This is a genomic window from Actinoplanes hulinensis, from assembly GCF_019429605.1.
Taxonomy (GTDB): Bacteria; Actinomycetota; Actinomycetes; order Mycobacteriales; family Micromonosporaceae; genus Actinoplanes; species Actinoplanes campanulatus.
In genome coordinates, this window is record NZ_JAHXZI010000004.1 from 1 (window position 1) to 57,671 (window position 57,671).

Below are 57,671 nucleotides of genomic sequence, written 5' to 3' on the forward strand. Positions count from 1 at the left end.
AACACAACCTGGGCCTCACCTGCGACCCGGTCGGCGGCCTCGTGCAGATCCCGTGCATCGAGCGCAACGGCATGGCCGCGGTCAAGGCGGTCACCGCCGCGAAGATGGCGCTGCGCGGCGACGGCCGGCACCACGTCTCCCTCGACAAGGTCATCAAGACCATGAAGGAGACCGGCGCCGACATGAAGGACAAGTACAAGGAGACGGCCCGGGGCGGACTGGCCGTCAACGTCACCGAGTGCTGACTTCTTGACAATGAAGTTACGGGCATCAACACTTCGAAACATTCCCCCGTAGCGTTAGCGCTAACATTTCGGAGATCTGATGCCCAGAGTCCTCACCCGCATCAGCACGTTCCTTGCCACCCTCGTCCTCCTCCTCGCCGGCCTGGCCGCTCCCGCCAGCGCCCTCGACCCGTTCACCGGCTACCTGATGGCCCACTTCATCGGGGAGTCCAGCCAGGGCGAGCAGATCTACCTGGCGCACAGTAGGGACGGTCGCAACTGGACCGACCTCAACGGCGGCGGCCCGGTGCTGCTCTCCACGGTCGGCACCAAGGGCGTCCGCGACCCCGCGATCGTCCGCTCCCCCAACGGCGACAAGTACTGGATCATCGCCACCGACCTGCGCATCGCCAGCGGCACCTCGTGGGGTGACGCGTCCAGCAAAGGCAGCAAGAACCTGGTCGTCTGGGAGTCCACCGACCTGGTCAACTGGTCGGTGCCCCGGCTGATCAACGTGGCCGGCGGCATCTCCGGCGCCGGTGACGCGTGGGCGCCGGAGGCCATCTGGAACCCGGCCACCAACGACTACGTCATCTACTGGGCCACCAACTCCCTGCTCAACGGCGTGACCAAGCACCGGATCTGGTACGTGCGGACCAGCGACTTCCGGACCGTCACGGCCCCGCAGCTCTACATCGACCGGGGCACCGGCCAGGGCATCATCGACACCCAGATCATCGAGGTGGCGAACAGCCTGGGCGGCTACCGCTACTACCGGGCCTCGGCCGACGGGCAGATCACCGTCGAGGGCAGCAACACGATCCTGGGCGCCTGGACGAGGATCGGCGACCTCCAGCACCTCGGCATCTCCAACGGCGCCACCGGCGGCAACGTGGTCGAGGGCCCGATGTGGGCGCAGACCAACGGCGCCAGCGAGTGGCACCTGTGGGTCGACCAGTACGCGACCGGCCGCGGGTACATGCCGGTGCGCTCCACCAACCTGGGCAGCACCGCCAACTTCGCCACCCGTACCGACTACAGCCTGGGCACCACCAAGAAGCGGCACGGCTCGATCCTGAACCTGACCGCCGCCGAGGAGTCCCGGGTGCTGGCCAAGTGGGGCAGCGGCACGACGACCCGGAAGCGGATCCAGTCGTACAACAACCAGACCCGGTACGTGCGGCACTCCAACTTCGACGTACGGATCGACGCCAACGTGAGCCCGCTCCTGGACTCGCAGTTCCGGATCGTGCCGGGCCTGGCGAACAGCTCCGGTTACGTCTCCTTCGAGTCGGTCAACTACCCCGGCTACTACCTGCGGCACTACGGCTACGACGGGCAGCTCGCCGCGAACGACGGCACCACGACGTTCGCCGCGGACGCGACGTTCAAGCAGGTGGCCGGGCTGGCGGACAGCACCTGGTCGTCGTTCCAGTCGTACAACTACCCGACCCGCTACCTGCGGCACTACAACTATCTGCTGAGGGTCGACCCGATCAGCACCACCACCGAGAAGGCCGACGCCACGTTCCGCGTCACCAGCTGATTGCCGAAAGGGGGCCGCCCGGCCCCCTTTCTCTCTGGCACTTACCTTGCGGCGCAAGGTACCTTGTCTGCATGAGCGATGACGCGGCGCTGACCACAGCCCTGCGCCGGGGCACCATTGAGTACTGCGTGCTCGCCCTCCTCGACAAGCGTGAGCTCTACGGCGTCGAGTTGGTGCAGCACCTCAGTGGAGCCCTCGGCATGTCCACCAGCGAGGGGACGATGTATCCCCTGTTGTCCCGCCTGCGGCGCAACGGGAGGATCGCGACCACCTGGCGCGAGGCGCCCGCCGGGCCGCCCCGGCGCTACTACACCCTCACATCGGACGGCGAGGCGGCTCTCACCCACTTCCGCACCGAGTGGGTCGCCTTCCGCAGCGGCGTCGACCGCATCCTGGGAACGGAGAGCAAGTGATGACCCAGACCGACCAGTTGGTCGCCGATTACCTGGCCCGGGTCGGGCGGGCCGCGGCCGGCCTGCCCGCCGGGCGGCGCGAGGAGCTGCTCGCCGACCTGCGCGAGCACATCGACATCGCGCGGGCCGAGTCCGGGGCGGAGACCGAGGCCGAGATCCGTACGATCCTGGACCGCCTCGGCGACCCGGAGAGCATCGTGGCGGCCGCCGACACCCAGACCGACCTGCCCCGGGTGCCCGCCGCCCCGCTGCCGCCGCCGTACCAGGCTGCTCCCCGCCGCCGGTTCCCGTGGCTGGTCCTGACCATCGTGGCGGCGGTGATCGGCACCGTGATCCTGTTCTGCGGTTTCGTCATGTTCGCGGTCCGGTCCGACAGCGGGGTGGAGCAGACGCCGGTGTACCCGGCACCCACCTCGGTCGAGGTCTCGACCGGACCCTGATGATCGATTCGTGGGTATCCTCCGGGTTCCCACGGATATGCGAGACCTGCTGATGCTTGGAAGGATTGGGCGCATCTCGTCGCCTGGCCGAGGGAGGCCCGCCATGAGGTTCGCCCGTCCCGCCGTCGTCACCGCGCTCGCCGGTGTGCTGCTGCTCGCCGCGTGCGGCTCCGAGCCCGAGCCGGTGGCGGCGCCACCGTCGACCGCCCCGCACACCGGGCACAGCAGCGGTTCGGCGCCGCCGCCCACCCCGTTGCGGGAGGGCGAGCGGTTCGTCGAGGTGGGCCTGACCCAGCCGTACACTCCGGCCGCACCGAACGGTGGCACCGACGAGTACCGGTGCTTCCTCGTCGACCCGGGGCTGACCGAGCCGGCGTACCTGACCGGCAGCCGGTTCCTGCCGCGGAACGCGGCGATCGTGCACCACGCGATCTTCTACCGGCTCAGCCCGGAGCAGGCGAAGGCGGCCGCGTCGGTGGACGCCGAGGCGCCCGGCGAGGGCTGGACCTGCTTCGGCGACAGCGGGGTGCAGGGCGAGACCGCCTGGGTGGCGCACTGGGCGCCGGGCGCCGGCGAGACCCTGATGCCGGACGGCTTCGGCTTCGAGATGCCGCCCGGCAGCAAGCTGGTCATGCAGATCCACTACAACCTGCTGGGCGCCGGCGACGGCGGGCCGGGATCCGACACATCAGGCATGCAGATGCGCCTGTCGGCCACCGGCGCGAAGCTGAAGCCGCTGGCCACCGGCCTGGTCATGGCGCCGATCGAGCTGCCCTGCGAGCCCGGCGGCACCGGCCCGCTGTGCGACCGGGAGACCGCGATCGCCGACGTCGCCAAGCGGTTCGGGCCGGAGTCCGCCGAGACGGTGCACCAGCTCAACCAGTGGTGCAACCAGGGCGGCGCGCCGAAACCCGGCACCACCCAGAGCTGTGACCAGCCGATCGAGCAGGGCGGCACGGTGTACATGGCGGCCGGGCACATGCATCTGCTGGGCCGGTCGATCAAGGTCGAGCTGAACCCGGGAACGGCCAGAGCCCGGACGGTCCTCGACGTGCCGCGGTACAACTTCGACAACCAGGCGCTCGTACCGCTGAGGAAGCCCTTGAGGATCGCCAAGGGTGACGTGGTCCGGGTGACCTGCACCCACGACGCCATGCTGCGTCAGCAGCTCCCGCAGTTGCGTTCGCTGCCCTCCCGGTACGTGGTGTGGGGCGAGGGCACCAGCGACGAGATGTGCCTGGGAATCCTGGTCGTCGCGCCGGAATAGTGGGTACGGGTACTCCCATGACGGAGTACGGCATCCACGCCTCACACGAGCAGATCCCGCCCGGCGCGCTTCTGGAGGCGGTCGTCGCCGCCGAACGCGCCGGGTTCGCCGCCGCGATGTGTTCCGACCACTTCTCGCCGTGGAGCGCCCGCCAGGGCCAGTCCGGTTTCGCCTGGTCCTGGCTGGGCGCCGCGCTCCAGGCCACGAACCTGTCCTTCGGGGTGGTGACCGCGCCCGGCCAGCGCTACCACCCGGCGATCGTCGCGCAGGCGATCGGCACCCTGGGCAGCATGTACCCCGGCCGGTTCTGGGCGGCGCTGGGCAGCGGCGAGTTCAGCAACGAGCACATCACCGGCGGCAAGTGGCCACGCAAGGAGGTCCGCAACGCCCGGCTGCGCGAGTCCGCCGACGTCATCCGCGACCTGCTCGGCGGCGCGGAGGTGTCCCGGGACGGGCTGGTCACCGTCGACCGGGCGCGACTGTGGACCCGCCCGGAGACGCCGCCACCCCTGATCGGCGCGGCGGTCAGCGTGGCGACCGCCCGCTGGTGTGCCGAGTGGGCCGACGGGCTGGTCACGGTCAACGCCCCGGAGCCGCGCCTGCGCGAGATGATCGCGGCGTACCGGGCGGCCGGCGGGCGCGGCCCGCTCTGTCTCCAGGTGCACCTGAGCTGGGCGCCGACCGAGGCGGAGGCCGAGGCGATCGCCCTCGACCAGTGGCGGAGCAACTGTTTCGACCCGCCGGTCTGCTGGGATCTGGCCACCGCCGAGGAGTTCGACGTGGTCTCCGAGCACGTGACGGTCGACCAGGTGGCGCGGGTCGTGAACATCTCCGCCGACCTGGACCGGCACACCGAACTGCTGCGCGGGTACGCCGATCTCGGGTTCGACCGGATCTACCTGCACCACGTGGGCCAGGACCTGATGCCGTTCATCGAGACGTTCGGCGCCAAGGTCCTGCCCGGCCTGCGTTAGGTTCCAGGGCGGCCGCGGCGAGGATGCCGGCCGCCCAAGATCATCGAACTGTTCACCGATGATGACTCTATGTCGGTGTTTGACTACCGCATCGACAAGCATTAAACAGTTCGGTAGATCCCGTCGGATCTACGAGAGGACCCGTTCCGTGGATCCGTTCGCGAGGGTGTCGCTGGGCGGCACCGATGTCACCGTCACCCGGCTCGGAATGGGGCTGGCGCCGATCGGTGGCCTGTATTCGGCGGTCGGCGACCGAACCGCGGTGGCCGCCGTCGACGAGGCCTGGCAGCGTGGGGTGCGCTTCTTCGACACCGCCCCGCTGTACGGCGCGGGCCTCTCCGAACGGCGGGCCGGCACCGCCCTGCGGGAGCGCCCGCGCGACTGCTACACGCTCGCCACCAAGGTCGGCCGCCGTCTGGCGCCCGGCCGCCCGGATCCGGCCGACATCTGGGCCGAGGCCGACGAGACCGTGCTGACCTGGGACTTCTCCGCCGACGGGGTGTATTCGTCGTTGCACGAGAGCCGGGAACGCCTGGGCGTGGACCGGATCGACATCCTGCATCTGCACGATCCGGACGACCATTTCGAGGCGGCCGCCGGCGAGGCGCTGCCCGCCCTGGTGCGGCTGCGGCGGGAGGGTGTGATCGGGGCCGTGTCCGCCGGGATGAACCGGTCGGCGATGCTCACCGCGTTCGCCCGGACCGGCCAGTTCGACTGTTTCCTGCTGGCCGGGCGCTATTCGCTGCTGGACCAGTCCGGGTTGGCCGACCTGCTGCCGGAGTGCGGACGGCGCGGCGTCTCGGTGATCGTCGGCGGTGTCTACAACTCGGGTGTGCTGGCCGATCCGGTGCCGGGCGCCACCTACGACTACCGGCCCGCCGCGCCCAACGTGGTCGCCCGCGCGCAGGCCATGGAGCGACTCTGCGAGCGGTACGACGTACCCCTGCGCGCCGCGGCCCTGCAGTTTCCGCTCGGCCACCCGGCGGTCGCGTCGGTGCTGGTCGGCATGCGCTCGCCGGAGGAGGCCGCGGACGCCGCGGCGATGGCGTCGGTGAAGATCCCCGGCGGTCTCTGGCGTGACCTGGTCGCCGCGTGGTTGCTCGACCCCGAGGTGCCGGTGCCGTGAACCGACGATGGGAGCTGTGTTGAGATACCTGCGGGTGGGCCCACCCGGCGCGGAACGCCCGATCCTGTCTTCTGGAGGAGCGCTCTACGACCTGTCCTCGGTGACCGCCGACATCGACGCGCCGTTCCTGGCGTCCGGCGGCTATCAGGGCGATCCGGCCGCGCTGCCCCCGGCCTACGTGGACGGTGGACGGGTCGGCCCACCGATCGCCCGGCCGGGAGTGATCCTCTGTGTCGGGCAGAACTACGCGGCCCACGCCGCCGAGTCGGGCGCCGCGCCGCCGGATGAGCCGATCATCTTCTACAAGGCGCCGAACACCGTGGCCGGGCCGGAGGACGACATCCTGCTGCCGCCGGGGTCCACGCGTACCGACTGGGAGGTCGAGCTGGGCGTGGTGATCGGCCGGACCGCCCGCTATCTGGCCTCCCCGTCCGAGGCGATGGCCTGCGTGGCCGGGTACGTGGTGGTCAACGACGTGTCCGAGCGCGAGTACCAGTTGGAGCGCTCCGGCGGGCAGTGGTCCAAGGGCAAGTCGTGCGAGACGTTCAATCCGCTCGGGCCGTGGCTCGTCACGCCGGACGAGCTGACCTTCCCGCTGCGGCTGCGGTCGTGGGTGAACGGCGAACCCCGGCAGGACTCCAGCACCGCCGACATGATCTTCGACGTCGGGTTCCTGATCTGGCACCTGTCCCAGTTCACCGTCCTCGAACCGGGGGACCTGATCAACACCGGGACGCCACAGGGGGTGGCCCTGTCCGGGCGGTTCCCGTACCTGAGACCGGGTGACGTGGTGGAGACCGAGATCGACGGGCTGGGCCGGCAGCGCAGCGGGGTGAAGGGGTGAACGGCCTGGTCGCCGTCGTCACCGGCGGCGGCTCCGGGATCGGGGCGGCCTGCGTGCGGCGGTTCGCCGAGGCCGGCGCGAAGGTCGGCGCCGTCGACCTGACCCCCGGGCCGGGCATCGTGACGGCCGACGTCCGCGACGGAGCCTCCCTGGAGGCGGCGATGGCCGAGATCGCCGCCGTCCACGGGGGCATCGACATCCTGGTCAACAGTGCCGGGATCAGCTCGGTCGGGCCGGTCGAGGGCAACGGCGACGACGAGTGGGCGCGGGTGCTGGACGTCAACGTGACCGGGGTGGCGCGGGCCAGCCGGGCCGCGCTGCCGTACCTGCGGCGCAGCCGGCACCCGGTGATCGTCAACCTGTCGTCGATCGCCGCCACCGCGGGGCTGGTGCAGCGGGCGCTCTACTCGGCGTCCAAGGGCGCGGTGCACGCGCTCACCCTGGCGATGGCCGCCGACCTGGTGGGCGAGGGGATCCGGGTGTGCTGCGTGGCGCCGGGCACGGTGGACACGCCGTGGGTGGGGCGGCTGCTCGCGCGTACCGATGATCCGGAGGGTGAGAAGGCGCGGCTGGCCGCCCGGCAGCCGACCGGGCGGCTGGTCACCGCGGACGAGGTGGCCGACGCGATCCTCTACCTGGCGGGCCCGGCGGCCGGCGCGACCACCGGGATGTCCCTGGCGGTCGACGGCGGCATGTCCGGCCTGCGACTGCCCCGCTAGGTGTGGGGAAGGGGTTCGACCCCCTTCCCCACTACTCATGCGGTGGCGACCGCCTCGACCCTGACCACGGCGCCCGGCGCGGCCGGCGGGATCAGGTTGCCCTCGATCCGCTCGCCGTCGACCAGCAGGTGGGTGACCCGGCCGGTCCCCCGCACGCTGATCTCGTAGGTGGCGCCACGGAACGATCGAACCGCTTCGAAGCCGGGCCATCCACCGGGCAGCACCGGGTCGATCCGCAGGCCGCCGAAGTCCGGCCGGATGCCCAGGATCCACTGGGTGATGGCCACGAAGTTCCACGCCGCGGTGCCGGTCAGCCAGGAGTTCTTGGCCTCGCCATGGGTCGGCGCGTCCTTACCGGCAATCATCTGTGCGTAGATGTACGGCTCACAGCGGTGCACCTCGCTGATCGCCTCCCGGGCCGACGGGTTGAGCCGCCGGTAGTAGTCGTACGCCCGGTCCCCGTTGCCGACCATCGTCTCGGCGATCATGATCCACGGGTTGGTGTGGCAGAAGATGCCGGCGTTCTCCTTGTAACCCGGCGGGTACGAGGAGATCTCCCCCAGCTCGATCCGGTACCCCGAGTAGGCCGGCTGCTGGAGCACGATGCCGTGCGGGGTGGCCAGCCGCTCGGCCACACTGTCCAGTGCCCGCGCCGCCAGCCCGTCCTCCAGGCCGACCCCGCCGAGCACGCACATGCCCTGCGGCTCGATGAAGATCTGCCCCTCGTCGTTCTCGCCGGAGCCGATCACGTTGCCGTAGAAGTCGTACGCCCGCCGGAACCAGGCCCCGTCCCACCCGTGCTCGGTGACCGTGCCGGCCATCTTCTCGGCCGCCGCCCGGTAGACGACCTCCTCGCCGTCCTGCCCGCGCAGCGCCGCGATCCCGGCCAGCTCCTTGGCCGCCAGCACGAACAGCCCGGCGATGAACACCGACTCGGCGACCCCGCCGGACGCGTTCTCGGTCGTCTGGAACGGCTCGCCCGGGGTGTCCGAGAAGCAGTTCAGGTTGAGGCAGTCGTTCCAGTCGGCGCGGCCGATCAGCGGCAGCCCGTGCGGGCCGAGCCGGTCCAGGGTGTAGCGCAGCGACCGCCGCAGGTGCTCGTAGAGCGGGGCCTCGCTGCCGGGCTCGTTGTCGAACGGCACCGGCTCGTCGAGGAACGCCAGGTCGCCGGTCTCCTTCAGGTACGCCGCCACGCCCAGGATCAACCACAGCGGGTCGTCGTTGAAGCCGTCGCCGATGTCGTTGTTCCCGCGCTTGGTCAGCGGTTGGTACTGGTGGTAGGCGCCGCCGTCCGCCTTCTGGGTGGCGGCGATGTCCAGGATCCGCTGCCGGGCCCGGTCCGGCAGGATGTGCACGAACCCGAGCAGGTCCTGGTTGGAGTCCCGGAAGCCCATGCCCCGGCCGATTCCCGACTCGTAGCCCGACGCCGAGCGGCTCATGTTGAAGGTGACCAGGCACTGGTAGGCGTTCCAGATGTTGACCATGCGGTCGGTGTCGCCGTCCGGGGTGGTCACGCTCAGTCCACCGAGGAGCCCGTCCCAGTAGGCGCGCAGGTCCGCGTACCCCTTCTCGACGGTCTCGGAGCGCAACCAGCGCTCGATGACCGGCCGGACGCGGGTCTTGTTGACGGTCTGCGAGCCCGGCGGGTCGAACTTGTCGTCCTTCGGGTTCTCGGCGTAGCCGAGCACGAAGATCACCTCGCGGGTCTCTCCCGGCTCGAGCGCCAGCCGCACGTGGTGGCTGCCCACCGGCTGCCAGCCGTGCGCGATCGAGTCCTTCGCCTCGCCGGTCTCGACGACGGCCGGGCGGTCCCAGCCGCGGTACGCGCCGAGGAACGACTCACGCTGCGTGTCGAACCCGGCGAGCGGCTCCGAGCAGGCGAAATAGGCGAAGTGGTCGCGGCGTTCGCGGTACTCCGTCTTGTGGTAGATCACCTCGTCGACCACCTCGACCTGGCCGATCGAGTAGTTGCGCTGGAAGTTGGTGCTGTCGTCCTGGGCGTCCCAGAGACAGAACTCGATCGCCGAGAAGAGCGACACCTCGGCGCTCTCGGTCCGCTCGTTGGTGACCCGCACCCGCCAGACCTCGAGGGTCTCCCCCAGCGGCGCGAAGTACAGCGTCTCGGCACGGATCCCGTTCCGCGCCGAGCCGATCTTCGTGTAGGACAGCCCGTGCCGGCACTCGTAGCCGTCCAGCTCACGCTCCGGCGTCGGCTGCCAGGAGGGCGACCAGTAGTCGCCGGTCGCGTCGTCGCGCACGTACACGTACCGTCCGCCCACGTCGAGGGGCGCGTTGTTGTAGCGGTAGCGGGTCAGCCGCCGCAGTTTGGCGTCACGGTAGAAGGAGTAGCCACCCGCCGTGTTGGACACGATGCCGAAATACGCGTCCGTGCCGAGGTAATTGATCCACGGTAACGGCGTATCCGGCCTGTCGATGACGTACTCACGCTGCTCATCGTCGAAATACCCGTAGCGCAACAGGTCCTCCACCGTCGCCGTCGGTCCCGCCCGGCCCTCCGCCGGTCGGCATGGAAGCGCTTTGGGAGCGCTCCCATGAATGACCATTTTACCGCTCGGACACGCTCCTGGGACCAGCCCGAAAAGACTCTTGCGGTTCCGGTTTCCCACGCCCCGATGACCCGCGCAAACGCGACCTCGGCGGCCCGCTCCCGCTTGCCTTTCCGGTACGGACGTGAGCACCCCGACCGCGGCCACACCTCCCGTGGCTGTCCGCCACGTGGTCGCGTCGCACGGCCGCGGGGCCCGCTACGGCGTGAGCGGAACCCACCCTCGGTCCGTGATCAGTGGCGGTCGAGGATCGCCGCTTCGAGCCGCAGCCCGACCCCGATGATCACGAACAGTCCCGCGAACACCCACGGCCCGATCGACGGCCCGATACCGACCCACGCCTCCAGCAGAGCGATCAGCAGGCCCACGAACATCGTGGTGTTACCCACCATCCGAGCGACGTGGGCTCTCGCTCCCCGCGCGTCCATGCCCGGACCCTATGCGCGCGGCCTCCACCCCACCCGCCGATCCGCCGAATCCCCCGATACACAGAAAGCACTCACGGCCAGCCGGAAGGGCGACTGGCCGTGAGAGGGACGGGATCGGTTACGGGGTCCAGGGGTTGGCCACGGTCCAGGAACTGTCGGCGGACAGGGTCATCGGGCGGTCGAAGCCGGTTCCGGCGCCGGAGGCGATGGAGACCTGGGCGTCGAAGTGGCGCAGGAAGCTGCCCGGGAAGTTGATCGACTCGAAGGTGACGCCGGCGCCACCCAGGCCGGGCCGGGCGCAGAAGGTGGCGTCACCGGCAAAGAGCGCCGACCCGTCGTTGGCGGCCAGGCGGATCCGGCTGGAGGCGTGGCGCAGGTACCGGCCGGGGAAGTTGACCGACTCGAAGGTGTAGCAGGACGGGTCGGCCAGCCCGCGGCGCAGCGTGAACGTGGCGTCCGCCTTGAGCAGCGCGGAGCTGCCGGCGGTCACCGGTTCGGTCCAGCCGAGGCTGTCGGCGTGCCGCAGGTGACGATCGGTGAAGCCCCACGTGGTGACCTGGAGCGACCGCCGCACGTCGTAGGGCAGGAGCACCGAACTGCGCCACAGGGCCGGGTTCGAGACGTTCCAGGTGGCGTCGGCCGCGAACAGCGCCGACCCGTCGTCGGCGGCCAGGTGGACGAGGTCCGACTGGTGCCGCAGGTACGACCCGGGGTGGTTGAACGACTCGAACGACGTGCCGCCGGCGGCCAGTCCGGGCCGGCCGCACCAGGTGGCGTCGGCGGCGAAGCTTCCACCGGTGCTCGCGTCGATCCGCACCCGCCCGGACGCGTGCCGCAGGTAGCGGCCCGGGAAGTTGACCGACTCGAACGAGTGGCAGCGCGGATCGGCGAGCCCCGCGACGGTCCGGAACGACGCGTCCTGCCGGGCGGAGTCCCCACTGATCACGTCGGTACGCGCGAACGAGTCCGAGTGCCGCAGATACCGGTCGGTGTGCCCGGCCGTGGTGACCTGGAACGACCGCACGTGCCCGAGGGTGAGCGGGACCGCCGCGTTCTGGTTGCGGGACGCCCGGATCAGGTCGGTCAGCGCCGCCCGCACCTGTGCGGTGTCCACCTTCTGGATCTGCCGGTCGTAGGTGAGCAGCCCGTTGTACTCCCCCTCCACGTCGGTGATCTCGGTGTAGACGAACCCGGACAGCCCCTTGCCGGTCATCAGCCGCTGCGAGTCCCGGATCATGCCGGTGAACCGGTCGTTGAGCTGCGCCGCGCTGCCCATCTGCTCGTACGCGAAGAATTGTCCGTTGGGGCTGTACTCGTGCCCCGGCGTGCGCAGCCCGAGCCCGCCGAACTCGCCGAGGATCGACACCCGGGTGGCGCTGGGCCGGGGCGCGTCCGGTCCGGTGTAGATGTGCCAGTCGATGATGTCGCCGGTGCCGGGGTCGCCCTTGGAGGCGCAGCAGTTGTAGCCGCTGTGCGGGTTCATGAGGCGAGTCGGGTCGTAGGCCTCCAGGTCACGGGTGACCCGCTGGGTGTCGGTGAGGTTCCACTCGCCCCACCCCTCGTTGAACGGCACGTAGGTGACCACGGCCGGCGAGAACCGGTGCTCGTCGATGATCTCCCGGGCCTCGGTCTCGAACTGGGCGATCTGCGCGGCCGTCCGGTTGGCGTCGAACGGCGGGGTCGACGGGATGTCCTGCCAGACGAGCAGGCCGAGGCGGTCGGCGTGGTAGTACCAGCGGGCCGGTTCCACCTTGATGTGCTTGCGGACCATGTTGAAGCCCAGGTCCTTGTGCTTCTGGAGGTCGAACTGGAGGGCCGCGTCGGTGGGGGCGGTGTAGAGACCGTCCGGCCAGTAGCCCTGGTCGAGGGTGCCGGCCTGGAAGACGAACTCGCCGTTGAGGGTGGGCCGCAGCACGCCGTCGACCAGCCTGGTGCCGATCTCCCGCATACCGAAGTAGCTGGTGACCTGATCGACCGTGGCGCCCGTGCCGTTGCGGAGGGACACCCGCAGGTTGTAGAGGTACGGGTCGTCGGGCGACCAGCGGCGGGCGTTCGGCACCGGCACGGTGAATTCGGTGAAGCCGCCGGTCGCGGTGCCGACCACGGTGGATCCGGTCATCGATTCGGCGAGCACGCTGTGCCCCTGCACGTTTCCGCGCGCGAACACCCGTACCCGAACGGTGTTGTTGTTGATGTTGGGATAGATGTCGACCGAGTAGATCGACGAGACCGGGGTCGGCTCGAGCCAGACGGTCTGCCAGATGCCGGAGACGGGCGTGTAGAAGATGCCGCTCGGGTTGTTGGTCTGCTTGCCGATCGGCTGTTTCTCGCCACGCCCGTCGGTGGGGTCGTAGACACGCACGACGAGCTCGTTGGCGCCGCCGTTGAGCTGCGGCGTGACGTCCACCTCGAACCGGTCGTAGCCGCCCTTGTGGGTGGCCACCTGAGTGCCGTTGACCCAGACGGTGGCCTCGTAGTCGACCGCGCCGAAGTGCAGTTGGACGCGGCGGCCGGCCCACCCGGCCGGCACGGTGAAGGTGCGCCGGTAGAACATCACGTCACGGTTGTCGTTGCGCATGATCCCGGAGAGGGCGGACTCCACCGGGTACGGCACCAGGATCCGCTCCGGCAGGGTCTGCCCGATCGGCGGCGCGGCGTTGCGGTTGACGTTGCCGGCGCTGTCGGTCGCCGGGTTGAGGAACTGCCACTCCCCGTTCAGCGACTGCCAGTCGGGGCGGGTCATCTGAGGTCGCGGGTACTCCGGCAGCGGGTTGGTGGTGGACACCTGGCTGGTCCACGGCGTGCTGAGCGGCGGCGTCTTGGGGACGACGGCCGCGGCGGGCGCGGCGGTGGCCACGAGCACGCTCGCGCCCAGGGTCAGGGCGGCGAGGGCACGGGCGACGAGCGGCCGTACGACGGATCGGCGCATCGGACTTCCTCGGGAACGGGCACACCGAAGGCCCGGCGCACGACCGTCGGGTCGCGGGCCGGTCCGCGGCGCAGGAGACGGACGGGGACGGGCCGAACGAATATGAACCGGGAGAACACCGGAACCCCGCAAAGACGAACAGGGTCGAACACATTCATCCACCGCCGTGGATTATCTGTCAAGAGTCCGAACCGTTTCCGGAACCGCCACGGTCGTAATTTCGCGAAGACTGCCCAATGTCGGCCATCCGTCGGCGGCATGGCCCCTGAGCAGCGCAAGATCCAAGAATGACCGACCTCGCCGCCCTCGAAGCCGCCCGCCACCGCATCCGCGACGAGCATCTGCGGCTCACCGCCGAACGGCCACCCTCCACCGCCCGCGGCCTGCACCACACCGCCCTGATCAGCGGCGACGTGGAGCGAACCGTTCGCTTCTACCAGGATCTGCTCGGTTTCCCGCTGACCGAGCTGATCGAGAACCGGGACTACCCCGGCTCGTCACACTTCTTCTTCGACATCGGCAACGGCAACCTGCTGGCCTTCTTCGACCTCCCCGGCCTCGACCTGGGCCCCTACGCCGAGGTGCTGGGCGGCCTGCACCACATGGCCATCTCGGTGGCCCGGGACCGCTGGACCGAGCTGATCCAGCGGCTCACCGACGCGGGTGTCGAGCACACCGTGCACAGCGGCGTCTCGGTCTACTTCCGCGACCCGGACGGCGCCCGCATCGAGCTGATCGCCGACCCGCTGGGCCAGATGTACGGCACAAAGATCCTCTGACCCCGCACCGGTCACGGGGACTGCGCGCGGGCGACGCGGCGCAGCGAGATGCCGGTCAGGGTGAAGAGGATGCCGATACCGGCCGCGAGCGCCGCCACCCCGAACGCCACCACCGAGGTGAAGAGCGACGCCTGGAGGAAGGAGGCGGTCATCACCGACTCGCGGCGCGGATCGTCGCGGGGCAGTTCGGCGTAGGTCTTGCCGTCCGCCATCTCGGAGGCGTGCTCGGCGATGACGTCGGCCTCGGCGTACGCCTCCCATGGCTGGTCGACGTGCTCGCCGGCGAAGTTGTCGGCGTCCTCGGACACCGTGATGTGCTGGTCCGACAGGGTGGAGCTGACCACCGCGTACGTGGCCACGCCGGCGATGAGGAGAACACCGCCGCCGATGGCCAACAGAAGACCGATGAGGGAAACCACGCCTCCGGGGCGCTCTGAGCGTGCCATGGGCCCACCCTGCCGAAGACGTTGAAATCGGTCGTCACCCCGGAGGGATGAGACGGATCGATCAGGCGGGCGGCGGACCGCTCGGCGGAGCGCCACCGGCGGGACATGCCGCTCGGTGGGGTTTGGCCCCCATGCAAACACCGGAGTCTTTGAATGCCCTGTGGCCCGCTGTCAGCCCGGCATGAACATTGCCGTCGTGTTAACGGGGTCCCGGATGGATCTTCTGCGATAGGGTCGGCGCGATCGCCCCACATCGATGCGGAACGGAGGACCTCCGGTGACCGAGCTGCCGGCCCGCGAGAACCGGGCGTTCCTCCAGCGTGCGGTGCGTTTCCTGGCCGAAGAGGCGCGGGTCGACCAGTTCCTCGACATCGGCGCCGGCCTGCCCACCGCCGGCAACACCCACGAGATCGCACAGCGCCGGGTGCCGCACGCCCGGGTCGTCTACGTCGACAACGACCCGAAGGTCGGCGTGCACGCCCGCAAGCTGCTGACCGGCACCGCGACCTACATCGAGGAGGACCTGCGCAACCCGGGCGCCATCCTCGACCACCCGCTGCTCAAGGAGACCCTCGACCTGAACCGGCCGGTCGGGCTGATCCTCATCGCCGTACTGCACCTCCTGCCCGACCACGCGCGGGCCAGAGAGATCGTCCGCGAACTGCTCGCCGCGCTCCCGTCCGGCAGCTACCTGGCCGCCACCAACGTCACCCTCGACCACGGCGTTCCCGGCGAGCCGGCCACTGTGCCGGGCGGCGGCAGGCCGCGCAGCCGGGCCGAGTTCGCCGAGTTCTTCACCGGGCTGGGCCTGATCGGCCCGGGCATCGTGCCGGTCTCCGAATGGCTCCCCGAGGTCCCGGCGCACCAGCGGCCCGCACCCGAACAGGTCGCCGTCTACGGGGCGGTCGGCCGCAAACCCTGATCGTCCAGGCCACGGCGGTAACGCACCTCGGCCAGCGGAAAACCGTACGAGTCGTCGACCTTCTCGGCACCGTCCGGACGCCACCCGGCCGCCTCGTAGAACCGTCGCGCCCGCACATTGGAACCCAGCACCCACAGCGTCGCCTCACCGAACCCGGCACCCGCGAGGTGTCGCAGCGCGGCGGCCATCAGCGCACGGCCCGCACCGCGCCCCCAGTGCTCCGGCAACAGATAGATCGCGGTGATCTCGCCGGCGCCCACCTCGCCGTCCCGGCTCTCCCGGAGCGCGGCGAACCCCACCGGCACACCGCCGTCGTCCCACACCAGCACCGCGGCCGGCGGGCTGATCCCGGCCAGCCGGCTCCGCCACACGGGCTCCCGCTCGGCCGGGTCCAGGGAGTCCAGGTAGTCGCCGGGGACCTGGCCCGCGTACGTGGCCTGCCAGGTCCGCACGTGCACGACCGCCAGAGCGGCGGCGTCGTCGGGGGTCGCCTGCCGGATCGTCATGGTCAGTTGTGATATCGCTGGGCCTCGCTCACCCGTTGACGCCACGCGGCACGGATCGCGTCCAATTCGGACCGGTGCCGTTTCTCCCAGCCGTCCAGGTGCTCGCCGACGATCCGGACGGCGATGTCGTAGGCCGGGCGCCGGCAGTCGGCATCGGCGGCGTGAATGGCGGCGATCTCGGCGACCGCCTGATCCCAGCCAGGGTTCGGGGGCGGGTCCAGGCGGGGCGCGAAGAGGAGATCGGTGCGCTCGCCGGGCACGTCGTACCCGTACCTCTGCTTCATGCATTTCGGATAGTGCCGCATGCCGTCGCGCACGCCCGGATCCCGGCTGACGATCGTCACCAGCTCGGCGAAACCGCTGAGCTGGTCGACGGCCGGATGCGGCGGCTCGGGATCCTGGTAATCGCGGTTGCCGAACCGCTCCCGGCAACCGTCCAGGCCGGGGGCCGGTGGGGTGGCGTAGTCGTAGAGGCCGGACTCCCATACCCGGGCGGCGGCCTCTTCGTTCAGCGCCTGGATCCGGCCACGGTCGGTCAGTGAGTCGAAGACCGTGCCGTAGCCGGTGCCGAAACCCAGATCGGCGTCGGTGAAATCACGGTAGAAATCCACATAAGGGTGGCTCTGGTAGGGCTTTCCGAGGTCCCGCATGCAGGCCTCGATACCGCCCTCCACCCGGTGATAGTTGACCAGCAGGTGCGCCCGGCGCTCCACCACGTTCCCGGAGATCTCCAGCGTCAACCGGTCGAGCCGGGCCGCTACGCCCGCGGAGTCGACGGCCTCGGCACCCGCCGCGGGCGACACCGTCCCGGCCAGGACCATGGCCCAGATCAACGCCGCGACGATCCGACGTCCCATATCGGTCCAACGAGGGGATTCGGGAACGGTTACGGCAAAAATCGATGTGACCGTACGGATCTGCCGAGTGACGGTGGCCCGGGCGCCGCCCATCTCGCCCGGGCCACCGTCACGGCTCTCGCGAGGGTCAGCGGCCCCGGGTCGTGGTGGCCTCCTCGCCGGCGGCACCCTGCTCAGCGGCACCCTCATCGGCGGCGCCGTCACCAGCGGCGCCCTCGTCGGCGGCACCCTCCTCAGCGGCAGCGCCCTCATCGGCAGCGCCCTCATCGGCAGCGCCGGCGCCCGCGGCGGCTACCGCCTTGGCGTCGGCGAGCGCCAGGCAGGACTGGAGCAGGGCCTGCTGAGCGGAGGTCACGGCGACCGCGGCGGCGTCCTGGCCACCGGCCTGCTCACCGGCGGCACCCTCCTCAGCAGCGCCCTCCTCAGCAGCACCCTCCTGAGCGGCGCCCTCCTCGGCTGCGCCCTTCCCCGCCTTTCCGGCCTTTCCGCCCTTCCCGGCCTTCGCGGCCTTTCCAGCGGCCTTGAGCACCTTGAGGTACTTCTTGGCGAGGGCACGGTTCTCGGCCTTGGCGGCGGCCGGGTCCTCGGCGGCCTCCGCCGCCTCCTCAGCACCGGCCTCACCGGCGGCCGCGGCCACATCGGCGGCGAACGTGTCGCACGCCGCCTCGAGCGCGACGGCCGAATCGGCGGCCGCCTCCCCGGGGGCCTGCGCCTCCACCGGGGCCAGCGGCTCGCCGTCACAGATCACGCTGCCCGCGTTGACCTGAAGCTCCGTACATTGCGAGACGTCGAACTGCTGACCGTCGACACTCACCAGATCGGCGGCCTTCGTCTCGGTGCCGGCCGACGCCAGCTGCATCCCGGTCACCCCGCTGACCACCAACACTCCCGCGACCACCACCGCGCCGATCGTCTTCCGCCGACTGCCCGGGTTCCGTCGGTACGAGCGCGCCCTCATAATCACTCCTCGTCGTTGGACATCGATGTCATCGGTTGGGGGGCCATACGGGATCCGGCGGCCGGACGGTTCAACGCAAACTTCGCGGACCCCTCCCGCAGGACCGCCAAAGCCCCGATGTCATCGCTGCTCAGCGACCATGTGTGCCACGCCTGGAAAATATTGTCGACGAGGCACGAACCGGCCTCCAATCAACGCTCACGCTGCGTTCACAACAGAGCCCCACGAAGACCGGTTACGCAGAGTGATCCATGTTGGGCAATCATTTTCGCGAGCTATGGTGGTCGCGATGGAGATCTCCGGACTGGGCCCGGTCGAGCACGATGAGCAGCTGGGCTGGTTTCGCAGTGCCCCGGTGCCGGTGCTCGATGACGCACCGTGCCGGATCGCGGTCGAGGGCTACGACGGCGGCCCCGATTTCCACGCCGCGATCCGCGGGTCGGCCCGTCCACCGGCACCCTCCGCAACCTGGGCACCTTCGACGAGCTGACCGAGGACGTGATCTACCGCCGCCGCCCTCCAGAGCACGAGAAGGGTGAGCACCCCCGGGCCGCGCGGCACGAGGGTACCCACTATTGATCGAGTCGGATGGAAAGTTCTGATTCAGCGCCCGTTCTTAGGGGTTTCGACCTGGCTCGGTGCGGTCCACGATGTAGGAACCGGCCGGCTCCACGTCCTCGATCTTCTGCACGGCCGCCCTCGCGATCTTCTTGAGATCCCGCTCGCGCGGCTCCTCCAAACCGACCAGACCCACGGTCACCGACAGATCGTCCTGCGCGACGACGACCAACTTGCCGTACAGGTTCATCTCGAAGTCGGCGTCGGTGACCCGGAGAACCATGGAGAGGCCGACCGACTCGTCACCGAGGCGCGGCTTCCACCTCAGCGGTGACATGGTGAGCTCGACGCCCTCCTGCTCGATCGTCGGACACTCCTCGAGCACATCCATCGTGTCGCTGACCATGTCGACGGCGACCTCCTGACCGGTGTCGGCCAGCAGCTCCAGGGCGAACAGGCCCTTTCTCTCGTTGACGAAGACAGCGGCGGCGCTCTCGCCCTGCTCCCCCTTCACCGGCTCATACGCCTTCACCGGCTCGCGCATATCCGCCGGCTCATACGCCTTCACCGGCTCCCGCATATCCGCCGGCTCATGCGCCTTCATCGGGTCGCGCATGTCCGCCGGGTCGCGCACCTTCATCGGGTCGCGCATGTTCGCCGGATCGGCGTACGGCCGCTGGTCCGGCATGTCCGCCATCGACGCGACGCCCGGCGCGGAGCAGACATCCTGGTCCACGTCGTATCCGGCGATCACCTCACGGAAGATCTCGTCGGCGTCCGGCAGTTCCTGGCCCGTGTACCCCCTCGGCAGGTCCTTCTCGGTGAGCAGCAATTCCTCAAGATCCGAGCCTGTCGGGACGGTCGGCACCGCCGCGGCCGGGGCGGCCTGGACGGTAGCGACCGACAGGCCGAGACCCACGGAAAGCGCAACAATGCTTGAGAACTTCTTCAATACCCCCATTCCATGAATTTTCCTCTACCCCTCACGTCGGCGGGCAGCTTTCGCCGACCGCAGGCCACCGGCGACTCCGAGAACACCGAACGGCCCAGGCCGAATACCAGACGATCCCGAGGACCGCAGGCGGCTTTCGCCAACCGCAGACCGCCACCACGGCGGCCGTCCAGCGCCTGGCAACGGCCGGCCACCGGCGCCGCAACACCGGTCCGGCCAACCCACGCCGCAACACCGATCCGACCAACCCACGCCGGGCCGTCGTGACGGTCACGCCGGCCACCGCCGAGGCGGTCGGGCGCATCTACGGGCCGATCGCCGAGGCCGGGCACCGGCTGCTCACCGGCTATTCGGACGCCGACCTGGAACTGCTCACCGGCTTCCTGGAGGCCGACCGCCCCGGCACGCTGAGAAATGCGGTTCTACTGCCGTTCGCCGGTTAACTCACAGTGACCAACACCCGAGGATCAGCCGGTGTGGACCATCCGCGCCGCTGGAGCGCCTGTTTCTCGGTTACGGGTGGCCGCGATGTCGAGTCGCGCATTCGGATGGCTGCGGCGCCATCCCGACTCGCCGGCGATCTTGGGCGATGGTAGCTGTCGGGCCGATCTTGATTCCCGGTTGCCATCCGGCGGCAGATCATCGCCCATGATCTATTTCCGCTGGAAGACCTTGGGTGATCGGACACACCCGGACGGCCACGATCGCGCAAGATCGCGCCGCTCGGCAACGAGCGCCCAAGATTCACATCGACGCTCGCGGACGACTCGACCAGCTGACGGTGACCGGCCGAATCTCGCGGCGAAGGCGGGGAAACACGCGAACAGGCGACGTGACATCAACGCCAGGCGACAACCGAGAAGGAGACTCCGGAGCGCCTCGGATCCTCCACACGGGCGGGCCGGCGAACGCTCTCGGTGACGCATGGCCAAGGTCGCGAAGAAGATCCCGCGGGCACCTCACCGAACCGCACGGCACCCGCGACAGCAGAGAGCCAGGAGAACGGCCGGGGCGATCTACTGTGACCGGTGGGTGACCGTCCCGTCGACGACGGTGAGGTGTACCGGGGACTCGGCGAACTCGTCCGGGTCCGCGGTGAGCGGGTCCAGTCCGAAGACCGTGAGGTCGGCCCGTTGCCCGGGAACCAGCCGCCCGGACCGGCCGGCCGCCGCGGCCGCCTCGGTGGTGTAGCCCTCCAGGGCCATCTCGGCGGTGAGGGCCTGTTCCGGCAGGATCGGCTCGACGTCGGCGCGACCGGCCGGGCGCCGCAGCCGGGCCGCCGCGATGATGGCCCGCGGGTCGAACGGGGCGATCGGCCAGTCCGAGCCGAGCGTCAGGCGGGCGCCCTGATCGCGCAGGTCACGGGCCCGGAAGGCACGGTCGGCACGGCGTTTGCCGAGCCGGGTGGACCAGTTGTCACTGTGGTCGGCGCGCGTGTAGTGGGTGCAGTGGGTGGGCTGCATGCCGGCGGTCACGTCGAGTTCGGCGAACCGTCCGATCAGTTCGGACGGCATGGTCTCCAGGTGTTCGATCCGGTGCGGCGCCCGGGTTCGCGGCAGGCCGGCGTAGGTGTCCAGCACGTACCGGATCCCGGCGTCGCCGATGGCGTGGGTGACGATCGGGACGCCGTGGCCGGCGAGCCGATGGGCGGCCGCGGCGTACTCGGCGGGGTCGGGCCAGAGGCAGGCGGTGGACTCGCCGTGGGTGTCCGGTTCATCGAGCCAGGCGGTGCCGCCGTCGATGGTGCCGTCGATCATGAACTTGGCGCCCTCGACCCGCCAGCGCCGGCCGCTCAGTCCCTGCCGGGCGATCACGTCGTCCAATCCGCCGGCGCCGGCGCCGGGCATCACAAACGGCGCGCACCGCCACCGTACCGGCAGGTCACCCTCGTCCTCCAGGGCCCGGAAGAGCTCCAGGGAGTCCTCTTCGAAGTCCATGGCGTCGGCCGCGGTCAGCCCGGTGGCGGCCATCCGGTCGAGCAGGTCGCGCAGCCGCTCCCGGCGGGCGGCCGGGGCGTCCGCCGGGAGGAGCCGGCGGACCAGGCTGAACGCGTCGAGTTCGAGCAGGTGGCCGGTGGGCCGGCCGTCGGCGCCGCAGACCACGCCGGCGCCGGACGGGAACTCCCGCGGCCCGGTGATCCCGGCCAGTTCCAGCGCGCGCGGGCTGACCAGCGCCGAGTGCCCGTCGAAGAGGAGCAGGAACACGGGCACGTCCGGACCAGCGGCCTCGACCAGCGGGGCGTGCGTGATCGGCGCGTCCTCGAAAGCGTTCGGGTCGAGGCCCCAACCCTCGATCCATCCGCCGGGCGCCACGGCGGCGGCTTTCAGCGCCGCTTTCAAACCATCGAGGGTACGGACGCCGGACAGGTCCACGCCCCGGGTGAGGCCGATGCCCGTGACCGGGTGGAAGTGCCCGTCCACCAGGCCGGGAGTGATGGTGGCCGGGCCCAGGTCGACGATCTCGGTTCCGGGGCCGCGCCAGTCGCGCACGTCGGCACGGTCGCCGAGTGCGACGATCACGCCGTCGGCCACGGCGATCGCGGTCGGCGCCGCGGATCCGGTCATGGTGTGGATCCGGTCGGCCATCAGGATCAGGTCGGCGGCGCTCACGCTGGGCCTCCTCGGTGGTGCGACGGTTCTCGTCTTCTACTACCGGCGCGATGGGGGCAGGGTTCAGCCGGCGCACGGCTTCGGTGCCGCTCACCCCGTACGCCAAAGTGTTTTTGATCTTGAAAAAGGCGCCCGCCGCCAGGAAGAATGGGGCGCGGGCCGGTTGTCACCGAACGTATCCGAGAGCGACGGTCCAGGTAAGCGCCTACCGGGTGACCACCCGATCGCGCCGCCTCCCATCCCGGATTTGCATCGATGCGCGAAGCTGTCCTTCCCACTCCAGATGAACCGGGATGCGCCTTGACCACCACCTATCCGTGCCCGCGCTGCGGCGCCCCCGCCTCCCTCGACGGTGGATGCCCCGCCTGCGGTGCCGGTCCCGATCCGGACGCCGCCGAGGTCATCCGGATAGACGGCGAGCTCGACGGCCTCCAGCGCGAGCTGCACGCGGCCCGCACCCTGGTGGCCGACATCGACCGGCGGATCCAGGACGCCCGCGGCCGCCGCGCCCGACTCGCCGCGCGGGTGGTCGCCCGGCGGGCTCCGGTGGTGACGACGCCGCCGCCCTCGTTCACGCCGCCGCCGCCCGCCGAGCCGCGGCTGAGCACACTCACCGTGCAGAACGTGCTCTTCACCCTCGGCGGTCTGCTTCTGGTCGTCGCGGCGGCCGTCTTCACGGCGGTCGCCTGGGCGCAGGTCGGCGTCACCGGGCGGGCCCTGCTGCTCGCCGGGGCCACCGTGGCGGTCCTGGCGGTGCCCCCGTTCGCGGTCCGGCGCGGCCTGACGTCCGCCGCCGAGACGCTCGCGGCCGTCGGCCTGCTCATGATCCTTCTCGACGGCTACGCGGCCTGGGCGGTCGACTTCCTCCGGGTGCGTGATCTTCAACCCACCGCGTACGCCGCCGCGGTCCTCACCGTGACCGCCCTCGTGTCGCTCGGCTACTCGTGGCCGACCCGCCTGCACGGCCCCCGGATCGCCGCGCTGCTGCTCGCCCAGCCGGTCCTCCCGCTGCTCGCCGCCGCGGCGGAGGCCGACCTCGCCGGATGGTCGCTGGCGTTCACCGGCACCCTGGTGCTCGACATCGCCGTGCTGCGGATCCGGCCGTCCCGGTTCGCCACCGACATCGTCGGCGCGCCGGCGTACGTCTGTGGCGCCCTCGCCGCCGTGGCCGCCGGGGTCGTCGCCCTCGTCCACCTGGTCGTCCAGGACGCCCCGGTCGACGTCGCCGTGGCCGGGATCGTGCTGGTGCTGCCCACGCTGGCGCTGCTCGGCTGGGCCGTCCTGGCCCGCATCCCGCTGGCTCAGGCGATCACCGCCGGGCTGGCGCTGGTCGCCGCCGGGGTCGCCGCCACCGGCTGGGCGTGGTCCCTGCCCGGCATCGGCTGGCCGGTCACCGAACTGGCCGTCGTCACACTGCTCCTCGCGGCCGTCGCGGCGCTGCTCAAGCCCCGGCTCCCGGTCGTCGCCGGCCGTGGCCCGTGGGTGGGCGCGCTCGTCGCCGGCGGTCCGGCGGCCGCGACGGTCCTGCTCGGCGCCGCGAGCGGGGCGGTACGCAGCATGGCCGCGGCCACGCCGGTGTTCGCCGCGCCGTGGGACCGCGCGGTCACCGGGCCGGGCCGGGACATGCTGGTGGCGCTGGTGGTGACCGCGGTGGCGTACGCCCTGCTCGTCCCCCGCCGCACCCACCCCGGCCTGGCCCTCACCACAGTGTTCGGAGCCGCCCTGCTGGCGCCGCCGGTGTTCGGCCTGACCTGGTGGGCGGCCGCCGTCGCCGGGATGGCCGTGGCCGCCGTGGCGCTGGTTCTCGCGGCCCGTTCGCGAACCCTCCCGGACGCCGTCCACCGCATCGCCGTGTGCGTCTTCGCGGCCCTGCACGCGATCCTCACCGGCCTCGGCCAGGCCGGGGCCGAAGCCGCGGTGTGCGGCGTGATCGCCCTTCTCGGCCTGGGCACGGCGGTGGCCCTGCGCAACACCCCGCGCTCCGCCGACGTGGGGGCCGGTTCCGTCACGGTGGGCCTGCTCGCCGTCCCGCCGGCCGTGTGGCTGGCCCTGTACGCGGGCGACGTACCGGTCACCGCCCGGGTGCGGGTGTCGCTCGCCGTCGCGCTGCTGCTCTGCCTGACCGCTCACGCGGTGGCCCGGCGGCTGCCCGGCTACGGCCTGAACGCCCTCGGGGTCGCCCTGCTCGCCGCCGCCACGGCCCCGTTCTGGTCGCTGCCCGGCACCGACCCGTCCGCCCTGTACGCGGCCGCCGGTCTTCTGCTCGTCGTCGCCCTCCTGCCGCTGCCCGCGGCCCGTTCCGGTGCGGGCGCCGTCGCCGCGCTGCTTCCGGCCGGGGCGCTGCTCGTCCTGATCGCCCCGGACCTCGCGGTGGTCGTCCTGGAGCCGTGGACCGCCCTCGACGACGGCGTCTGGTCCGGCGTCCTACCGCGGCAGTCACCGGTCGCCTGGTCCTCGGTCGCGGCCCTCGCGGGGGCAACGCTCGCGGCCGCGCTCACCGGCTTCCTCATGACCCGGCTCCGGCCCCCGGCCCGCCTGGCGTCGGCGGCCGCCGGCTCGCCGGTCGTGGTGGCCGTCTGGGCGGCGGCGCCGCTGGTGGCGCTGCTGGTGCCGCTGATCTTCGCGGCGGCCGGAGCCGCCTGGCCGACCGTGCCGATCGTCGCGCTGGTCACCGGTCTGGCCGGGATGCCGGCGGTGGCGTTCGCCCCGGTCCGGCACATGGCGAGCGACCTGCTCACCATCCTGTTCGGAGTGCTCGTGGCCGCCGGGCTGGCCGGCTCCACGGCGGGCCACGGGGCCACGATCACGGCGTTCACACTGGTGGCCGCCGCGTCGACGGTGGCCGGACTGACCGGTCGGCGGCCGGTCGAACGGATCACCGGCTGGGCCGCGGGGACGATCTCGCTGACCGTCGTCGCGTACACCATCGCGGTCGCCGCCGATCTCGAACCCGCCGGACCACCGCTGTTCGTACTGGCCGCCGCGGCACTGACCGTGGCGCTCGAGGCGGTCCTGGCGTCCCGCCGCCCGGCCGAGGCGATCGCCCCGTTCGTCGTCGGCCACGCCTCGGCGGTGGTCGCTCTCACGCTCACGGAGAGCCTGGGCTGGGCCGCTCTGATCTGCAAGCTGTGGGCGCTGGCCCTGACCGTCCGCGCCATGCGGCCGGGCGAGACCCGGCGGACCAGGTTCCGGTACGCCCTGGCGGCCGGTTCGGTGGCCCTGCTCGGGTGGTGGCTGCTGCTGTCCTCGCGGGATGTCGAGACGGTCGAGATCTACACCCTCCCGGCGGCGGTCCTGGCCCTGATCGCGGGATGGTTCGCCCGCCGCTACCGGTCCGGCCTCTCGTCCTGGACCGCCTACGGCTCGGCTCTGGGCGCCGCCATCCTGCCGTCCCTCTACGTCGTCGCCGCCAGCGACGCCGACGATCCGCAGTACCCGCGCCGCCTGCTGCTCGGCGCCGGCGCCCTGCTGATCCTGCTGGCCGGCGCCCGCGCCCGCCTCCAGGCCCCGGTGCTGATCGGCGGCGGAACCCTGCTGCTGGTCGCCCTGCACGAGCTGATCCAGGTCTGGGATCTGGTGCCACGGTGGGCGCCGCTGGCCGTCGGCGGCCTGCTCCTGGTGGGCATCGCCACCACGATGGAGCAGCGCCGCCGCGACCTGGCCCGCCTCCGCGACGCCATCACCCGCATGACGTGACCCCGGCTGGCCCCAGCGCTGTTTGAACGCCACTGAAACAGCGCTGAGGGCCAGCCGGTGGGTCAGTAGACGTCGCGGACGTAGCGCTTGTCGGTGGCGAGCTGCTTCACGTAGGCGGTGGCGGCCTCCTCGGTGAGGCGGCCGTGGTGGACGGCGATGTCGTGGAGCGCGCGGTCGACGTCGCGGGCCATCCGGCTGGCGTCGCCGCAGACGTAGAAGTGGGCGCCCGCCTGGAGCCACGCCCAGAGCTGGGCGCCCTTCTCGCGCATCCGGTCCTGGACGTACACCTTGGTCCGCTGGTCGCGGGAGAACGCCGTGTCGAGGCGGCTCAGGATGCCGTCGGCGCGGAGTTCCTCCAGTTCGGCGGCGTAGTAGAAGTCGGTGCCGCTGCGCTGTTCGCCGAAGAACAGCCAGTTGCCGCCGGGTGCGCCGGTGATCTGCCGCTCCTCGAGGAAGCCGAGGAACGGGGCGACACCGGTGCCCGGCCCGACCATGATCATCGGGGTGTTCGGGTCGGTGGGCGGACGGAAGTGCGGCGCCCGCTGCGCGAAGACCGGGACCTCGGCGCCGGCGGCGGCGTCGGCCAGGTGGGTGGAACAGACACCCTTGCGGGACCGGCCACGATGGTTGTCGAAGCGGACCACCGAGACGGTGAGGCTGACCCGGCCGGGATCGGTGAGCGGGGTCGAGCTGATCGAGTAGTGCCGGGGTTGCAGCCTCTTGAGGACTCCGGCCCACTCCTGGGCGTTCGCCTCGACCCGGTGCTCGGCGAGCACGTCGACGGCCTGGCGGCCCCAGGTCCACTTCGCCAGTTCGCCCTTGTTGTCGGGGCGCAGCAGGGTCTTGAGGTGGCCGGCGCCGCTGCGTTCGGCGACGAAGCGGATCAGGTCGTTGGTGACCCGGGTGATGTCGAGGTGCCGGCCGAGGGCCTCACCGAGCGGCCGCGCACCGATCCGGTCCAGCTCGACCGGGGCGTCGGCGGGGAGGCCGGTGACGTCGAGCCATTCCTCGACGAGTTCGGGGCAGTTGACCGGCCACACGCCGAGCGCGTCCCCGGCCTGGTAGTCGAGCAGTCCCCCGGTGTCGAAGGTGAACCGTCGCACCTCCTTGGCCGACCCGGGCAGGCTGAGCAGCCGGTTTCCGACGAGCGCGGCGGTGAGCGGAGCGGCCTTGGTCGCCACAGGGCCGGGCGCGGGAATCGGGCCGGGTGCGGGAACGGGGCCGGACGGGGGAAGGACGACGGGTGTGGCGGCCGCGGCCCTCACGGCGATCGTGGCCTGAGCGGTCCGCACGGCCGGCGCCGGCCCCACCGCGGCGGGAGGGGACGTGGTCAGTGCGGTCAGGACCGAGTCGAGCCAGCCGTCGGCGGTCTCCTCGAAGTCGGGTTCGCAGTCGGCACGCGGCGCCAGCCGCACCGCGCCCAGTTCGGCCAGCCGCTCGTCGAGTCGCCGCCCGTGACCGCAGAAGTCGTCGTAGTTGGAGTCCCCGAAGGCGAGGACCGCGTACCGTTGGCCGTCCAGCCGGGGCGCGCCGTCGCCGGTGAGCGAGTCCCAGAACGTGGTCCCGTTGTCGGGCGCGTCGCCGTCGCCGAAGGTGCTGGTCACGACGAGCAGGTCGGCTCCGGGGTCGAGCAGGTCGGCGGCGGGCCCGTCCATGCCGAGGACGGTCACCTCCCGGCCGGATCCGGCGAGGCGGTCGGCGACGGTCCGGGCGAAGTCCTCGGCGTTGCCGGTCTGCGAGGCCCACAGCACCTGGAGGCGGTCCGCCGCCGGCTCCGCGGCGGGAGACCTTTCCCAACCCGGCGATGGTACGGGTGAGAGCACTCCGGCGAGCAGTCCGTTGACCCACATGGCGGTGGCGTGGTCGAACGGCGCACCGGCGGGCAGCACCGCCGGCCCGGGCCTGCTGGAGGCCCCGGCGAGGAATCCGGCGAGGTAGCGCCGCTGGTCCTCGGTCAGCTCCGGCGGCACCGTGTCGATGCCGAGCGTCTGCCCGAGCGCCCCGGGCAGGACCCCGCCGAGGCCGGCCGAGCCCACAGCGGTGGCACCGACGAGAGCCGGCGGCGGCAGCTCGCCGGGTGACGCGGGTGGGGCCGGTGGGGTGGGGCCGGAGGCGACCCGGGTGAGGGACACCGCGCACACCTTCAGCTCCGGCTGGAAGGAGATCGGGTCGACGGCGTCGCTGGTCACCGCGTTGACGCTGACGTATTCGCCGAAGAGGTCGTTCCAGTGCATCGGGGCGAAGCAGCTTCCGGGCAGCACCCGGTCGGTGACGACGGCGGGCAGGACGGCCCGGCCGCGCCGGGAGGCGATCTCGACGAGGTCGCCGGCCGCGATCTCGAACCATTCGGCGTCCACCGGGTTGATCTCCAGGAACGGCGCCGGGTTGAGCCGGTTCAGCTTGGCGATCCTGCCGGTCTTGGTCATGGTGTGCCACTGGTGCTGGAGGCGGCCGGTGTTGAGCACGAACGGGTAGTCGTCGTCGGGCATCTCGGCCGGGTCGACGTGCGGCCGGGCGTGGAAGACCGCCTTCCCGCCGGGTGTGGCGAACCGCAGGCCACCGTCGGCGGTGCGGTACCGGATCGGGTTGCGTGCGGGGCCGCCGGGCGCCGCCGGCCACTGGACCGGTCCCTCAGTGAGGCGCGCGTAGGTCACCCCGCTCAGGTCGTACCCGGTCTGTGGGTTCTTGAAGGTCTTGATCTCCTCGAGGATCTCCTCGGCGCTCGCGTAGGTGAAGGCGCTCGCGTAACCCATCTCGGCCGCGACGCGGGCGATGATCCGCCAGTCGGGCAGGGCCTCGCCGGGCGCCGGGACGACCGGGTGGACCAGGGTGAGGTTCCGCTCGGAGTTGATCATGATGCCGTCCGCCTCGGACCACATGGCGGCGGGCAGGGCGATGTCGGCGTACGCGTTGGTCTCGGTCTCGGCGAAGGCGTCCTGGGTGATCACCAGCTCGGCGGCCTCCAGCCCGGCGATGACCGTCCGCCGGTTGCCGACCGAGGCGACCGGGTTGGTGCAGACGATCCAGCAGGCCTTGATCTTCCCGGCCGCCATCTGCTCGAACATGTCGACGGTGCCCCGGCCGACCTCGGTACGCAACGTCCCGGCCGGCACGCCCCACACCGTCTCGGTGAACTCGCGGTCGGCGGGCGCCAGCACCGACCGCTGGCCCGGCAGCCCGGGGCCCATGTAGCCCATCTCGCGGCCGCCCATCGCGTTCGGCTGGCCGGTGAGCGAGAACGGGCCGCTGCCGGTACGGCAGATCGCGCCGGTCGCCAGATGCAGGTTGACCAGCGCGTTGGTGTTCCAGGTGCCGTGGGTGCTCTGGTTGAGGCCCATGGTCCAGAGGCTGACCCAGTTCCCGGCCGCGCCGATCCACTCGGCGGCGGTCCGGATGTCGGCCTCCGGGATGCCGGTCAGCTCAGCGACCCGGGCCGGGGTGTAGCCGGCCAGGAACGAAGGCATCGCCTCCCAGCCCTCGGTGTTCGCCGCGATGAAATCCGCGTCGATGTGCCCGTTCTCCAGCAACAGATGCAGCAGGCCGTTGAGCAGCGCGAGGTCGGCGCCGGGCCGGATCTGGAGGAAGAGGCCGGCCTTCTCGGCGGTGGTGGTGCGCCGCGGGTCGACGACGATCAGCTTCGCGCCGGCCTTGACCCTCTCCATCATCCGCAGGAAGAGGATCGGGTGGCAGTCGGCCATGTTGGAGCCGATCACCAGGAAGACGTCGGCGTGGTCCAGGTCGTCGTAGGACCCGGGCGGCCCGTCCGCGCCCAGCGACAGCTTGTAGCCGGTGCCCGCGCTGGCCATGCACAGCCGCGAGTTGGACTCGATGTTGTTGGTCCCGATGTAGCCCTTGACCAGCTTGTTCGCCAGGTACTGCGCCTCCAGGGTCATCTGGCCGGAGACGTACATGGCGAAGGCGTCCGGCCCGTGCTCGTCGATGATCGCGCGCAGCCGGCGCGCGGTCTCGCTGATCGCGGCGTCGGCGCTCATCGGCGCGGGGGCGGCGCCCCGGTCGGCGCGGATCAGCGCGGTGTCCAGCCGGCCGCCCGCGGCGAGCAGGTCGGCGCTGGTCGAACCCTTGGTGCACAGCCGGCCCGCGTTGGCCGGGTGGTCCCGGTCCCCGCTCGCCTTGATCACCCGCAACGGACCGTCATCCTGGCGCGCGACGTCGAGCACCATCCCACAGCCGACGCCGCAATACCCGCACACGGTTCGGACCCTGGTGACATCGGCAGCCACAGGCACCCCTTTCGGTTCGCCCCAAAAGTAGAAACCCCCGGTTTCCGCCTGGTCACTTGAAAGCGCATCCAGCATTACCCGCACGTCACAGTCGTCCGGGAAGCGGTTGTGAGTGGCCGCCGCCACAGAAGCGAACGAGCCGCACCGCCGGGCTTTCGACCCGGGGTACGGCTCGTTCGTCGTACGGGTGGTGTCAGCTCTTCTCGGCGGAAGCGGTCGCCTCGGCCTCGTCGCCGGCCTCGTCGCCGGACTTGGCGGCGTGCCGCGGCGCACCGGACCACTGGGCCGGGACGCCGTTGGCGGCGGCCGTCTTCGAGCCGCGGAGCATCAGCAGGACGCCGAGCACGGCCAGGATGAGGCCGAGCACGCCCAGGCCGATCGGGCCCCAGACGCCCACCAGGTTGAGCTTGGACTGGTTCGCCTTGACGGTGTCGGCGGACTTCGTCACGGTCGCGTCGGAGTAGACGAAGGTCGCGTCCAGCAGCACCTTGGAGCTGCCGTCGTTGCCGAGCAGCGTCTTCTTCTGCTGCTCCTGGACCTTGATGTACGCGCCGGTGACCGGGTCGACCCACACGGTACGGACGTTGCCGTACTGCACGGAGCCGGTGGTCGCGGTCGGCAGGAACTGGCCGAGCAGCAGCTTGACGCGGTCCTCCGGGAGAACCTGGGTCTCGTTCTCCAGCGTCTGGGTGAACTGGTAGGTCTCGACGCCCTGGATCTCTTCGGTCTTGACGAACTTGGCCGGCTTCGCGGTCAGGATGTCCCGGTCGAAGATGTCGTACGTCTGCTTCTCGGTCCCGAACGGGAACTTGTAGATCTGGCCCTTGTAGTCGACGGCCTCACGCTGACCGCCGGTGTCCAGCCACTGGCCGTCCCAGTCCACGGCCGCGCCGGTCTTGCGGTCCACGGCGAGCGAGGTGCTGTACGCGCTGATCAGCTCGCCCTCGGTGTTCTCGACCTGCTGGCCGGCGACCCACACCAGGGCGGTGCCGTCCAGGTCGCCGGTGAGCTTGGCGGTCTCGTCCGAGTCGGGCTGCACGGTGACGGTCGAACGCAGATCGCCGGTCTCGATGGTGGCCTTGCCGTCAGCGATCTGCATGTACGTCGCGTTCGGCGCCTCGGCGATCGACTGGGTCATCTCCATGTCGTACGGAAGCTGCTTGACGGTCGGTGCCACAACGAAGGCGAGGCCGCCGGCGAACACCAACGCCAAGACGCCGAAACCGAACAGCACGGTGCCGATGACGCGGGACTTCATATGTCCTCCACGAGGTGGAAATGGAATAGCGGCAGGAATGATGTATGCCGAGCTTGCAGGAGGTTACTAGAGAGTCACATCAGGAAGCGAGACCCCCGCCACATCTTCCTGAGCGACTGTTGAAACGGACCCACCCTCGCGCCGCAGCACGACGGTGAAATTCCATGTGAGGAACTCCCGCAGCACCGGCACCGAGGCGACCCACTGGGCCCACCAGGGGTGATACCTCGGGATCACATCGACCACCGTGACGTCTCCGGCACGGCGGGCGGCCCGGGTCCAGCGCATCATCCGTGCGGCGCTGACCGGGAAAAGCGTCTCCATGAACCGGTTCTTCGGCTCGTGCCCGTGAACCCGCAGGTAGCGGCGCCGGGCCCGGTCGCCGCCGAACCAGTGCCGGAACGGTCCGGTCTCGTGACCGCCGTGCGGAGACCACCACGGCGTGAAGGACACGAAGACGGTGCCGCCCGGCCGGGTCACCCGGACCATCTCGTCGAGCATCGCCTCCGGGTCGCTGACGTGCTCCAGCACGTTCGACGAGTAGCAGACGTCCAGGGAGCCGGTACGGATCGGCAGGGCGGTGCCGCTGCCACGGACCATCCCGCTCACCTTGGCGCCGGCCGCCGCGAAGTCACCGACCGCCGGGTCGAGGCCGAAGTACGCCGCCCCGGCCCGCTCGAACTCGGCGTTGAAGTAGCCGGGGCCGCCGCCGACGTCCAGCACCGTGGCGCCGTTCAGGTCGGCGTAGGAGCCGAGCTGGCCCACCGAGTCCTCGGCCAGCAGCGAGTAGAACCGGTCCGGGTCGGACTGCTCGACCAGGAACGTCCGGAACAGCCGGACCGACCGGCCAAGGGTGGCGCGGTGGGTGACGATCGGCTGATCGTCCACTGAGATCTCCTTCTCCGGCCGCCCCGAGGACGGAACCGCTGCCGCGGCGACCGCGCACACGGCGGCCAGCATCGCCAGCTGCACCGCGGCGCCGTACGCCCACTCCTGCCCGTGTCCCAGCAGCCTGCCGCCGACCGCGATCCCGACGCCCGTCGCGGCGGACCCGAAGGCCAGCCAGGGCAGGTAGCCCGGCCGCACCTGCCGCACGATCAGCGCGACCAGCAGGAACGCCACGCCCGCGACGCCGAGGACGACCGCCAGCGCGATCACCGGAAGAATCATCCAGCCGGCCCCACCGGGAACGGCGGCGAACCCCCGCGCGAGCGGGCGGACGGCCGGCACGGCACGGCGCCGTACCGGCAGCAACGCCAGGATCACGACCAGCAGGATGCATCCGGCACCGGCCGCGAGCCCCGTACGGTACGGCTCGTCCGGGGTGAACCGCAAGATCACCGTGCCGCCTTCGCCGGCCGGCAGGACGAACGCCTGCTGCCAGCCGTCGGCACGCACCGGGCGCAGCTCCTGACCGTCCAGGGTGGCGGCCCAGCCGGCGTTGTGGTTCTCGGGCACCACCAGCAGCGCCGCCTCACCGGCGGCGACCGTGACGGTCCGCTCGGTCGCCTCCCACGAGTCGACGGTGACGGCCCTGCGGGTCACCGCCGGGGCCCGGTCCGCGGCGCCGTCCGGAACGATCGTGGCCGTGTCGATCACGAACGCCGCCGACGGGACCGTACGCAGATGCTGGTCGCCGGCCGGGAGCCGCACCGACTCCACCGCGAAGTCGTCGCAGACGGTCACCGGGAGGGCGCGGCCGGCCCGGACGTCGCCGAGCGTGCCGGAGACCGAGGTGGGATAACTGACGCCGCCGATCTCGACCCGCGGCCCGGCGCCGCACGCGGCGGCCAGCGGGGTGCTGTCGGCCGCCGCGGTGAATCGCCCGCTCAGGCCGGGAACCTCGATCTCGGCGATCCCGGGCGGAGCCCGCCAGCCCTGCCCACGGGGATCGGCGATCACCGTCTGGGTCTCGCCGAGCACGATCTCCAGGCGGTCGGTGGTGACCGCCGGGAACCGCACCCATCCGTCGGTCCCGACCTCGGCGATCACGTCCTTGCCGGCCGCCCGGACGGAGACCCGGGTGGGGCGGGCCGCGGCCGGCGCCTCGGGCACGGTCAGCCGGACCCGGTCGATCCGGCGGTTGCCGGTCCAGCTCAGGGTGAACACCGGGTCCTCGTCGGTCGGCTCGGCCAGCCAGGCGGTGGCCGGGTCGCCGTCGACGGCCGCGTGGGCGCCCGCCGCCACGTCGCCCCCGAGCACCGTCGAGGCGGAGGCCGTGACCGGCAGCCGCAACGGGACCGTGGCGCCGGGCCGGGCCTGGGCGGTGAACCGCAGGTCGTAGGTGGCGTCCACCGGGGTGGTGAAGTACCGGTCCAGGCCGAGCGGCTCCTCGCCCTGCCGGGCGAGGAACTGGTCGCACCGGACGCCGGCGCCCGCCGTCGAGGCCGGGAAGCAGACGCCACGCTGCTGCGCGTCACGTTCGAACGCGTAGGACGGCACCACGGCGGTCTTCTGATCGCGGGGGGTGCGCAGGCCCCGCTCCGCGTCCAGGCCGGGGATGCCCAGCTCGCGCAGGGCGACCGCACCCTGGTAACCGCTCCGCAGGGCGAGCACGGTGACGCGGACGCCGGCGGTGAGCCCGGGCAGGGTGGAGAGCTTGTGCGGTCCGGGAGTCTCCGGCACCAGCCGGTCCACGATCCCCTGGTCGGTGGTGAGGCGGACCATCACCACCGGGGCGGCGATCCGCAGGTCGCTGGAGAAGTCGACGGTCACCGCGGTGACCCGTTTGGCGGTGCCCAGTTCGACGTCGATCCACTGCCCGGCGCCGGGCTGGAGCGGATCGGACCGCCAGGCCGTCGACGGGTCGCCGTCCAGGGCCGCGAACGGCATTCCGGACGGGTCGCTGGAGCCGACCGAGTCGGCGAAGCCGATGCTGCTGGACGCCTCGACCGAGCGGATGCCCTGGTACTCGGCGACGGTCTGGTGGCCCTTGCCGTCGAACGGGATCAGGTCGGTGCGCACCCGGCCCTGCCTGGTCTTCTCCGACCGGGTCAGGGTCTGGCTGACATTGTCGCGGACCCGGCCGATGTTGAGCTCACGGCGGCGCAGACCGTCGGTGACGATCGGCCGTGCCGCCGACTCTCCCTCGGCCAGGCCCAGGTCACCGCCCGCCTCGCCGGCCAGCACGGCCGGCTGCTCGCCGTTGATCAGCCGCTGTTCCAGGGCGCCCAGCAGGGATTCCGGGCCACCGCTGACCACCGGCACGTCGGTCAGCCGGGTGGCGGAGATCTGCGCGACGGTACGGGAGACCTGGTAGATCTCGATCGACGGGACCGACACGTTCGCGTCGACCGGACTCGGCTCCGGACCGCCGGCGCTCACCCGCGGACCGAATTCGGCGGCGAGGTCCAGGCCGGGCGAGCCGGCGATCGCCTGGCGGACCACCGCGATCGGGGGCGCACCGGAGGCGGCCCGGTCCAGGTCATGGCGGACCAGCAGGTACTGGTAGCCGGAGCGGGCCAGGAACTCGGCCAGGGCGGGTGAGCCGCGGCCCTGTTCGAGCACCGCCTCGACCGCGTCCATCACCCGGATGTTGCCCTCCGAGCTGAGCGGGATCTGGTTGCGGGTGGACCAGGGCGCGCCGGCCAGGGCCTGCATCGGCTCGTCGACCGTCCGGCCCCAGGTGTGCTGGGCGAACCCGGAGCCCGGGACGACCAGGGTGCGCGCCTGCGCGTTCTGGTCGGCGAGCCAGGACGCCGCCGCCCGCCAGTGGGACGGCATCTCGGTCCAGCCCGGTCCCGGGCGCAGCAGCGCCATCCCGGCCGGGGCCGCCGCGACCACCAGCAGCAGCGCGATCACCGGGCTCGCCGGCACCCGCAGCCGCGGCCACCGCCAGGTGAAGGGCTTGCTGGCCAGGTACGCGAGGCCCAGCGCGATGGGCAGGCGCAGCACCGGCTCGAACTTGTGCACGTTGCGCAACGGGGCGAGCGGGCCGTCCAGCAGCTCGCGGACGATCGGGGCGAACGGGCTGTCGAGCGTGCCGACGTACCCCACGGTCAGCAGGGTGAGGCCGGTCAGCGCGCCGATGATCAGAAAGCGCCGCTCGGGCAGGCCGCGCATCGCGAGACCGGTCAGGCCGAGCGCGGCGACCAGCGCGCTCGCGGCCATCAGCACCGGGTTGTCGACCAGAGCCCAGCCGGCCGGCCACCACGGGTCGCCCTGGACGATGTAGCCGACCCACTGGTTGGTGCCGCGTGCCGCCTGGAAGAGCGAGGTGACCGCGGTGGTGGTTCCGGACGACTCGATGAAGTCCAGGAAGGGCAGGCTGTACTCGCCGAACAGCAGCAGCGGAACGATCCACCACAGGGTCGTGCCGATGACGCAGACGCTCCACCAGAGGATCAGCCCGAGGAGCTGCCGGTCCCAGCGCCGGGTGATCAGCCACAGTCCGGGCAGCACCAGGGCCATGACCACCGCGGCCGCGTTGATGCCGCCCATGAAGAGCACGGCCAGCGCGGAGAGCGCGGCGGCCCGGCGGGCGGAGCCGATGCGGCGCCAGGCGACGAGCGGCAGCATCACCCACGGCAGGAAGACGACCGGCAGCATCTCCGAGGAGAGCGGCCCGATCTCGGTGAGCATCCGGGGCGCCAGAGCGTAGGCGAGCGCGCCCACGATGCGGCCGGTGTCGGTGCCGATCCGCAACGCGCGGGCCAGCAGCAGGGTGCCGAAGTAGGCGGCGCACAACAGCAGCGCGCACCAGACCCGCTGGGTGATCCACGGGGGTACGCCCAGCAGGTCACCGGCGGCGAAGAACGGGCCCATCGGGAACAGGTAGCCGTACGCCTGCTGCTGCAGCTCGCCGGAGGCGGACCACGGGTTCCACAGGTGCAGGGCCCGTTCCATGAAGGCGATCGGGTTCTCGGCCATGTCGAGCTTGGTGTCGAAGGTGACGCGGCCGGGACGCTGGAGGAACGCCAGGACGACGAGTACCACGGCACCGCCGACGGCGAGCATGTGACGGCTGGGACTCGGCGGTGCGGTGGTGTTCACAGCAGTCGTCCGCCCCCGGAGGGCAGAGGTCATCGGCGGCACTCCGGAGGCAGGCAGCTGAATTCGGCCAGCGCAGTGTAGAAGATCTGGCGAATTCCGGAAGGTTTCTCGGTCAGGGCGACCTGACCGCCGGTGGCCCTGGCGATCTGGTTGAGCTCGGCCGGGTCGATCTCCGGGCCGACGCCGATGAAGAGGATCGGCAACGGACGCTTGCGGTCGACGAGTTCGCCCAGCTCACGCAGGAGTTCGGCGCGCTTGATACCGCTGGCGTTGTCGTCGGTTCCATCGGTCAGGATCAACACCATGTTGATCCGGCCCGGCGTCCAGTTGCGCGTGGCGTCCCGGTACGCGGCAAGGGCCGTGTCGTAGAGACCGGTCTTCCCGTCGGGCTCCGCCTCCATCCGGCCGACCTTGCGGATGATCTCGTCGCGGCGCGGGCCGATCGGGCCGACCGGGACCACCTCGCGGTAGTCGCGCTTGCCGACCAGGTCGGTCGAGTACTCCCAGACGCCCAGCTCGGTGGTGGGCAGCAGAAGCTTCACGCCGTCCTGTGCGGCCTTGATCGTGGCGTCCATCCGGGACTCGGTGGCGCCGGGAGCCGGCGCGGCCATCGAGCCGGAGATGTCGAAGACGGCCAGCATGCGGGCGCTGATGTGCACCCCGCCCCACGCGTTGAGCAGCGTCTCCGCCTCGTTCTCGGAGGGCAGCGGGGCGGGCGCGTAGGCGGCGGTACGCACCTTCGTGGCGGTCACGATGCCGGCCGGAACCCCGCCGGACGGCGTGCGCAGCCCGTGCCCGGCGACCACCTCGGCGCCCTTGTCGGCGAGGAGCGCGCGCAGCAGCTCGGCGGCATACTCGCGCGGCTCCTCCTCGGCGGTGATCACCGCGTACGGGTAGTCGGGGCTCGGCACCGCCTTACCCGGATAGATCGCGACCTGCTTCTTCCCGCCGTCGGCCGCGAACAGCACCTGCTGCTCACTGGTGATCACGGCGGTCTCGCCCTTGCCGGGGGCCACCGGGTCCGGTGCGGCCTCGCCCGCGGTGGACACGGTGTACGGCGAGAGCCGCCGCATGATGCCCGCGGTGGACGGCGCGTGCCCCTTGGCGATGTCCCGGATGCCGACCAGTGCGCCGAAGCCGAGCGGACTGGTCGCCGGGTCCGGCAGCGCGACCGGGACCGGCGGCTTCGCGGCGCCGATCAGGCGCTGCCAGCTCAGGCCCCGCTTGCCGGCGAGCCGGGCCGCGGTGCCCTCGTCGAGGGCGAGCACGATGGGGGTGGTGGCCACCGAGACGCCCTCGGCCGGCACCCCGAACGCGCCGACCGCGCGGGCGCGGCGCAGCCAGAGGGTCGACTCGGGCAGCCACACGTCGGGGACCTGGGTCACGGTGGGCACGGCCCCGGCGGCCGCGGCGGCACTCGCGCCGGACGACGTTGCTCCGGCCGGGCTCGCCGACGCCGGATCGGAGGCCGCGACATCCGAGTCGATTCGCGCGACCGTGCGCAGCACCTCCGCCGACTCGCGCTCCTCGATCACCAGATCGAGACAGGCGTCGCGGGCGCTCAGCCGGGAGGCGATCTCCCGCACCGGCGAGGCGATGCTCGGCGCGGCGGCGACCCGCAGCGTGGTCCGTTCGGAGCACGGCGGTTCACTACGAGTTCGATCGATATACGTAAATCCAGACCAACCGGCGAGAACCGCGATAAGCGCGATACTCAGCACCGTGACCGGCCAGAACTCCGGTCGCGAGCGGAGACTCCCTTCGCTCACGCGGCTCCTTCCGAGGTAACGCAACCGTTGCGAACGCGCCTGAGCTGACCTACTGTGACGCGACCGCGAATCGTACTCGCTAGTAGGGGTGGCAGAGTAGACCATGACGGATGCCCGCGGCGGTCACGTCCTGTTCCTCAACTGGCGGGACACCAAGCACCCCGAGGGCGGGGGCTCAGAGCTGTACCTCGACCGGGTGGCCACGGAACTGGTGCGCCACGGGTACCGCGTGACCCTGCTCTGCCAGGCACACGGGACCGCACCGGCGGAGGAGACGACCCCGGACGGCATACGGATAGTCCGCCGAGGTGGACGCCACACTGTGTACCTTCTGGCCGCTCTCACCTACCTGTTCGGCTTTCTCGGCATCGGACCTCTGTCCAGGCGCCGTCACGGCCGGCCGGATCTGCTGATAGACGTCGGCAACGGCATGCCGTTCCTTAGCCGTGTCTACGCCCGCAAACCGGTGATCGTGCTGGTCCACCACGTGCACCGGGAGCAGTGGCCGGTGGTGTTCGGCCCCCGGCTGGCCCGGATCGGCTGGTGGATCGAGTCGGTTCTGGCGATCCGGGTCTACCGGCGCTGCCAGTACGTGACGGTCTCCGAGTCGACCCGTGAGGAACTGGTCGGGCTGGGTGTGGACCGGCACCGGATCTCGGTGGTGCACAACGGGACACCCGAGGTGACCGGGCCGGCGCACCCGCGGACCGCGCATCCGAGCCTGATGGTGCTCGGCCGTCTCGTGCCGCACAAGCGGGTCGAGTTCGCGTTGCGGGCCACCGCGCTGCTGGCCCTGGAGCTGCCCACGGTCGAGCTGGTGGTGGCCGGGCAGGGCTGGTGGGACGAGCCGCTGCGGCAGCTCACCGCCGACCTGGGGATCGAGGACCGGGTCCGGTTCACCGGCTTCGTCACCGAGGAGCACAAGCACCAGTTGCTCTGCCAGTCGTGGCTGCTGCTGATGCCCTCGCTCAAGGAGGGCTGGGGTCTGACCATCGTCGAGGCCGGCGTCCGGGGCACGCCCTCGGTGGCGTTCCGCTCCGCGGGTGGCGTCGCCGACGCGATGGCCGACGGCGAGACCGGCGTGCTCGTGGAGAACGAGTACGACTTCTTCCTCCAGGTCCGCGCGCTGCTGCTGGACGCCTCCCGGCGTACCGGGATGGGCCTGGCCGCCGCCGTGCACGCCGGCGCCTTCACCTGGGAGAAGGCCGGCCAGGGGTTCTCCCAGGTGGTGGCGCGGCAGCTGAACGGCGGCCAGCGCGGCCACCAGGTCCCGGCCGACCAGCCGGCCTGAGGCCGCGACCGGACGGGTCACGGCCTCGGACCGGATACGGTCAGGAAACCGCCGGCGCCACCGGCCGCGCCGTCACGACGTTGCTCGGAAGGCTGTCGCCACCGTAGCCGGCCGCGACCATCCGGAACTGGTAGTCGCTGCCGTTGGTGAGATCACCGACGATCATCGTGCAGCAGGTGGTGACCGGGATGCTGGTCCTGGTGAAACCGGTCTGGCCCGCGGACACGTTCCGGATCTCGACGAAGTGCCAGTTGTCCGCGCTCCCCTGCCACGTGAGCGACACCTGGCCGTTGCCGGGGACGACCTGGAGGCCGGTCGGCGCGGGCGGGGGCGGGAAATCGGCGATCGCGGTGTCCGGCGCCGACAGGACCGACTCACCGGTGCCACCCAGGGCGCTGACCGCGAACTCGTACTCGTGAGCCTCCTCTAGCCCGCCGGCGACCATCGTGCAACAGGTGGTGACCGGCCAGGCCAGCTTGGTGTACTCGGTCTGGCCCGTTGTCACGTCCCGCTGGTAGATGTAGAACCAGGTGCCGGCGTCCGGATAGGACCAGGTCAGCTTGATCGTGCCGTCGGTCTGGGCGGTGGCGTTCAGATTCGTCGGCGCGGGCGGCGGCGGGTACTTCGCGATCGCCGACACCGTCTCCAGGACTTCCGACTCGCCGCCGTTGCTCGTGGCGGCGACCTGGTACTCGTACTCGTGGTCGTGGACCAGGCCACCGGCGACCATCGTGCAACAGGTGGTGATCGGCCAGGCCAGCTTCGTGAAGGTGGTCTCCCCCGCGGACACGTCCCGCTGGTACACCCAGAACCAGCTGGTCGCGTCGACGTGCGACCAGTTCAGCCGGATGGTGCCGTCGGCCTGCGCGGCGGCCGAGAGCCCGGTGACCGGCAGAGGCCGGCTGTAGAACGCGGTCTCCGTGACCGTCGCCGACGGAGCCGAGGTCCCGCCACCGTGCACGGCGACCACGTGGAAGGCGTACTCGTGCCCGTTGCCCAGCCCGGTCACGGTGAGGGTCGTGTCGAGCGGGCTCGGATCCCACAGGCGGGTCGCCTGGGTCTCGCCCGCGTCCAGGTCCCGCCGGAACACCTCGTAGCGCCAGACGTTGGGGACCCCGGTCCAGTTCAGCGTGATCGATCCGCCGTCCGACGCGACCGCGGTCAGCCCGGACGGGGCGGCGGGCGCCGGGATCGTCACCGTGGCCGCGGCCGTCGCCGACTGAGGGCCGGCGCCGGTGGCGTTGACGGCCGCGACGCGGAACTCGTAGCGGTGCCCGGTGCGGTAGAAGTTGGTGACCGTGCGCGACGTCGTGGACACCCCGGTCGCCACCCGGGTGAAGTGCGTCTGCCCGGCGGTCACGTCCCGCTCGAAGATCGAGTACGTGAGCCCGGTCCCGGCCGGGGCCTGCCAGGCGAGCTGGACGGCGCCGGCGCTGCCCGGGGTGGCGGTCAGGCCGGTCGGCGCGGCGGGGACCAGCGCCGGGTCGGGCACCGGCAGGGGCCAGCCGACCTCCACGAAGCGCGGCCGGTACCGGGTGACGTCCGTGTAGACCGACCCGCCGTCCAGATTGTTGACGTTGTAGGAGACCAGGAGCTTGCCCGAGCGCGCCAGTTCCGGGTGCAGCCGGGAGTCGTAGACCATGGCGCCCGGGACGCCCACCGGCTCCGGCGCGGTGAACAGGAGGGACGGGCCGGTGAAGGGACCGGTGGGTGACGTCGCGGTGTAGGCGACGAAGTCGGAGGAGAACGTCTGGTTCGTCTCCTGGGTGACGAGGACGTAGGTGCTGCCCACCTTCTGGACCCCGAACCCGGCGCCCACTCCGGACAGCAGGCGCGCCGAGGCAGACTCGGAGTTGCTCCACGTGCTGCCGGTCCAGAACTGCCACGCGGTGGCGAGGCCACGCGAGGACCGGACCCTGGCCAGGTGGGCGAACCGGAGCTGCTCGGCGTCCTCGGCGCCGTAGATGTAGGTGTAGGTGCCGTCCTCGACGATCGCGGAGCCCCAGGCGACCCGGCTGCCGTATCCGCGGTCGGTGACGCTGGTGACCGTCATCCCCGGCAGTGCGAAGGTGACCACCGCGCTGTCGACCAGCGCGAAGTCGAGCGGGCCGCTGCCGGTGGGGCTCATTCGCTGGTAGACGGCGCGGAGGGTGCTGCCCTCGACGGTCCCGTCGCCGACCCAGTACCGGTCGCCGCTACCGGCGGGCGGCTGCACCAGCGATTTCGGGGCCGCCGCGGTGCCACCGTGCAGGGTGTCGACGAGCTTCGCCCCGTCCTGCAGCACCACCGAGTTGTTGATCATGGGAGTGTTCGCCGGAAGCCCGCCGCCGGGGTTGACCGGACCGACCAGGGTGTCCGAGAAGAACCAGGCGTTACGGCCGTCCGGCAGCGGCACGGACACGGTGCTGTCACCGCTGGTCCACTCGCCACCGGTGTTGCCGTACGCGTTGAACTCGGTGTTGAGCGCCGCCGCCGACATGCCGCCGGCCGGCAGGGCCGCCGTGGCGGGCGTCGCGGTCGCGACCAGCGCTGTCGTCAGGACGGACAAAGCGGCGGCCGAGGTGATCGGCACGCGCAACAAGGATGTGATCGACAAGGAACCTCCCGTGTAGGCCCCCATCGTTGATCACTTCATTTGAATATGTCCATTGAACGATGGTCATCAAGATCAATCCGTCCGGATGTGGCCACCCGGCACCGCACTGAGTAACATCGATCAATTTTTGTCGATCCCTGAACGACGACAGCCGACCGGCGATCCCGCCGGTCGGCTGTCGGTGTTTCCTTGCTCAGCGGGAGCCGTAGGCCGCCGCACCCTGCTGCGGATCGGTGCTGCTCACGCTAGCGACGTGATCGGCGGAGGGATTCAGGGCGCTGACCGCCGCGAACACTCCGACGACCCCGAGGATGCCCCCGGCAAACGTCGCAACAATGAACGTGGCCAGTTTGGCCATGATCTTTCCTCCCCGGTTCGGTGGGTGCGCGGACAGTACCACGATCTACTACCCAGTAGCAGTAGTGCAAGAACGCCGCTGACCACGACCGCCGCGGCCAGCAGATGGGCGGCCAGAACGGCAGCCCGGCGGCCGGCGCCCGCCTCCTTCAGGACCGCGGGAGCCGCCGGGTTCTCCCACAGTTGGAGGTACCGGCCGTCGTACACCAGGCGCAGGCCCGAGACGACGGACTCATCCGGCTCCCGATGGCTCCGGGCCACCAGCACCCAGCGGGTTCCCGCCTCGGCCGCGGGACGGCCCCGCGCCAACAGCGCGCCCACGGCGGCGGCCCGCGGGCTCTCCCCCTCGACCGTCACCGGACCGACCCGCAGCGCGTCGTTCATCAGCACCGGCACGTCCAGGTACCGGGGCGCCGGATCCCGGATCACCACGCCGCCGGCCCAGCCGTACCGCTGATAGCCCTCGAACGGCAACGAGAGCACCTCGCCGGGCCGCTCCCGCACCAGGGCCGCCACCGCGCCGAAATCGGCCGGGTACCGCACCGGCCGCAACTGCCCCATCGCACCGAACGCGAGGTCCGGCAGCAACACCACCGGCAGCAGGGCGGCCGCGGCGAGCAGCGTCCGGCCGACGGCCGGATCCCAGCAGCGCGCCACACGCTCGGCGAACAACTCCGCGCCGAGCGCGAAACCGAGAGCCAGGACCAGGGCGTACGGGATGAGGAACTTCTGCCCGTCGCGCAGGAGCCCGCCGCCCGGCACGTGCACGACCGCCCACTCCAGCAGCACGGCTGCCGGGGTCACCCCGGCCAGCGCCAGCAGGAACCCGGCGCCGGCCAGCACGAACAGCCGTACCGTGCCGTCCGGGCGGCGCCGGCGCAACTCACGCAGGCCCGGCACGGCCACCGCCAGCAGCAGCACGGTCACCAACGGGACCAGCACCGACTCGCGGCTGGCCGGCACGGTCTGCGCGTTCCAGATGCCGCCGGTCCCGGCCAGCGCCGTCCAGACGCCGGCCCAGTTCTCCGCCCGCGCGGCGAACTGGGCCACGCCCTCGGGATCGGACGTTCCACCGGCCGGAGCCGTCAGGGCAGCCACCAGCCAGGGCATGTTCAGGGCGGCCACCGCGGCCAGGGCGACGGCGGTCACCCGCCGCCGCAGCGGCAACAGCACGGCGACGGTCGCCAGCGCGATCAGGCCGCCGGTCGGCGTCAGCGCGGCGGGCGCGGCCGCGACCACCAGGCGGGGCAGGCCGCCGCGCCGGCCGGCCCGCATCTCACCCGCCGCGAGGATCAACCAGGGCAGGCAGGCGTACGCCAGGAGCAGCACCCACTGGCCCAGCAGGAGACGTTCGGCGAGGTACGGCGTCCACGCGTAGGCCAGAGCCGCCACCACGCGGGGCAGCAGCCGGGTGCTCGGCAGCAACCGGGCGGCTCCGAGTGCGGCCAGGTAGACGATCGCCACCAGCGCGATCCGCTGCAACAGCCAGCCCGGCATCACGAGGCTCGCCGCCGACACCGCGGCGTCCAGCGGCACGGCCCGTGGCAGCGCGTCGGCCGGGGCCAGCATCTCCCAGGTCATCGGCTGCCGGGGCACGAACGTCATGTCGTAACGCAGCACGTATCCCGGCAGTGCGAGGGGAGCCAGCACCACGGCGGTCACCGTGGCGGCGACGCTGTGGAGGACGAACCCCTGGCGCACTATCCGGCCGGCGCCGGAACGACGTTCCCGACCACGATCTCGTCGGTGCACACCCCGGCCGCGGGGTCGAGGACCTTCAGCTCGATCGAGTCGCCGCCGCCGTGGGCGAGCAGGAACATCGCGTTCAGCCCCTGATGCACGTCGAAGGGCACGACCTCACCGTCACCGAGCCGCAGCGTCGCCGACGTGTTGCGGTCGCTGAGGTAGGCGATCCGGACCACGTGCCAATAGTCGATGACGCCCGAGGCCAGCGGAACCTGAACCGGAGATCCGGTGACCCGGTACCCGCAGCCCGGTTGAGGCCCGGGTTCGGCGGCGACGCCGGTCACCCACGCCGGCCGCACGTGCCCGGCCTCGTCGAGGACAGACAGGTCGCGAGACTGGGTGACGAAGATCGGGCCGTCCGCGAGCGGCGCGAAGAACTCGGACTGCTTGTTGTACGGCGCGGACAGCGGGCCGACCACACCCTCGGGCACCGGCTGATCCATGAACACCGTGCCGGCCGGTGCGCCGGCCAGGTCGGCCCGCGCGGTGGCCAGATAGTCGCGGCCCTGTTTGATCGCCCACTGGTCGCCGAATCGCACGGCGGTGAAGGCGGTGCTCAGCACGAGCGCCGCCAGACCACCGATCAGCAGGCGGGGGGCCAGCGCGCTGCCGCTCAGCGCGGTCCATCGCGGCGCGGGGGCGGCGGGCTCCGGCTGGTCGCGCCGCAGGCCGCAGAGCGCGGCTCCGGCGGCGATCGCGGCGACCACGACGACGTCCGCGATGTACCGCGGCACCGCGCCGGCCACGCCGCTGAACACCGAGCCGAGCCGGGTCGAGCCGAGCAGCCCGGCGACCAGGGCGGAGTAGAGCAGCACCAGCAGCCAGGCACGCCCGGCCGCGGCGCCGCGCAGCCACACGGTGAAGGCCACGAAGGCGAGCACCACACCCACGCCGGTCCACCGGGCGATCACCGAGGGCGCGGTGATCGGGGCGCCGTCACCCGCGGCGAGCCAGGCCCACGGACCGCCGACCAGGCCGGGCAGCAGGGTGTGCCCGAACATCTGGGTCAGGAAGGTGAGCACCTCGTCGACCGAGGCGGGCTTGCGCAGCGAGGACGTGGACCGGGACAGGTAGAACAGCAGGAAGGTCGCCGAGACGAAGGTGAGCACCGCCCAGGACTGCCACCACCGGGTCACGGCGGTGAACAGCGACCGGAACGGGCCGCCCCGCGTGTAGAGGCAGAGTGTCAACAGGAAGACCAGGGCGACCGACAGGATCGCCTTCTCGAAGAAGGCCAGACCCAGCAGCACCGACAGGCCCAGCGTGAGCAGGTGCACAGGTCGCCGGGTCCGGATGTACTTCACCTGGGCGCCGACCGCCAGGACCATGGCGAGCTGCATCGGGATCATGTTGATCCCGACCGCCCACCACGAGGTGGCCTCCAGCGTGAGCGGGCTGAACAGGAAGACCGTCAGCGGAACCAGCAGGCTCCAGCCGGGCTCCAGCATCAGGACGAGCAGCCGGTAGAACGCGATGCTCAACACCGCCTGACCGATGACGATCAGCGCCAGGTACGGCCCGTAGCCGAAGCCGCCGGCGTGGTGCGTCAGCCAGGTGACAAGCTGTCCGGCCGGCATGAGGTGGTTGTTGAAGAGCGCGAAAAGATAGCCCGGAGTCGGGTCGAACCTCTCCGCCATCGAGATCAGCGGGAAGTCGTCGAACGCCAGGTATCCCCGGCCGGCGATCGCGGCCCTGGCGGCGACGCTCACCACGATGAGCGCGGCGGCGACGACCCCCACGGTGAGACTGATGCCGGCGGCCGGCCGGCCGGCGGCCGGTGCGGGCGCGGGACTGCGTTCAGGAGGCGGGGCCAAGGACACGACAGCAGGTTGCCACAGCGCCACCGCTTTGGACAGGCCGGGTGAACAAATCGGCGGCGCCCCGCGGGGCGCCGCCGATCACAGGTCAGAGGGCACGCCGCCGGTAGCCGGCGGCCTGCGCCTCGGTCTCGGTACAGAAGTAGTCGTCGACGAAGAAGTGCACCGTATAACCGGGATCGCCCGGAACCCAGTAGCTGTTGGCGGCCGCGAAGGTGGTGGCGATGATCGGCCGCCCGCCGCATTTCACGACGTAGAGGGGGTACCGGGCGAACGGGGCGATGCCGGGGATGAAGCACGCGACGGCGTAGACGGCCAGCAGCCCCACTGCCACCCGCCACCGACGGGACCGTCGCGTGCTCAAATCCGGCCTCCAACCGCTCAGTAGCGGACCATGCCGCGCTGATGGATCTGGCCCAGCCGCGTGGTGACGGCTCGCTGATAGGCCCGGTGCCCGGCGGCGTTGGGATGCATGGCCCCCTCCTTGTGGGACCAGCGTGCGGTGATCTGATTGATGTATTCGCCGTTCGTCGAACAGGCCTCGTGCCCGGCGAACTCACTGGAGAGCTCGGTGATGACCGGAATCGCCCCCGCTTCGGTGGCCGACTGCCGGATGACGCCGTTCATCCGGGTACCCAGGCGGCGGATCATCCGGCGTTCGGCGTCGCTGAGCCCGGCATCGAAGATCGCATTGCAGTTTCCCACTCCGGGCGGGGTCAGCAGCAGAGGATATCCGGCCACCACGATGTCCGCCCCGGGCGCGATCGCACGGATCTCGCGATACGTGTTCCGCAGCGTGACCGCGTAGTTGTCGATGGCCCTGTTGATGACGGCCTCCCGGCCGGTACAGGACGACGTCCCCAGGATGCAATCGGTGAGCTCGTCGGCGAAGCCGACGTCGTTGCCGCCGATCGTCAGGGTGATGAGTGTCGGACCCGGCTGGCCGATGCCCGGAAGCTGGCCGGACCGCATGTCCGGCACCTCGGCCCCGGTGCAGGCGAGGTGCCTGGCCATCGAGGACGCGTAGTTGAGGAGCAACGGCCACGCCAGGGGCGAACGCAGGCAGTCGCCGCCCGTCTCGTACCCGGCGCCGACACCCGCGGAGAACGAGTCCCCGAGGTGGTAGCGGCCGGAGTAGTGCACCTGTCCCCTGGTCCGGATCTCCAGAGGGGGCGACACCGGACCGAGCACGTCGCCGTTGGACGGGGTGACCCGCCAGCGGTACCACTTGCCGGCCCCGAGATAGCCGCCCTTGAAGGTGGTGCCGAGGACCGGCGTACTGATCTTGGTCCAGCCGGCGTTGGGGTTGGCGCTGATGTCGGCGTACTCGACCCAGTAGCCGGTGGCGTTCGGCGTGGCCGTCCACCACAGCTCGACCGACGAGGTGCTGGTCGCCGCCCCGTTCAGGATCGGGGCTCTGGTGAGCGTCACCGAGGGGCGGGTGGACACCGTGTTGCTGGCCCCGGACTCGTTGCGCTCATTGAACGCGGTGACCTTGAACTCGTAGATACGGCCGTTGACCAGGTTGCCGGGCGTGAACGTGCAGCACCTGGTGACCGGGATGGGCAGTTTGCGCCAGGAGCCCTTGGCCTCACGCTGGTACACCCAGTACCACACGTTCGCCGTGGGACTGGCGCTCCAGGACAGTGACACCTTGCCCGCCCCGCTGAACGCCGTCAGGTTCGACGGGGCCGTCGCGGCCGGGGGCAACGGAGTCGCCGACGCGACGCCGGACGGGTTCGCCGACACCCCCGCGACGTTGAAGGAGTACATCCGGAACTCGTACCTGGTGCCGTTGCCCAGGTAGCCGGCCGTGAAGCTGCAGCAGGTGGTCACCGGGGACTTGAGGCGCTTCCACTTACCGCCCTTGGAGCGCATCTCCACCCAGTAGTAGACGTTGACCGTGCTGCTCGCGGTCCAGTTCAGGACGACCTGACCATTCCCGGCGGTCGCCGTGAGCCCGGTCGGGGGCTGTGGGATCGGCGGGAACGGGCGTGCCGTGACCTTGTTCGACGCCGGACTGTCGCCGGCCGAGTTGGTCGCCGTCACGTAGAACTCGTAGAGATGGTCGTTGGTCAGGTAGCCGGCGATCATCGTGGTGCCGCTGACCGGCAGGTCGAGCTTGCGGAAGGACGAGTTCGCGGTGACGTCCCGCATCCAGACGTTGTAGAGCACGCCGGCGGTGCTGCTCGCGGTCCACCTGAGCGTCACCTTCGCGTCCCCCGCGGTGGCGGTCAGGCCGCCGGCCGGGTTCGGCAGGGCGCTGAGGACGTTCACCCGGATGGTGCCGGAGAACGCGCCCTCACCGGCCGAGTTGGCCGCGGTCACCTTGAATTCGTACTGCGAGCCGCCCGCCAGGTAACCGAGCGAGGCGTACGGCGTGCTCACCGGGTACTCGCTGCGGGAGAACGTGGTCTGCCCGGTCGTGACGTTGCGCCAGTAGGCGTAGTAGTAGAGGTTCGGCGCGGGCGGCGTCCACGTCAGGTCGACGTTGCCGGGCCCGGAGGAGACGCCCTGGAGACCGGTCGGCGCTCCGGGCCGCTGCACCGTGGACGTCGCCGCCACGGTCGCCGACACCGGCCCGGACCCGGCCCCGACCGGGCTGACCGCGAGAACCCGGTAGTGGTAGATGTGGCCGGTGGTGAGGTATCCGGCGGTCATCGAGCAGCACACGGTCACCGGCAGGGCGAGCTGTTTGAAAACGGTCTCGCCGGCGGTCACGTCCTTCGTCTGGACGTAGTACCACAAGTCCGGGCCCTGCGAGGTCCACGCGAGCTGGATGTCACCGTTACCCAGGGGCGTGGCGGTGAGCCCGGTGACCTGTCCCGGCGGGGGCGGCAGGGGCTTGACCGTGGCCGCGTTCGAGAACCCGGACTCGCCGCCGCCACCGTCGATGGCCGCTACCCGGAACTCGTAGGTGTCGCCGTTGGTCAGGAGACCGGCCCGCATCGTGCAGCAGGTGGTGACCGGATCGGGCAGCCGGGTGAACCCGGGCTCCTCGTCCGAGACGTTCCGCATCTCGACGACGTACCAGACGTTCGGGTTCTCCGCGCCGGTCCAGGACAGGTCCGCCGCGCCGTCGTCGGCGGTGACGGTCAGGTTGATCGGCGCGGACGGCGGCGCGAGCGTGGCGGTGGCCTCTACGACCGGGCTGGTGTCGCTCTCGCCGAGCCGGTTGACCGCTCCGATCTTGTACTCGTACTCGTGGTTCGGCACCAGGTAGCCGGCCGTCATCTCGGAGCCGGCGGTGACGGGGAGTTCGAGGCGGGTGAACTCCGGCTCCTCCGCGGTGACGTCGCGCTGGTAGACGTAGAACCAGTCGTCCTCGGCGGCGTGGTCCCAGTTCAGGTGGATCGTGCCGTCACTCAGCGGTCCGGCGGTCACGCCGCTCGGCGCGTCGGGGACCTCGAGGGCCACATCGACGCGGGCGGTCTCCGAGGTGTCGGACTCGCCGGCGGTGTTGGACGCCGTCACGGCGAACTCGTACTGGTGGGCGTCGTCGAGCGCCTCGACGGCCAGTTCGGTCTGCCCGGCCTCGACCGTGTCCACCGGCAGCAGGGTGGTCTCCCCGGCGGTGATGTCACGCATCGCGACGTCGTACTCCTCGGCGCCGGCCACCGGCTCCCAGGAGACGGTCGCCGTACCGATCTTGTCGGCCTCGGCGCTGACCTCCTCGGGGGCCGGCGGCTCCAGCACCCGCACCGCCGTGGTGATCACCGCGCTGGCGGCGCCCTCGCCCCCGGCGCCGGCCGCGGTCACCTTGAACTCGTAGGTGTGCTGGTCGATCAGGCGGTCCGGGGTCATGCTCGTCCCGGTGACGGCGGAGACCTCGCGGGCGAAGTGTGTCTGGCCGGCCGTGAGGTCGCGCCGGTGGACCCAGTAGCTCAGACCCGATCCGGAGGGAGCCGTCCAGCCGAGGGTGACGCGGCCCTCGGCGTCCGCGGTCGCGGCCAGGCCGGTGGGAGCGGCCGGCACGTCGCCGGGCGCCGGCCGCGGCCAGTCCACCTCGACGAAGCGCGGGCGCCCGTTGCGGACGTCGGCGTACACGTCGTCGGGGTGGAAGCCGCCGACGGCGTACGACATCAGCAGCTTGCCGGCGCGGGCGAGGTCCGGATGAAGGCGCGCGCCGGAGACGTGGAGCAGATTCTCGCCGGCCGTCGGCTCCGGGGCCTGGTGCAGCGGGATGGGGCCGGTGAACGGCCCGGCCGGTGACGTCGCGGTGTAGGCGACGAACCACGGGTCGAACGGCAGGTGGCTGTCCCCGGTCACGACGACGTACTGGTCACCGTGCCGCAGTGTTCCGAAGGCCGACTGCACGCCGCTGAGCAGGCGCACCGACGCCGACTCCTGCGACGACCATCCGGAACCGGTCCAGAACTGCCACGCTCCGCCGATGTTCCCGGCGGGTACCCGGGCGAGATGCGCGAACTGGATGTCGCTGTCGTCGCCGCCCTCGGTGCCGTAGATGTACGTGTGGTCGCCGTCGGGGAGGATCGACGCCCCCCAGGCGATGTCCCCGCCCAGCGACAGCGGCGCGACGTCGGCGACGGTGAGGTCCGGAAGCGAGAAGGTGACCAGGGCGGTGCCGACATGCTCGAAGTCGAGCGGGCCCTCGCCGGTCTGCTTCTTCCGCTGGTAGACGGCCTTGACGGTGTCGCCCTCCACCACGGCGTCGCCGATCCGGTAGAACTCGTCCGCGGCCGGGGCCGGGATCAGGGACTCCGGCGCTCCGGCGGCGCCGCCGGTCAGCGTCTCCACGAGGGCCGAGCCGTCCTGCACCACCGCCGTGTTCTTGACCAGCGGGGTCTCGGCCGGCACCGACCAGTCCTCGGCGACCGGCCCGATCAGGGTCTCGGAGAAGAGCCACAGGATCCGGTTGTCCGGCAGGAGCACCGACGCCGTCCCGTCACCGGCGGCCCACTTCTCGTCGCCCGCCGAGTATCCGGCGAACATCGCCTCCACCGAGGCTCCGGACATGCCGCCGGACGGTGGGGCGGCCAGCGCCGGTGCGGCCCGTGTTCCGGTCACCGCGGTGACCGCCAGAAGGGACATGACAACCGGCGTGACCATCCACCTCCGGAACCCTCCGCCCCTGCTCAGAGGGCCCTGCTCAGCTAAGTACATCAATTGCTCCCCGTTAAGATCATCAATTGGTTCCCCGACTTTGCACGATGGGGCACCCGCAGAGAAGAGAGATCATCAGGGCGTGCATGAAGTGACGTGGATGGATCAATGCCACTATTGATCATCGATGTGATCGAAGGCGCTCGTCATCGGCCCGACCCGAACATGCCGTCGGCGCCCCTCCGTGGCGCCGGGCGATTTCCGGCCCGGCCTTCTCACATACGGCGCGACGCGCCCGATGAACGAACAGATCCGCAGGGACCAGCCGTCCCGAGTCTGGACCTGAGGTTTCCTCACCAGTAACCTGCACGAGCCGACACAGCGCCGAAACAACGGCGCCTGGCGATTGCGAGGCGAAATGACCGATTCCCCGAACACCGCGAGCGTGGACGTCTGCGTGGTCGGCGGCTGTGGCCGGGTGGGCCTGCCGCTGGGCATCGCACTCGCCTCGCGAGGGCTGTCCGTGCTGCTCTACGACATCGACGCGGCCGCCGTCGAGCGGGTCAACGCGGGCGTCATGCCGTTCGACGAGGAGGGCGCGGCCGCTCCCCTCGCCGAGGCGCTGGCGGCCGGCCGGCTCCGGGCCAGCACCGCACCGGAGAGCGTGGGGCGCGCCGACGCTCTGGTCGTCGTGGTCGGCACACCGGTCGACGAGCACCTCAACCCGGACCTGGGCGCGGTGCCGCGGGCGATCGAGCGGTGCGTCGAGCACCTGCGCGACGGCCAGCTCATCGTGCTGCGCAGCACCGTCTACCCGGGCGTGACCGCGCTGACCGAGAAGCTGCTGATCAGCCGCGGCCTCTCCGTCGACGTGGCGTTCTGCCCGGAACGGATCGCCGAGGGCCGGGCGATGACCGAACTGTTCACGCTGCCGCAGATCGTCGCCGCGCGTACCCCGCAGGCTCTTGATCGTGCCGAGAAGCTCTTCCGGAACCTCACCGACTCGATCGTGCCGCTCGAGCCCGAGGAGGCCGAGCTGGCGAAGTTGTTCACCAACACCTGGCGCTACCTGAAGTTCGCGGCGGCCAACCAGTTCTGGATGATGGCCAACGACTTCGGGCTCGACTTCGCGCGGATCAGGCACGCCGTGTCGTTCGACTACCCGCGCGCCGCCGACCTGCCGATGCCCGGGTTCGCGGCCGGGCCGTGCCTGCTCAAGGACACCATGCAGCTGGCCGCGTTCAACCGGAACAACTTCGTGCTCGGCCACTCGGCCATGCTGATCAACGAGGGCCTGCCGCTCTACCTGGTGTCGCGGCTGGAGGACCGGTTCGACCTCGGTGAACTGAGCGTCGGCATCCTCGGCATGGCGTTCAAGGGCGGCAGCGACGACTCGCGCGACAGTCTGGCGTACAAGCTGCGGAAGATCCTCACGCTCAAGGCGCGGGAGACGCTCTGCACCGACCCGTACATCCGGGACGACCGGTTCCTTCCGCTCGACGAGGTCCTCGAACGGGCCGATCTCCTGGTGATCGCTTCGCCGCACCCGGACTACGCCGGCCTGAAGACCGACAAGCCGGTCATCGACATGTGGGGACTGACCGGGCAGGGGGTGCTGGTGTGACACCACGCGTCTCGGTGGTCATCCCGGTCTACAACGAGGGGCCGGAGGTGGTCCGCCACCTGGAGCGGATCCTGCGCGAGGTACTGCTGCCGGCCGAGATACTGGTCGTGCACGACATGCCCGAGGACACCACGGTGCCGTTCGTGCACGAGCTGGCCCGGACCGATCCGCGGGTGCGGGCCGTACTGAACACGTACGGCCGGGGCCCGGCCAACGCCATCCGGTTCGGCATCGACGCGGCACGCGCCCCGGTGGCGGTGGTGACGATGGCCGACGGCTGCGACGACCCGCGGCAGATCGACGACCTGGCCCGGCTGGTCGACCGCGGCGTGGTGGTCGCGGCGGCGTCCCGCTACATGCCCGGCGGGCAGCAGGTGGGCGGGCCGCGGTTCAAGCGGATGGCGTCGCGGTGGGCCGGGAAGACCCTGAGCATCTTCGCCCGGGTCGGCACCCGGGACGCCACGAACAGCTTCAAGGCGTACGACACCGACTTCGTCCGCGAGGTCGGCATCGAGTCGAACACCGGTTTCGAGATCGGCATCGAGCTGACCGCGAAGGCGACCCGCCTGCGCCGCCCGGTGGCCGAGCTCCCCACGATCTGGCTCGACCGGCAGCTCGGGGAATCACACTTCGACGTGGGCCGGTTCATGCCGAGTTACCTGCGCTGGTACTTTTTCGCGTTCGGCCGGCGCATGTCGGACGAGCAGATGGCCGCCCGCTGGGCGGACAAGAGGCCCACCCCGGCACCGTCCGGGGACCGTGACAGGGAGGAAACGCCCGCATGAAGGTTCTGGTCACCGGTTCAGCCGGTTTCATCGGCGGATATCTGGTCGAGGAACTGCTGGGCCGCGGGCACGAGGTCGTCGGGCTCGACAACTTCTCGAAGTACGGGCCTGTGTCGCACAGCTACGACGACCACCCCAACTACCGGTTCACCGAGGGCGACGCCCGGGACACCGAGCTGGTCACGAGGCTGCTGGAGGGCTGCGACCACTTCGTCGCCGGGGCCGCCATGATCGGCGGGATCTCCTACTTCCACGCGTACGCGTACGATCTGCTCGCCACCAACGAGCGGATCATGGCGGCCTCCTGCGACGCGGCGATCAAGGCGCACCAGGCCGGGACACTGAAGAAGATGACGTACGTGTCGTCGTCGATGGTCTTCGAGTCCACCGACCGCTGGCCCAGCCGCGAGGGCGACCAGCACGAGGTGCCGCCGCCCAAGTCGTCCTACGGTTTCCAGAAGCTGGCCGTGGAGTACTACGCCCGCGCCGCCTGGGACCAGTACAAGCTGCCGTACACGATCGTGCGGCCGTTCAACTGCGTCGGCATCGGCGAGGGCCGGGCGCTCGGCTCCACCGAGGTGATGTCCGGCAACGTCAAGCTGGCCATGTCGCACGTCGTCCCGGACCTGGTGCAGAAGGTGCTGAAGGGTCAGGACCCGCTGCACATCCTGGGCGCCGGCGACCAGGTGCGGCACTACACCTACGGCGGGGACCTGGCCCGCGGCATCGCCACCGCGATCGAGCACGAGGCCGCCCTCAACGAGGACTTCAACCTCTCGACCGCCGAGTCGACCACCGTGCTCCAGCTGGCCGAGGTGATCTGGCGCAAGATCAAAGGCACGGACACCCCTTTCCGGTACGTCAGTGACGAGCCGTACGCGCACGATGTCGCGATGCGCGTACCGGACGTCGCGAAGTCCCGCGAGGTGCTCGGCTTCAGCGCCGACACCAGCCTCGACACGATGCTGGACGAGGTGATCCCGTGGATCAGGCAGGCGGTCGAGGACGGGCGGCTGTAGCGACTCCGGCCGGAAACGCGGCCCGGCGGATCGGCGCCGGGGCGGCCGCGGTCGCGATCGCCAGCGCGGTCGCCAGCGCTCTGGGCTACCTCGTCCCGGTGCTCGGCGCCCGTACCCTCGAAGCCTCTGACCTGGGCGCGCTCGCGACCGTGCTGGCCATCGCCGGCATCGCGGCCGTGCCCAGCATGGGCCTGCAGATCGCGGTGGCCGTGCACCGGGCCCGGCAGCCCGGCGCGGGAGCCCAGCGGGCCGGATGGCTGACCGCGGCCGTGTGCACCGCACTGGTCGCCCTGCTGGCCCCGGTGGCCGGCCCGCTGCTCGACGTGCCGGTCACGGTGATCCTGCTGCTGGCCGTCTACACCGGCGCGATCGTGGCGGCCGGTCGCTGGCTCGGTGAGCTCCAGGGCGACGAGCGGTTCCTGCTCCTCGCCCTGGGCATGGCCGTACAGGCCGTCGGCCGGTACGGCGGCCTGAGCGCCGGGCTGCTGCTGGGCGCCGGGCTGACCGGGTCGATGCTGATCGGCACCGCCACCGCCATGCTGATCCCGGTCGCGCTGATCCTGCTGACCCGCTCCTCCGCGGGTACGCCCACCGGGCTCGGCATCACCGCGAGGCAGGTCTTCACCGCCTGTTCGGCCACCCTCGCGATGCTCGTGGTCTCCTACGCCGACCTGCTGCTGGCCCGCGCGCTGCTGCCGGCCGCCGCCTCGGGCGCGTACGCGGTCGGCACGGTCCTCACCAAGGGCGCGATCTGGGCGCCCCAGGTGGTCACCGTGCTCGCGCTCCCCCGGCTCGCGCACGGCAGCAGGCGCGCCCTGCTCGTCGCGGTCGGGCTGGTCACCGCGTCCGGCGCCGTCCTGGTGACCGCGTCCGCGCTGGCCGGTGGGCTGGCGTTCGGGGCGGCCGGCGGCCCGGACTACGCCGGACTGGGCCGGTACGCGCCGGTCTTCGCCGCCACCGGCGCCCTCTACGCGCTGGTGTTCGTGCTGGTCAACGCACAGGTGGCGGCCGGATCACGATGGCCTTCGGCGCCCATGTGGGCGGGCTGCGCGGTGCTGGTCGCGGCCACCACCGTGGTGCCGCACACATTCACCGCGATCATGTGGTGTGCCACCGGAACCGCCCTCCTGGTGCTCGTGGCTACCGCGTTGATGCCCAACGTCGCGCGGCGGCACGGGTTGCGGCCGTCTCCCCCGTCCGGAACAAAGGTTCCCGAGTCGGATTAAGCCGTCCAGTCGGTATTAGTCGTGCGGTGTCCTTTCACGTCGCAATCGACCCGTGTGCGTGGCTACCTTCCTGAGCACCTCGGCAGAAGGAGCACACATGGCTGACAGCAACATCGACCGGCGCACCCTGCTCGCCGGCACCGCGGCGGGCGCGGTCGCGGCGACCGTGGGCACCACCGGCGTCGCGGCGACGGCCGCGGCAGCCGCGCCGGCCGTCGCGCCCGGCGCTCCCGCCGCGCCGAACGACTGGAAACACGCGAGCGCCGGCACCCGGGGCAGCGAGATCGCGGTCAAGGCCGGCCGCGACAAAGAGGGCCGCTTCGGCATCATGTTCAAGAACACCGAGGCGTACGCTCCGCCGGAGGACCTGCTGCGGAGCCTCGCCGCGCAGATGGGCGAGCCCACCACACCGAACCCGACCGACCTGGACAACCCGCGCATCCCCGCCGGGTTCACCTTCCTCGGCCAGTTCATCGACCACGACATGACGCTGGACCGGACCCCGCTGGCGGAGGCGCAGGCCGACCCGCTGGCGCTCACCAACTTCGACACCCCGGTGTTCGACCTCGGCTCGCTCTACGGCCGGGGCCCGGCCCAGGACCCCGATCTGTACGAGGCCGACGGTCTCCAGATGAAGATCGTCCGCAACGCCAACGGCGTCGACGACCTGCCCCGCCGGACCGACGGCAGCGCCATCCTCGGCGACGCCCGCAACGACGAGAACCTGATCGTCGCCCAGCTCCACCTGGCCTTCGCCAAGTTCCACAACCGGGTCCTGTCCGAGGGACTGGCCACCAGCCTGGCCGAGGCGCAGCGGATCACCCGCTGGCACTTCCAGTGGGTCATCATCCACGACTTCCTCGACAAGGTCGCCGGCTCCGAGGTGGTCGGCCGCTACCTCAACAACAAGGGCCAGGTCAAGCGGGAGTTCTACAAGCCGAAGAACCCCAACCGGCCGATGATGCCGATCGAGTACTCGGTCGCGGCGTACCGCTTCGGGCACAGCATGATCCGGGCCGGGTACCTGCTCAACAACCGTGCCGGCGTCTCGGCGGCCGCGATCTTCGGCCAGCCGGGCGCCGACCTGCGCGGCAACCGTCCGCTGCCGGCCCGCCTCGAGATCGACTGGTGGCACTTCTTCGACGTGCCCGGCCGGCCCGCCGCCCCGCGCAACGCGGCCCGCCGGATCGACGGCAAGATCTCCCTGCCGCTGTTCAACATGCCGACCACCGTGGTGGACGACGGCACCCCGTCGCTCGCCGAGCGCAACCTGATCCGCGGCGTCCGGCTCGGCCTGCCCGCCGGCCAGGACGTCGCCGCGCGGATGGGCGTCACCCCGCTCACCAACGCCCAGCTCGGCCTGCCCGACCCGGACAACGCCGGCTGGCAGGGCAAGGCCCCGCTCTGGTTCTACATCCTCAAGGAGGCCGAGCTCACCCACGCGGGCGAGCGGCTCGGCCCGGTCGGCGGCCGGATCGTCACCGAGGTCATCCTCGGCATCCTGGAGGCCGACAAGGAGGGCTTCCTCAAGCGGAAGGCGGACTTCCGGCCGACCACGCCGATCGCCCCGGCCACCGGCCAGTTCAAGGCCGGCGACTTCCTCAAGTTCGCACTGAACCTCTGACCCTCGCGCACTGAACCTCTGACCCTCGCGCACTGAACCTCTGACCCTCGCGCACTGAACCTCTGACCCTCGCGCACGGGACCGCACGCCTCGGCGCGCGGTCCCGTGCGCCGGTTCCCTAGGGTGATCACATGGGACCCGGTTTGAATTCCAGGAAGGCGCGAGGCGCGCTGCGCACATCGGCGAGCATCTCACTCCAGATGCTGCTGGTCCTGCTCGCCACCTGGGTGACGCTCTGGCTGCTCGGCAAGGCCTGGCCGGTGATCTGGCCGGTGGTCATCGCCCTGCTGCTCACCACGCTGACCTGGCCCCCGGTCCGGTTCCTGCGCCGGCACAAGTGGCCGCCCGCGCTCGCCGCCACCCTGGTCATGCTGCTCTTCCTGGTCGTCGCGATCGGCACGCTGGTCGGCATCGCGGTGCCGGTCGGCGCCAAGTCCGGCGAACTGGCCGACCAGGTCGTCGCCGGCATCGCCGAACTGCGCGACTGGGCCGCCGGGCCACC

At 71.2% G+C, this 57,671-nt stretch carries 39 protein-coding genes (1 of these 39 running past the window's edge); 21 read left to right on the top strand and 18 right to left on the bottom strand.

Going from position 1 to position 57,671, the window contains the following annotated elements:
* From KZ829_RS08585 to KZ829_RS08625, 9 genes are all read left to right on the top strand, one after another.
* The coding region (locus tag KZ829_RS08585) for an L-serine ammonia-lyase, iron-sulfur-dependent, subunit alpha (RefSeq protein ID WP_220143323.1) at positions 1–245 on the top strand (245 nt) is incomplete at its 5' end.
* Between the two features lie 79 nt (positions 246–324).
* Positions 325–1,770 (top strand): glycoside hydrolase family 43 protein, encoded by a 1,446-nt coding sequence (locus KZ829_RS08590; RefSeq protein WP_220143324.1) that lies wholly within the window; start codon positions 325–327, stop codon positions 1,768–1,770.
* A gap of 71 nt (positions 1,771–1,841) precedes the next feature.
* On the top strand, positions 1,842–2,183 hold the full coding sequence (locus tag KZ829_RS08595; RefSeq protein WP_183217941.1) for a PadR family transcriptional regulator: 342 nt from the start codon (positions 1,842–1,844) through the stop codon (positions 2,181–2,183).
* The gene (locus KZ829_RS08600) at positions 2,183–2,623 is read left to right on the top strand and encodes a DUF1700 domain-containing protein (RefSeq protein WP_220143325.1); all 441 of its coding nucleotides are present in this window, start codon (positions 2,183–2,185) and stop codon (positions 2,621–2,623) included. The genes KZ829_RS08595 and KZ829_RS08600 overlap by 1 nt, the downstream gene beginning before the upstream one ends.
* Positions 2,624–2,726: 103 nt before the next feature.
* On the top strand, positions 2,727–3,890 hold the full coding sequence (locus KZ829_RS08605) for a monooxygenase (RefSeq protein ID WP_220143326.1): 1,164 nt from the start codon (positions 2,727–2,729) through the stop codon (positions 3,888–3,890).
* A gap of 17 nt (positions 3,891–3,907) precedes the next feature.
* Positions 3,908–4,864, top strand: coding sequence for a TIGR03885 family FMN-dependent LLM class oxidoreductase (locus KZ829_RS08610; RefSeq protein WP_220143327.1), 957 nt, complete (start codon positions 3,908–3,910; stop codon positions 4,862–4,864).
* A gap of 148 nt (positions 4,865–5,012) precedes the next feature.
* Positions 5,013–5,990 carry an aldo/keto reductase gene (locus KZ829_RS08615; protein ID WP_308285389.1) on the top strand — a complete coding sequence of 326 codons (978 nt, stop codon included), beginning with the start codon at positions 5,013–5,015 and terminating at the stop codon, positions 5,988–5,990.
* Between the two features lie 16 nt (positions 5,991–6,006).
* Positions 6,007–6,834, top strand: coding sequence for a fumarylacetoacetate hydrolase family protein (locus tag KZ829_RS08620; RefSeq protein ID WP_443611880.1), 828 nt, complete (start codon positions 6,007–6,009; stop codon positions 6,832–6,834).
* Positions 6,831–7,553 (top strand): SDR family NAD(P)-dependent oxidoreductase, encoded by a 723-nt coding sequence (locus KZ829_RS08625; RefSeq protein WP_220143328.1) that lies wholly within the window; start codon positions 6,831–6,833, stop codon positions 7,551–7,553. The genes KZ829_RS08620 and KZ829_RS08625 overlap by 4 nt, the downstream gene beginning before the upstream one ends.
* Positions 7,554–7,588: 35 nt before the next feature.
* Here KZ829_RS08625 and KZ829_RS08630 read toward each other — a convergent pair whose 3' ends face one another.
* From KZ829_RS08630 to KZ829_RS08640, 3 genes are all read right to left on the bottom strand, one after another.
* On the bottom strand, positions 7,589–10,042 hold the full coding sequence (locus KZ829_RS08630) for a glycoside hydrolase family 94 protein (RefSeq protein WP_308285390.1): 2,454 nt from the start codon (positions 10,040–10,042) through the stop codon (positions 7,589–7,591).
* 311 nt (positions 10,043–10,353) lie between these two features.
* A complete protein-coding gene (locus tag KZ829_RS08635; RefSeq protein WP_183217928.1) occupies positions 10,354–10,548 on the bottom strand; it encodes a hypothetical protein in 195 nt (64 codons plus the stop codon).
* 118 nt (positions 10,549–10,666) lie between these two features.
* Positions 10,667–13,477, bottom strand: coding sequence for an AbfB domain-containing protein (locus KZ829_RS08640; RefSeq protein ID WP_220143329.1), 2,811 nt, complete (start codon positions 13,475–13,477; stop codon positions 10,667–10,669).
* A gap of 287 nt (positions 13,478–13,764) precedes the next feature.
* Between KZ829_RS08640 and KZ829_RS08645 the strand changes: the two genes are divergently transcribed.
* Complete coding sequence (locus KZ829_RS08645) at positions 13,765–14,256, top strand: VOC family protein (RefSeq protein WP_220143330.1); 492 nt, start codon at positions 13,765–13,767, stop codon at positions 14,254–14,256.
* Between the two features lie 11 nt (positions 14,257–14,267).
* Here KZ829_RS08645 and KZ829_RS08650 read toward each other — a convergent pair whose 3' ends face one another.
* Positions 14,268–14,702 (bottom strand): aromatic ring-opening dioxygenase LigA, encoded by a 435-nt coding sequence (locus tag KZ829_RS08650; protein WP_220143331.1) that lies wholly within the window; start codon positions 14,700–14,702, stop codon positions 14,268–14,270.
* A gap of 277 nt (positions 14,703–14,979) precedes the next feature.
* Between KZ829_RS08650 and KZ829_RS08655 the strand changes: the two genes are divergently transcribed.
* Positions 14,980–15,624 (top strand): SAM-dependent methyltransferase, encoded by a 645-nt coding sequence (locus tag KZ829_RS08655; protein WP_308285391.1) that lies wholly within the window; start codon positions 14,980–14,982, stop codon positions 15,622–15,624.
* On the opposite strand, the gene KZ829_RS08660 is transcribed toward KZ829_RS08655, so the two are convergent.
* The 3 genes from KZ829_RS08660 to KZ829_RS08670 all read right to left on the bottom strand — a co-directional run bounded on the left by KZ829_RS08660 (position 15,597) and on the right by KZ829_RS08670 (position 17,945).
* A complete protein-coding gene (locus KZ829_RS08660) occupies positions 15,597–16,130 on the bottom strand; it encodes a GNAT family N-acetyltransferase (RefSeq protein WP_220143333.1) in 534 nt (177 codons plus the stop codon). The genes KZ829_RS08655 and KZ829_RS08660 overlap by 28 nt on opposite strands.
* Before the next feature lie 2 nt (positions 16,131–16,132).
* Positions 16,133–16,987, bottom strand: a complete 855-nt coding sequence (locus KZ829_RS08665; protein WP_220143334.1) for a hypothetical protein — start codon at positions 16,985–16,987, stop codon at positions 16,133–16,135.
* A 127-nt stretch (positions 16,988–17,114) separates the two neighbouring features.
* Positions 17,115–17,945, bottom strand: a complete 831-nt coding sequence (locus KZ829_RS08670; protein ID WP_246635313.1) for a hypothetical protein — start codon at positions 17,943–17,945, stop codon at positions 17,115–17,117.
* Positions 17,946–18,234: 289 nt separating this feature from the next.
* Here KZ829_RS08670 and KZ829_RS08675 point away from each other — a divergent pair, with 289 nt between their 5' ends.
* Positions 18,235–18,435, top strand: a complete 201-nt coding sequence (locus tag KZ829_RS08675; protein WP_220143336.1) for a hypothetical protein — start codon at positions 18,235–18,237, stop codon at positions 18,433–18,435.
* 126 nt (positions 18,436–18,561) lie between these two features.
* Here the strand turns inward: KZ829_RS08675 and KZ829_RS08680 are convergent, their stop codons facing one another.
* Positions 18,562–19,422 (bottom strand): hypothetical protein, encoded by an 861-nt coding sequence (locus KZ829_RS08680; RefSeq protein ID WP_220143337.1) that lies wholly within the window; start codon positions 19,420–19,422, stop codon positions 18,562–18,564.
* A 296-nt stretch (positions 19,423–19,718) separates the two neighbouring features.
* Between KZ829_RS08680 and KZ829_RS08685 the strand changes: the two genes are divergently transcribed.
* Complete coding sequence (locus KZ829_RS08685; protein ID WP_220143338.1) at positions 19,719–19,898, top strand: hypothetical protein; 180 nt, start codon at positions 19,719–19,721, stop codon at positions 19,896–19,898.
* 573 nt (positions 19,899–20,471) lie between these two features.
* Here KZ829_RS08685 and KZ829_RS08690 read toward each other — a convergent pair.
* Positions 20,472–22,064, bottom strand: a complete 1,593-nt coding sequence (locus KZ829_RS08690; RefSeq protein WP_308285392.1) for an amidohydrolase — start codon at positions 22,062–22,064, stop codon at positions 20,472–20,474.
* 300 nt (positions 22,065–22,364) lie between these two features.
* Here KZ829_RS08690 and KZ829_RS08695 point away from each other — a divergent pair, with 300 nt between their 5' ends.
* Positions 22,365–25,760: a TFIIB-type zinc ribbon-containing protein gene (locus KZ829_RS08695; RefSeq protein WP_220143339.1), complete on the top strand. Its 3,396-nt coding sequence runs from the start codon at positions 22,365–22,367 to the stop codon at positions 25,758–25,760.
* 62 nt (positions 25,761–25,822) lie between these two features.
* Here KZ829_RS08695 and KZ829_RS08700 read toward each other — a convergent pair whose 3' ends face one another.
* The 4 genes from KZ829_RS08700 to KZ829_RS08715 form a co-directional block, all read right to left on the bottom strand.
* Positions 25,823–30,001 (bottom strand): bifunctional nitrate reductase/sulfite reductase flavoprotein subunit alpha, encoded by a 4,179-nt coding sequence (locus tag KZ829_RS08700; RefSeq protein ID WP_308285393.1) that lies wholly within the window; start codon positions 29,999–30,001, stop codon positions 25,823–25,825.
* Between the two features lie 193 nt (positions 30,002–30,194).
* Positions 30,195–31,259 carry a cell envelope lipid trafficking protein PgfA gene (pgfA, locus tag KZ829_RS08705; protein ID WP_220143340.1) on the bottom strand — a complete coding sequence of 355 codons (1,065 nt, stop codon included), beginning with the start codon at positions 31,257–31,259 and terminating at the stop codon, positions 30,195–30,197.
* A 66-nt stretch (positions 31,260–31,325) separates the two neighbouring features.
* Positions 31,326–36,284 carry an alpha-(1->3)-arabinofuranosyltransferase domain-containing protein gene (locus KZ829_RS08710; protein ID WP_246635314.1) on the bottom strand — a complete coding sequence of 1,653 codons (4,959 nt, stop codon included), beginning with the start codon at positions 36,282–36,284 and terminating at the stop codon, positions 31,326–31,328.
* Positions 36,281–38,125, bottom strand: a complete 1,845-nt coding sequence (locus KZ829_RS08715; protein WP_246635315.1) for a substrate-binding domain-containing protein — start codon at positions 38,123–38,125, stop codon at positions 36,281–36,283. The genes KZ829_RS08710 and KZ829_RS08715 overlap by 4 nt, the downstream gene beginning before the upstream one ends.
* On the opposite strand from KZ829_RS08715, the gene KZ829_RS08720 reads away from it, so the two are divergent.
* Positions 38,124–39,311, top strand: coding sequence for a glycosyltransferase family 4 protein (locus KZ829_RS08720; RefSeq protein WP_220143342.1), 1,188 nt, complete (start codon positions 38,124–38,126; stop codon positions 39,309–39,311). The two genes, KZ829_RS08715 and KZ829_RS08720, sit on opposite strands and share 2 nt — an antisense overlap.
* A gap of 40 nt (positions 39,312–39,351) precedes the next feature.
* Here the strand turns inward: KZ829_RS08720 and KZ829_RS44440 are convergent, their stop codons facing one another.
* From KZ829_RS44440 to KZ829_RS08745, 5 genes are all read right to left on the bottom strand, one after another.
* Positions 39,352–41,883, bottom strand: a complete 2,532-nt coding sequence (locus KZ829_RS44440; protein ID WP_220143343.1) for a DUF5005 domain-containing protein — start codon at positions 41,881–41,883, stop codon at positions 39,352–39,354.
* Positions 41,884–42,177: 294 nt separating this feature from the next.
* Positions 42,178–44,016 carry an MmpA family trehalose lipid delivery protein gene (locus tag KZ829_RS08730; protein ID WP_504739911.1) on the bottom strand — a complete coding sequence of 613 codons (1,839 nt, stop codon included), beginning with the start codon at positions 44,014–44,016 and terminating at the stop codon, positions 42,178–42,180.
* The gene (locus KZ829_RS08735) at positions 43,965–45,830 is read right to left on the bottom strand and encodes a hypothetical protein (RefSeq protein ID WP_220143344.1); all 1,866 of its coding nucleotides are present in this window, start codon (positions 45,828–45,830) and stop codon (positions 43,965–43,967) included. Before KZ829_RS08735 ends, KZ829_RS08730 begins: the two co-directional genes overlap by 52 nt.
* 85 nt (positions 45,831–45,915) lie before the next feature.
* Positions 45,916–46,161, bottom strand: a complete 246-nt coding sequence (locus tag KZ829_RS08740; RefSeq protein WP_220143345.1) for a hypothetical protein — start codon at positions 46,159–46,161, stop codon at positions 45,916–45,918.
* A gap of 47 nt (positions 46,162–46,208) precedes the next feature.
* Positions 46,209–50,879 carry a DUF5005 domain-containing protein gene (locus KZ829_RS08745; protein ID WP_220143346.1) on the bottom strand — a complete coding sequence of 1,557 codons (4,671 nt, stop codon included), beginning with the start codon at positions 50,877–50,879 and terminating at the stop codon, positions 46,209–46,211.
* A 430-nt stretch (positions 50,880–51,309) separates the two neighbouring features.
* Between KZ829_RS08745 and KZ829_RS08750 the strand changes: the two genes are divergently transcribed.
* From KZ829_RS08750 to KZ829_RS08775, 6 genes are all read left to right on the top strand, one after another.
* On the top strand, positions 51,310–52,515 hold the full coding sequence (locus tag KZ829_RS08750) for a nucleotide sugar dehydrogenase (RefSeq protein ID WP_220143347.1): 1,206 nt from the start codon (positions 51,310–51,312) through the stop codon (positions 52,513–52,515).
* Positions 52,512–53,300 carry a glycosyltransferase family 2 protein gene (locus KZ829_RS08755; protein WP_220143348.1) on the top strand — a complete coding sequence of 263 codons (789 nt, stop codon included), beginning with the start codon at positions 52,512–52,514 and terminating at the stop codon, positions 53,298–53,300. Before KZ829_RS08750 ends, KZ829_RS08755 begins: the two co-directional genes overlap by 4 nt.
* Entirely contained in the window at positions 53,297–54,319 is a 1,023-nt protein-coding gene (locus KZ829_RS08760; protein ID WP_246635316.1) for an NAD-dependent epimerase/dehydratase family protein, read from the top strand. Before KZ829_RS08755 ends, KZ829_RS08760 begins: the two co-directional genes overlap by 4 nt.
* Entirely contained in the window at positions 54,283–55,545 is a 1,263-nt protein-coding gene (locus tag KZ829_RS08765) for an MATE family efflux transporter (protein ID WP_220143349.1), read from the top strand. The genes KZ829_RS08760 and KZ829_RS08765 overlap by 37 nt, the downstream gene beginning before the upstream one ends.
* A gap of 97 nt (positions 55,546–55,642) precedes the next feature.
* A complete protein-coding gene (locus KZ829_RS08770; protein ID WP_220143350.1) occupies positions 55,643–57,169 on the top strand; it encodes a peroxidase family protein in 1,527 nt (508 codons plus the stop codon).
* 131 nt (positions 57,170–57,300) lie between these two features.
* Positions 57,301–57,671 carry the beginning of an AI-2E family transporter gene (locus KZ829_RS08775; protein ID WP_220143351.1) on the top strand. It continues 742 nt past the right edge of the window, so the window shows 371 of its 1,113 coding nt (coding positions 1–371); it begins with the start codon at positions 57,301–57,303; its stop codon lies off the right edge, out of view.

What these genes read in the sequence shown, in the direction of transcription:
- KZ829_RS08590 (WP_220143324.1), top strand. Translation starts at nt 325, where the DNA reads ATGCCCAGAGTCCTCACCCGCATCAGCACGTTCCTTGCCACCCTCGTC.
- KZ829_RS08595 (WP_183217941.1), top strand. Translation starts at nt 1,842, where the DNA reads ATGAGCGATGACGCGGCGCTGACCACAGCCCTGCGCCGGGGCACCATT.
- KZ829_RS08600 (WP_220143325.1), top strand. Translation starts at nt 2,183, where the DNA reads ATGACCCAGACCGACCAGTTGGTCGCCGATTACCTGGCCCGGGTCGGG.
- KZ829_RS08605 (WP_220143326.1), top strand. Translation starts at nt 2,727, where the DNA reads ATGAGGTTCGCCCGTCCCGCCGTCGTCACCGCGCTCGCCGGTGTGCTG.
- KZ829_RS08610 (WP_220143327.1), top strand. Translation starts at nt 3,908, where the DNA reads ATGACGGAGTACGGCATCCACGCCTCACACGAGCAGATCCCGCCCGGC.
- KZ829_RS08635 (WP_183217928.1), bottom strand. Translation starts at nt 10,548, where the DNA reads ATGGACGCGCGGGGAGCGAGAGCCCACGTCGCTCGGATGGTGGGTAAC.
- KZ829_RS08640 (WP_220143329.1), bottom strand. Translation starts at nt 13,477, where the DNA reads ATGCGCCGATCCGTCGTACGGCCGCTCGTCGCCCGTGCCCTCGCCGCC.
- KZ829_RS08645 (WP_220143330.1), top strand. Translation starts at nt 13,765, where the DNA reads ATGACCGACCTCGCCGCCCTCGAAGCCGCCCGCCACCGCATCCGCGAC.
- KZ829_RS08650 (WP_220143331.1), bottom strand. Translation starts at nt 14,702, where the DNA reads ATGGCACGCTCAGAGCGCCCCGGAGGCGTGGTTTCCCTCATCGGTCTT.
- KZ829_RS08660 (WP_220143333.1), bottom strand. Translation starts at nt 16,130, where the DNA reads ATGACGATCCGGCAGGCGACCCCCGACGACGCCGCCGCTCTGGCGGTC.
- KZ829_RS08665 (WP_220143334.1), bottom strand. Translation starts at nt 16,987, where the DNA reads ATGGGACGTCGGATCGTCGCGGCGTTGATCTGGGCCATGGTCCTGGCC.
- KZ829_RS08670 (WP_246635313.1), bottom strand. Translation starts at nt 17,945, where the DNA reads ATGAGGGCGCGCTCGTACCGACGGAACCCGGGCAGTCGGCGGAAGACG.
- KZ829_RS08675 (WP_220143336.1), top strand. Translation starts at nt 18,235, where the DNA reads ATGGAGATCTCCGGACTGGGCCCGGTCGAGCACGATGAGCAGCTGGGC.
- pgfA (WP_220143340.1), bottom strand. Translation starts at nt 31,259, where the DNA reads ATGAAGTCCCGCGTCATCGGCACCGTGCTGTTCGGTTTCGGCGTCTTG.
- KZ829_RS08710 (WP_246635314.1), bottom strand. Translation starts at nt 36,284, where the DNA reads ATGACCTCTGCCCTCCGGGGGCGGACGACTGCTGTGAACACCACCGCA.
- KZ829_RS08720 (WP_220143342.1), top strand. Translation starts at nt 38,124, where the DNA reads ATGACGGATGCCCGCGGCGGTCACGTCCTGTTCCTCAACTGGCGGGAC.
- KZ829_RS08715 (WP_246635315.1), bottom strand. Translation starts at nt 38,125, where the DNA reads ATGGTCTACTCTGCCACCCCTACTAGCGAGTACGATTCGCGGTCGCGT.
- KZ829_RS08745 (WP_220143346.1), bottom strand. Translation starts at nt 50,879, where the DNA reads ATGTCCCTTCTGGCGGTCACCGCGGTGACCGGAACACGGGCCGCACCG.
- KZ829_RS08750 (WP_220143347.1), top strand. Translation starts at nt 51,310, where the DNA reads ATGACCGATTCCCCGAACACCGCGAGCGTGGACGTCTGCGTGGTCGGC.
- KZ829_RS08760 (WP_246635316.1), top strand. Translation starts at nt 53,297, where the DNA reads ATGAAGGTTCTGGTCACCGGTTCAGCCGGTTTCATCGGCGGATATCTG.
- KZ829_RS08770 (WP_220143350.1), top strand. Translation starts at nt 55,643, where the DNA reads ATGGCTGACAGCAACATCGACCGGCGCACCCTGCTCGCCGGCACCGCG.